Raw genomic sequence first — 57,671 nt, forward strand, 5'->3', positions numbered from 1 at the left:
AGTAAAAAAAACTTTTCGTGATTCAGTCTATTTTTATAATATAAATATTTCCATTTATGTGTATTTAATATATTTTTACATGCTTGTTGATTGCATAAAACGCATATTTGCTTAATATTGTTAAATTCAACCACTTAAGAATCCTATATTTAGCAGGCGTAAAATATGATAAAGCGCATTATCACTCTTTATTAATATGATAATAAACAGTAATGTAATTGCTCCTTATATTCCAATAAATTAGTATGCTTAAGCGTAAATGGAGATAGCAACCAAGTTGACGATGTTTAACTGTAAAAGCAAATCTAACTAAGAGGCTTAGTAAGATGTATCGATATATTTTAATATTATTGCTCTTCCCGCTCTCCTTCGCGCTAAGTCAAGATGCGAATGACGTGGATGTAAGAATAATAGAGTTATCTAAAGATATAAGAGAGCGAATGCGCGCGTCTTTTAATGCCCAAGAATTTCGTAAGTTACCCGCTCAAAGTATCGAAAAGATGCTTAATGATGAAGAAAAACGCAGGCTTGCAAATGAATACTTACAATTTGAGGTGTCTCAAGACGGTACGCTTTATATTTTTCACGATAATCGATTGCTTGATGAGCGAGAGCCTTTCTGGTTATTCGAACCATCATTTGAGCGAACTGAATTAACTTTAGAAGCATATCAAAAAACATTTACTGCGTATAAACAAGATGTTTCAGCCGGACGCATTAGTTTAGGCGTACATGCCTTGCGAACCTACAGAGAACATTATATCGTGGTGTTTGTGGCCGACGATGACACCAGTACTACTCAAATTGTGCCTGTTGAGGGCTACGATGTTCGGGCTACTCCATTTATTCTTGGCGCTCAACCGTGGTTAGACCGATCTGTAAAGTTAGATAACATTCCTGAGACCTTAAATAACGCCACACTAATTCAATTACAATCGCAACGGCGTAAACTCGTGTCACTCTACGATTACTTTAATGTCACGGAATATCCGGCAAAATCATCACCCGATCAGGTCTTTTTAACGGTAACAGAAAGCCCTTCAACTGAGATGTATATTCAATGGCGAACATCTTTATCTAGCCCAAACACTGAACTTCGCATAAAAGAAGTGAATTCTGAAGCTTATCGCTACTTCAAAGCAAATTCCAAGCAGATAGACTCTCTATATACAGTAAATGATAAAAGTGTCTTTCGCCATAGCGTTAAAGTAACTGACTTAAAGCCTAATACGCAATATCAGTATCAAATACGTGTTTCCCAAGGAAACTGGGAATATGAAAATTCATTTACCACCGCACCTGAGAGTGGCGCTTTTACATTTTGGTATTTTGGCGACGTACAAGAAGGCTTTGATGATTTTGAAGATTTATTACTCAGCAGCCAAGCGACACTTCCCAAGCCTGCTTTCGCCATTTTTGCCGGAGATTTAGTTAGCATGGGAAATCATAGCGATGATTGGGATGCGTTTTTAAACGTGTGGCAGAAATATGGCGGCTCTATCCCCATGGCACCGGCAGTAGGCAATCACGAAATCTTACCCAATAAGCGTTTTGATTTGTACGCTGATGTAATGCGTCTACCTGAGAACGGCCCTCAGCAACAACAGGCAGAGAGAGCATATTGGTTCAAATGGGCAGATAGTCTGTTTGTTTCACTAGACTCTAACAGTGATGATGGTCAGACCCAATGGTTAGAAAACACTTTGTTGGAGAAGCGCGAGCATGTTAGCCAAATATTCTCGATCGCACACCATGGCGCATTTACCAGCAGACCTGGCCGCTATTATTCGCTTGTGTCTGAAAAGTGGCGCCCGCTTTGGGAACATTTTGGTGTTGAGCTTGTGATGCAGGGCCACGATCATGCTTATCTGCGAAGTATTCCTCAAGCTCTCGACAACGACAAAGGCACAGTTTATGTTATTGCAACTGCGGGCTCAAAGTTTTACCCTCAGGCAAAGCATGCATATGCAGCGCACTCTTTTACCGATATTGCGACAATTCAGATAATTACCGTAGATCCTAACGACGATACATTCAAATATCGGGCGATTAGCAAAAACGGTATCGTTGTCGATGCTTTCACACATTGAGGCTAATTTTTAGGTGTGATTAAAATAGATAATAGCGATTTCACAACTTTTTGAATGTTAAGCCCTGCAACACTGCATTCAACAAACATAAGAGCGCCTACTGGTGGTGCGCTAAGCGAATACTTTAGCGCTTGCTAGAGTGAACTGTGTCGGTTTAGCCGGCCACCATTTCAATGGGATTTTGCTTCCGATCAAATACCACGTAACGCATAATGTTATTGCCACGCATGACATCGTCGGTCATTTTATCAAGATACGGTTGAGCATCGTCCGAACTAGGCGGCCTTTTTTGGTCACCTGCCAAACTGGCAATAAACACAAAATCCCAATCTTTATTGATACTGTCGGCTTCTTTAACTAATGCATCAAAATTGCTAAGTTCTTCGGGCAGTTTATCAACCACCATAACAGGCGAAATTTCGCCGCGCTTATCGTCTCGCTTTTTACTTTTATTTGTGGCTTTAGCGCTGGCAAATAAAAAAAGAAGACGCTGCGGATCAGGCTGTTCATTCGCCATTTCAAGTAAGTCTGAGAACATAGAGATCATAATTTTTCCAAATGAAAAGTGATTTCTATGATCCTAAGGACTTTAGCAAAAATTGATATGCTATTTAGTTGGTAGAAAATTACTTATTTATGGGTAGTTTTATACCAAGGACACATCAAGCACCCTTTATTTCCCTAAATTATTTCCCCGAATTGACCTGGTAGCACACTTTCACATCATCCAGCAAATTAGATGAATCAATATCGCCATTTGACGCTTCAATCGGCGTAATCACAAAAGTAAATGCCTTAGTGTCTTCTGGCACTGAGAAGTCACCGCGATGAACCTTCCATGCTTTTTCATCGGAAGACAGCTGCGCCAGTTCAATCTTCTCGCCGTCATATTCTATTGCAACAACAAGGGTATCGACGCCCTCGCGGCCACTGTGAGCGAGCTCCCAATCAAAAGTGTGCTTTTGTAATGATTCTATTTTTTGCTTATGGTGATTGCCGTCCATCTCGACAAATACTTGTCCGTGATAAGCATCAACGCCCAAAAAACCCGACTGCCCTACTTCAATGGTTCCTCCCTCAGAAAAACCGCCTTGTTGCAAGGCAATTCCACCGGTACTAAACCATCCAGGAAAGTCATCTTGGGGATGCGCGTCTAAAAATTTGACCCCCGAATTTGTTCGTCCTAATGCTGAAATCATATCAAAAGCGTTTTGATAATCAGCATTTGTACTTTGCTCAAAGCTTCCATTGTTAAGCAAGTTTGGTGCGCCAGACTGACACAGGCTTTCATCGCTTGCTGATGCGGCGCCTACAATTCCCGTAAAAATTAAAAGCCCGAACGCGATGCGTGGCAAATAAAGGTAAGTTTTTTGAGTCGATATCTTTTGTGTCGATGTAAGGGCGTGCATCTGTTTAATCCTTTAGTAGTTCTCAAAGCAAATATCTAGTGTTCATCTAATTTCGTCGCTTAAATCATTTCAGATGAAACAGACTTAAAACTTCTCAGGCCGCAGTATTTTTATATCTTCCAAATATGTAATGCCAGAGTAATTTTTAAAGTAGCGTGCGCGCACTTTATCCATGATCGCTTCTGCCATTTCGGTATTTTTAACAATGATTTCAATCTGTATATTGCTGAAATCATCCACCACGGACGCTCTATCGGTGGTGGAACGAATATTGCGACTGCCTTTTCCACCAGCCGGGATAATGGTGTAGCCAGTCGCACCGCATTCATCAATAATTTTACAAACACCTTTTGCGATGATTTTTTCAGTAACAATTACCACTTTTTCTGCAATATGAAGTGTCATGTCTGCTCTCTTTTTTAAAAAACGGCTTGCGCTAAGACAATAAACAAAGGTATGCAAATCGCAATCGCGACAGGTGTACCCACGCTGGTAGATGCCCCAATATAAGCAGAGGGATTTGCCGATGGTATCCCGCTGCGCAAGGTTGGTGGCCCAGAGATGTCCGAACTGGAGGCAGCCATCACCGCAAGCAAGACTACACCGCCTGGACTAAAATCAACGAGAATGTGCGCGATATATCCTAATCCAAACGCAATAAGCCCGTGAACGATTGGGCCAACAAATGCATACACCGCATACCAGTGTGCAACACGTCTAAGCTCGTTGATTCGCGCATAGGCTTCCATTCCCATTATTAGCATCAGTACCGATAAAAAGCCTCTGAAAAGTGGCTCATAAAAACTCTCAAAGACTCTGTCGGGAATGGTCAACAAACCTAAAGCAAGCCCTAGCAAGAGGGCAGACAGTGCCGAGCCTTGTAAGCTATCTTTAACTATCGCCCAAACATCGATGTCATTTTGTTCGTCTTGGTTTTGTTTTTTCATGTAAATGCTGGCCAGCACAATCGCAAGCACCAGCGCTGGAATATCCATAAAGGGATATAAAGCGGGCACCCATGCCTCAAAGCTTATGGATTCCTCATCTAATGCGACCATCGCGGCAGCAAATGTAGATGCACTAACTGCACCAAACAAGCCTGCTGTGGCATAACCATCTTCCCGTTTGACGCTGGGAATTAAGGAAAACACAAAAATACCCAGCAAGACAATTACAATGCCTGTAAGCATGGAAAATAAGGCGGGTAGAAGCATTTCAACCAAGTTCGCATCACGAATTTCCATACCGCCATTTATGCCAATTTTCATCAGCAACATAAAAACAATGAATTTGTAAATGGCATCGGGAATAGTAAGTCGACTGCCGCACGCAGCAATTAACATTCCACCAATTAAAAAGCCAAGAGTAGGCGACTGAAACTGAGACACCAAGCGCGACAAAAAGTCGATAAGAAAATCCATTCGATCCTCGATACGATAACCTGCGCAGGTGGTTTGCCGTAATCCTGGCGCATTCGAAAAGTAACGCGTTTATTGAGATATCAAAATATAGTACAGATTTTTGTTTGTATAAATATAAAAGAATTTATACCAATAGACTTTTTGTTTATTCTCATCATTCGCTAAGCGAGTGATATACCCAATTGCTTGATAAGCGGCGATTTTTGCTTAACGCCAACCAAATCTTTCAGAGAATACTTCTCAAGGCATTTATAAAATTCCTCTACTGCCTCAGCTAGCATGCGCTTTAATTGGCAAGAGGGAGTAATAACACACTGGTTATCTTTGCCAAAGCACTCCACTAAAACTGTATGCCGCTCCATTTCTCTAATTAGATTTCCGATATTAATATCATCTGCTGATTTGTGAAGTTTCAATCCGCCGTTTTTTCCGCGGATGGCAGTGACATACTGGCGATTACTTAATTCCTGAACGACCTTCATTAAATGGTTTTTAGAGATGTGATAACTGTCTGCAATTTCTTGAATAGTCACCAGCTCATCCGGCTTGAGAGCTAAGTAGATTAATATTCTGAGCGAATAATCGGTAAAGCGAGTGACCTTCATATTGTTCCTTATTTCTTATTGATTATTTCAAACTAAAGCATGAGCGCGTTTTGATTAGCGTTAATACCTCAAAAGAAGTACCACTAAAAATAGGTAAATTATTTAATGTATTTATTTTACATCTTTAAAATATGGCGTAAACTAAATTTAAAGATTCATATTACATGCATCTTATTTTAAGTAGTCATTTATCGTAAATAGGAGTTAATCATGCATTGTGCGCTTGCCGAGACAAAAAGCGATTCCACGAGCGGCGGTAGTAAAAACATCGCATTTTCAGCGCTTAATAATTTAGATACCGCATCGCTTATCTCTCATATTCTTGAGAGATATCATGAGGTGCACCGCTATCAGTTAGAAGCACTTATTCCGCTTGCACAGCGCGTTGAACAAGTTCATGCAGATGAGGATTTGGTGCCCTCAGGTTTGGCCACGCATTTGCAGAAAATGCAGTTTGAATTAGAACAGCACATGCAGAAAGAAGAACAGATTCTTTTTCCTATGCTACAGCAAGCGTTTGCTCCCCTACCCACGAGAATGATAGGCGGGCCGATTCATGTTATGCGTCTTGAACACAATGATCATCAAGACGAAATCGCGCAATTGATGACGCTCGCCCATCATTTCAAATTACCTGAAGATGCCTGTGGTACATGGCAAGAGTTAAATGCAAAGCTACAAGCGTTCATTGAAGATTTACAAACGCATATTCAAATTGAGAACGATGTTCTGTTTCCAAGAGCTGAGCGCTAATTAAATAAACAAATAAGCAAATAGACGAGTTATTTAAACATTGAGGTCAAGCAAATGAGTCATCACCTTATCAACATCAGCTATTGGTTGCTATTGGCATTTACCCTTTCTTGGCTTGTCGCTTTTTGCATCGGTTTGATTAAGCATTCAAATACCCGTAGCGCAAAGATATGTCAAAATTGCTCGCCCTTTGGTGTATCTTTATCAGAATCCAGTACCGAATTATCCATGCCAGAAACTGTTGGCGTAGAGCTTTGTTGCTGTGAATTAAGGGAGGTGGCTCGCAATAAATAAATTAAACTGTTTTAAGATGTGCGCTCTAGATTGGAACCCTATCAGTGCATGAAAAGCCCGCACTTAATGCCCTCTGTGCGGGTTTTCTTATCAGTACGAAATAGGGTGATCCTAAATGGCAATTTGGTGACATGCACTACCGACCTCAAGTGCTTCAAACCAATCCAAAAATCGCTTAACGTCATCACCTTTAAATATTCGCCCGTGCTGAGGGCACATCATATCAATATCGAGTTGCCTGACGCGCGCTATCCAGTCGTTTTTCGCACGATTAGATGGCATCCAGCGCTTATGAAAGCCCTCCATAAACTGAATATGATGGTCAAAATCTTCAACAAATATTGGCGCATCTACGTTTTCAAGCGCTGCACCAATATCTCCCGACATCAAAATTTTCGCTTGAGCGTCATAAACATTGAAATTCCCTGACGAATGTAAGTAGTGCGCAGGAATAAAATCAAGCTGCAAGCCGTCAATCACAATAGACTCGCCTTGATCGGCAATGCCCTTAAAGCGAATATGTTCCATGCCAAAATGCCGTAAGAAACCTTCCCAAATTTTAGGAGAATATAGGGTCGCGTCAGGCACCGTTTTGTCCCATAAACCTAAAGACGAAATAATATCGGGATCTTGATGCGAAGCAAAAATATGCGTGATTTGTTCAAGCGGTAGCTCTTTTACAAGACTTGCCAACATGGGTGCAAATAATTCGATTCCGCCGGGATCCATTAAAAGCGCGTTTGAGCGTGTTTTGATGAGGTATTGATTAGTATCGATGATTCTTTCAGGTTTACTGTTGTCTCGACCAAATAAAAACCATTGGTGTGAATGAGTATCAAAAATTTTATTACTGATCATATTTATCCTTAAGGTGCAGCGACCCGTGAGCTATCAGATGCCAGTGTTATTTGATTTTTGCGCCAAAAGAGCGGCTTTCATCAGGGCAAGCGACGTGTCTACATGCTGTTCAATTTCCGTGGCGGCATCTACAATGTTTTTCGCATTGTCGGCCAATGCAGCTCGATGCTGCGACTCGGCTTGCGTCGACTCCATTAAAGACATGGTACCGATAATTTTGGCAGACGAGAGCTCTTTTTTCATTTCGCTTAACTGCTCAGACAGTTGCCTAACTTTTGCAGCAATTGCCATCTCTTGTTCCTCAAGCAATGCGTCAACTTGCATCATGGGCTTAACTAAACTCTCGATGTGAGCGCTATTGTGCGAAGACCGCTCAGCGTTTTTCATCACCCAATGCATTTTTTCAGAGGCGGATTGTGTACTTAATGAGTAAGTAGAGAGTTTACTGATATCGATTGCGATGGTGTTAATTTCATCCGACATTTTAACGGTCTTTTTCGCCAGCTCAGAAATAAAACTCGTTAGCGCACCAAAACCCGCTGCGCTTTGTCCGGCACGAAAGGCCAATACGCCCGCATTGCTCGATGCAAGCATGACACGCTGTGCAATTTTTTTAGCTTTGTGAAGCTGCGCGGCAACGGCTGCGGCATTGATATAAAACACTGACGAGTTTTGGGGAACTAGGGACAAAAACTAAAAACCGATTCCGATATGAATAAAACTATATTAAACAAAAACGTAAAAGCTAAAAATACCTAGTAAGTGGTAAACATTTAACTGGAAAAAAATGTGCTGGTTAAGTTAATGCACGAATTAGTGAACAAGCTAGTAAATAAGTTGCAAATTAAATACATTAATTGATCCAGATCACACCATATATTGTGTTATGAATTATAAATAACACAATATATAGTATATGAGACAATCAATGTTTAACTGTTTTGAACCGCAGGTCGTTTTTCAGGAAGTACCGGACGAAATTGCATTAGCATTTACGATCACCGGTTGTACATTGGGCTGCAAAGGCTGTCATAGCACTGATACATGGGACCCACGCGCAGGAATTGAACTTAGTGAAGACCTGCTGCAAAACTACATCAGCACGTACAAGCAATACATTACTTGCGTCTTGTTTTTTGGTGGCGAATGGTCACTAAAGCGTTTGCTTGCCTGCTTGTCATATGTAAAAGCATGCGGACTTAAAAGCTGTCTTTACACCGGCCTTGATGATGTGCCAAGTGCACTAAAACATCAACTGGACTATCTTAAAACAGGCGCTTACATCAAAGCATTGGGCGGCCTGGAAAATCCCGAGACCAATCAACGATTTTATCACTTACCCACTCAAACTAATCTTAACTATAAATTTTGGAAGCGCTCTTATGTTGACCCTACAAAAATCACAAATAGATGAAAAGTTAGCTTTTATTAAGCAATACATTTCAGCTAAAAACGCAGCCGATGGCGCAGTGCTAGATGCAAATGCTAATGTAACGCATAAAAACATCGCTACTCTTGAAGCTGAATTAATGAAAGATGCATTTATTCAAATCAATCGCGCACAGGTAAAAAATAAAATTAAAGAGATGTTTGATGCTCAACTTGCCAAAGAATATGAACGTCAAATTACTCAACATGAAATTTATGTACATGACGAAACCAGTCTAAAACCCTATTGTGCTTCTATTACACTCTATCCGTTTTTACTGGATGGATTGACACGCTTAGGAGGTGAATCTAAAGCACCACAACATATCGAATCTTTCTGCGGTAGTTTTGTAAACCTGGTATTCGCGATAAGTGCCCAATTTGCCGGTGCTATCGCGACCGTTGAGTTTTTGATGTACTTTGACCATTTCGCTCGCAAAGATTATGGCGAGAATTATTTGAATACGCATTCTCATGAGATCGCAAACCATCTTCAGCACGTGATATATGCCATTAATCAACCGGCCGCTGCCCGTGGCTACCAGAGTGTTTTCTGGAACATTTCGCTTTATGATAAATACTATTTTGAGGCGATGTTTGGTCGCTTTGTTTTTCCGGATTATTCCCAACCTCAATGGGAGAGTGTAGAAAAACTGCAGCGCTTTTTTATGCGATGGTTTAATAAAGAGCGTGAAAAAGCGGTACTGACCTTTCCTGTTGTCACCGCGGCAATGTTAACGCAGAACGGAAAAGTAAAAGACCGGCAATTTGCCCAGCAGTGCGCGAATGAAATTAGCGAGGGTAATTCGTTTTTTGTTTATCAATCGGATTCACCTGATTCACTCGCTTCATGCTGTCGTTTGCGCAACGAAATTACCGATAACACGTTCTCTTATAGCTTAGGTGCAGGCGGCGTATCAACGGGTTCAATAAATGTCATTACCTTAAACGTAAATCGCTTGATTCAGCAAGGTAAAAACATAAAAGACAGCGTTAAAAAGATCCACAAGTATCAGTTAGCCTACCGCGCATTAATAGAAGAATATTTAGAAGCAGGGGCGCTTCCAGCCTATAGCGCTGGTTTCATTTCATTGAACAAGCAGTTTTTAACCATTGGAATCAATGGCATGGTTGAAGCCGCTGAATTTTTAGGGATTAAAGTAGGAAATAATAAGGACTATAAAGCGTTTGTAAGTGAACAATTAAAAGCCATTTATTACGCGAATAAAGCAGCGGCACAACAATATGGCGTGATGTTTAACACTGAATTTGTTCCGGCTGAAAATTTAGGCGTAAAAAATGCAAAATGGGATAGGCAGGATGGTCTTTGGGTCACGCGAGATTGCTATAACTCCTATTTTTATGCAGTTGAAGACAGTCGTGTTAATCACATTGATAAGTTCATATTACACGGTCAAGAAACAACGCGCTATTTGGACGGCGGCAGTGCTTTACACTTAAATTTAGAGGAACATTTAAGCCGGACCAACGCACTGAATCTGCTCGATACAGCGGCCGCCACAGGATGCAATTATTTTTGCATCAATGTAAAGATAACGATTTGCAATGAATGCGAGCATATTGATAAACAATCTCATCTATGTTGCATGAAATGTGGCTCAGATAATATTGATCACGCAACCCGTGTGATTGGATATTTAAAGCGCGTTTCAGCTTTCAGCAAAGGGCGACGTGAAGAACATGGAAGGCGACATTATCACCGCGGCATGAAGCCGCTCACTAAGGATCAAAGCCCCGAACATCTGCATACAGAGCAGGAGTTTGTTTCATCAGATATTGATTAATTAGCGCATCACAGGATTAACTAAAGATAGTTATAAAAAAGGCGCCGAACAAGTTTCGGTGCTTTTCAATTATGGGCAGTTCAGCTCCTGCTTCATTTTAAAAGGCTAGCTTCTTAAACGAATACCTTCGTGCCAATTTGCTGCCACCTAAAAACCCAAGGTAAGCCGCAACTAGCCAAAACCAACCATTTTGCATATCAATTTGTTGCATCCAGTAGTTAAACCAAACAAAGGCATCCACCAGATTTAAAATAGCATTTACAATAAAGTCGACCAGCATATTAATGCTTAAGTTGCTGAAAAACTGACTTAAACTTAAGCTTAGTAAGCCGGCTATAAAATTAAATATTTCCAGTGTCTCAATGCAAACGTAGGTCCCAAAAGCCATAACGCCATAAAAGCCGCTGCCAAAAAATAACCACTTATTTAAGAGCATATCTTGAGCGCTCGTTTTGTAGAACGGAGTTTTTATCTTTGATTTTTTATGGGTACTTGAGAGATTTTTAAGTGCATTATCGAACGCTTTAGCATCTACGTTTTGTGTAAGCTTTCCTGAGCGGATCGCTAGAGAAATAATTAAATAACTAAATAATAAAACAGGCAGCGCAGAAAACACCAATGCCCGTAAGAGCTCAATAAACATGTTGAATGCCGCTATTGGGATGTAAGTAGCAAAATGACTATAGCACTAACCTTAGGTTATTTTCTAAGCAAACGCAATTTATCAGATGTCCCCTCTTAGCTGAATGAGCGCTTGTTTAATTTCATCTGCCTTATCTTCGTCAAGGTCATATTTCCACATCACAACGACGGCTAAACCCGCTGTGAGGATTGGGATAATAATATCTGCAATGCGTAATTTGGTCATGGTTTCAACACTTTGGGTCGCAAGGCTTGGGTCAAATCCTACAAAAGAAAGCACCAGCCCGCCTAAAAACATGGCAAGCGCCTGACCTATTTTGACCATTAACCAGTAAATAGCAGCAAAAGTTCCTTCTTTTCGCGGCATGCCGTTTTTTAATTCGTCCAAATCGCATACGTCAGCAGTCATACTTAGCATAAGCGTGAATAGCCCTCCTATTCCAAATGACATTAATGGGATGGGTAAGAAGATCATCCATGGATGTTCGGGGTTAAATCCATACCATTTAAGCGCGTAGCCAAGCATTGAAATGAGAGTTGAAATAATAAATGCTTTGCGTTTACCTACCTTTTTTGCAAGCCAGGTCACAATTGGAATGACTAAAAAAGCGGTCATCAGTGCACTGACGGTTCCAAACCAGGCGGGCCAAGTGCCTGTTGAGCCGTAGTCGCCGTCAAACATGTGAAACACAATTATGAAATAGGCAAACTGCGAGACCAATTGAAAACCATTAAATACCAAAAATGTGGCGGCACATAATTTAACAAAGCGAGAATTGGAAAATGTTTCGCTTATGGAACGAAACACACCTTTTACATTTTCGGCTATGGTTCGAAATGATATCTCTGCCTGATTCTCGATTTTATCGCCATCAATCCCCTTACAAAACAATCCTGGGACGATGCCCAATACAATGCATATACCAGCAACGTATAAGGAAAGTTCTCTTACGCCTTCTTCTTGCGTTGGAAAAACCTCAGGATTGGCAATTAATACCCAAAACCAGGGTACGATCATCCATGCAATTTGCCCCATAAATTGCGACACCGCCATAAGACGCGTGCGCGCATTGTAATCAGACGTAATTTCATAACCCAAGCCAACAAAGGGTGTTGCAAACATGGTATTTCCAATAGTAAATGCAAGAGAAAGTAACAAGAAATACCAAAAATTAAAGCGTTGTGAGTTTTCTGCGTCCAATTGCCACAAAAGCGCAAACAAAACACCGCTCAGAATAGCGCCAATTACGATATAAGGTCGTCGTCTTCCCCACTGTGAGCGAGTATTATCAGTGATAAAACCCATAATAGGGTCTGTGAGTGCGTCAAATAAACGCGGTAAGCCCGTAAGCAACCCGGCTAAAACCGGGTCCATTCCAAAGGCCGTCACCAAAAAAAAGGCAAAAATACCTAAGGCGGCTGGCAGCAGATTAAGCACTAAGGTGCCCGTTCCATAAAATACTGTTTGTTGCGCTGTTAGTTGACTACGAGAGCCTCCATGACTGACGGACCTATTGGACGGTTCTGACATTACTGATGTGTTCCTTGAGTATCAAAACCGGCTTTGCAGCCGGTTTTATTATCTACCATTAAACGCGTTACCAAGGTGTTGCCAAGCTCAGCAACCTTAGTTCATCGCGTAGCGAATACCAATTGCGTAGCGAGGTCCAAATTGCGCTGCACTTAAAAACTGCTCAGTGAAGCGTCCATTGACACGTTCAGTTTCATTGGTGAGATTCACCCCTTCAAAAAATACAGTGATATTTTCTGTGAGGTTGTAGTTAACGCTTAAATCGACCTGCGTGAATTCTTCCGCAAATTGAGGAGGTACGTCGCTGCTTCCTTGCGCCTGTCCTTGACCAACTAAATATTCATCACGCCAGTTTGCAGTAAGTTTCACCGACAAGGCGTCGTCTTCGTAAAAAATCTGAAAGTTAGCGGAATCACTTAGTCCAGGCAAAACGGCCTGAGCGGCAAGCAAATATCGATCATAATCGACATCACCATCCACCAAGGTGGCGTTTACACCAACACCAAATCCAGTCTCTCCAAATAGATGCTGAACGGCTAACTCAACACCATTAGTTTTACGCGTACCTACGTTTTCAGGAGACGTAATGGTCCAGTCTATAAGGGGATCACTCGATGGGTCGGGTAACACCGTTGTACCGTCGACACCCACACCGGCAGCAATAATTTCTGCATATATTGCATCATCTGTTGCCTGCTCTCCACGCGCCTGAATTGCCGCCTCTGCTGCGTTCCAGCGTTCGCCTCTGAAAATATCATGCACCCCCTCGTACTGCTGGATAACTTGTGTGGTATCAATCCAGTCGTCAACATCTTTCCAGAATAAGCCAACAGAAGCATAACTTGCTTCGTCATAGTAATATTCTAAAGAGAGGTCTAAATTAGTTGATTTAAACGGCAGTAATCCAGGGTTGCCCCTCGCCCCGGTTCTTGCGCCAATCGCGGGGAAGCCGGTGCGGGTTAAACCACCAAGTAGCTGACCAAGCTCTGGCCTTGTGATGGTTTGACCTGTAGAGAATCGTGCGACTAATTCATCTGTAACATCCATTCTTAAATCAAGCATTGGCAACAAGAGATTGTAATCGCCCTCAAAATCAACGGTGAGTACGTCGCCAGCAAAAATGGTGCGCCACTCAGAGCCTCCGTTCCATACTACACGCTCAATTACCTGCGTTTCGCCGGGGCTGGTCACATCCGTTTGTTCATATCGAAGACCAAAATTGAGATCAAGATAATAGTCTTTAATCTCAAATTCCCAGGAGCTTGATAAATATGCAGCTATGGTTTCTTCGTTTACTTCTGAGTTACCTTGATTTATGTAATTATCAATGTCAAAAGTGTTACCAATGGGATTAGTTTCATCAAAAAATGCAATAGAACGCGCTACCGCCTCTGCAAAATCGTAGGTGTAGGTGTAATTTGGCGAGATGCCATCAGGACCAAAATCAAACTCATCCAGAAACCCGTCTAAGCTTACTCGTTCAAACATGCTATCTGGAAACACCGCCGTGTTAAAATTGTAGCCTGCAGGTTGAGACACAGCGCTACTGCCGGTAAGCGTTTGTTCGGTATACTCCACACCAAATTTGAGATCTTTCAAACCAAAATTGGTATCAAGCATCCATTCTCCAGAGAATCGGGCAGAATTGACTTCTGATTCACCCGGTGATGCGCTGAAAATACCTAAATTTGCGCCAATATTGGCAGGACTTACTTCGTCGCCTTCAAGCCAATTAACGACAAAACTGGGCACTTCCCCATTTCGAAAATCGTATGATTTATCTCTAAATGCGTTGGTGCCTAAAATCATCAGGCCATCATGTCCAAGACCATCGTCTAGCGTATTGTCCGTTTTACTGGTCGAGGTGTGTACATCAAACTCAAAACTCAGTGTGTCAGAAAAAAAGTATTGAGCGTTTAAACCCGTTGCGTAAGAGTCGACTTCGTTGGTAACCCGGTTAGTGGTAAATGATTGGTCATTACCTGCTGAATTATAAAATAACGCTGTACCGTTTTCGTCAAGCTCGTATGCATTGGCATTTCCACCAAAAGAACCATTCCAGATCCCCCAACCCAATCCTTCATTTCCTTGAACCGCTCGTGATAAGGTATGATCCAGCGTAAAGGTTAAATCTTCTGTAGCCGCATATTGCAAGGTCAACTGCGCATTTGTTCTCTCTCGTTGAACATTTTGAATGCCATAGTTAAGGTCTTGAGGCAGAAAGTGTGCAGCAGTCTGAACAATTTCACCTGTTTGGGGATTCACCACTCTGTATAGAGGAACAGCATTTCCCTCAGCGTCAAGGGTTCTTCCATCAACGCTATTGGCGAGTCCCGCAGGAAGTGGTGCGGCATTGATAATGGGTCTTTCAACGCCGTCATCGTCAAGATATGTTGCGCTTGTTTGTGCTTTCCAACCTTGAACACGTGCAGATTGGCTTTGAAAATCCCTGCGCTGGTATGAAAAGCTCGCAGACACTCCAAAGCGCTCATCTGCAAAGGTGTTGCTATAAATACCCGCTATTTCAGGCGTGACATCGTCATTAACCTCATTGGATGTATCGTGAATGCCTTTGGCCATCACTGAAAAACGCTGACCTGGATTAGACAGAGGTCGGTTTGTCACGATGTTTACCGTGGCACCTATTCCGCCTGTAGGCTTATCAGCACGGGCGGTTTTGTATACCTCAAGTGCGCTGACCCCTTCTGAAGACAAATTTTCAAAGTTAAAAGAGCGCGTAAAACCAGTTCCCGCCATTTGTCTTCCATTTAAAGTGACAAGGTTAAAACCCGGCCCAAAACCTCGCACGGTTATCTGGCTTCCTTCACCGTTTGCTCTGGAAATAGATACACCGGTAATACGACCCAGTGATTCGGCCAGGTTTGTGTCTGGAAATTTCCCCATTTCTTCGGCAGAAATGGCGTCTACCACACCATCAGATGTGCGCTTCAAATCGGCAGAACGAAGCAAACTTCCTTTAATTCCCGATACCGCTATTACTTCCACATTTTCAGCACCGTCATTTTCTTCGCTTTGTTGTTGAGCAAACGTAGGCAAGGCCAGAGCAGAGCCCAACAATATAGACATGCTTGTTGCGAGGTAGGTTTTCTTAAAATTCGTATTTTTCATATTAAGTCTACTTATTTATTGGCTATTGTATGTTTAGGGCGAAAGCGTAAAACCGTTCGCCCTAAGGCCCTTATTGCTGTTGTTTAACACTCACATCATCAATGTAAACGCCACCCACTTCAGCTCCCATGTCAAATAGGATGCGACTGTTTTCATCGCCAAAAGGAATACTTTCCCCTGTCGAAATGGTGGTAATGGTGTAATTGAATGTTTGCCAATCTGTGGTTAGCTCAACGGTTTCGGTAGCGGCATAAAACGGCGCTGCATTTAACCCCAGTCCTGCCAGCATGGAACGAGCGACCGTCGCCTTCGCTCTGAAACTTACCGTATAAGAGGTGCTTGGGCTTAAGGTCATCACTTGACTTAAATTAACCGCCCAGGGATCGCCAGCGCTGGTCACATCAACAAAGTAAACTGAGTTACCATCGTCATCGATGATGTTGTCTGGGCCAATCGCGCCCGTCCAGGAATCGACATTTTCAAAGCTCCCGTTTATGACAAGCTCTGGTGCATCGGCAGGAATAAGCTCGACACTCACATCATCAATGTAAACTTCCCCCACTTGAGCACCCATGTCGAATAACACACGACTATTTTCATCACCGAAGGGGATAGACTCACCATCGGAAATAGTTTCAATCGTAAGGGTGTAGGCTTGCCATTCGCTAGAAAGCGAGACTTCTTCAGAATTGGCATGCCATGGCGCTGCATTCAAACCAAGCCCTGCAAGCATTGTTCTGTCAACATTCGATCGCGCTCTGAAGCTCACCGTATAAGTGCGGGAGGGTTCGAGGGTCATGACCTGACTTAAGTTGACAGCAAAGGCATCTCCTGCTGATGTGACATCAACAAAGTACACATTGTTGTCCTCCTGGTTGACAATGTTTTCTTCGCCAATCGCACCAATCCAGTGTTTTTCGCCAAAATCAAAGCCATTATTAACTACCAACTGTGGCGCTTTTACCAAACTGATGTCATCTAAAAACACATCTCCCACTTGTGCTCCCAAGTCAAACAACACGCGAGCTTCAGGGTCGCTAAAGGCATCCCCATTTTCATCAAGTGTGCTAAGGTTCAGAGTAAATGTCTGGTATTCAGTGGTCAGTGCAACCGTTTCGACATCGGCTGAAAAAGGTGCTGCATTTAAACCAATACCAGCAATGATGTCACGCGCTTGTGATGCTCTGGCCGTAAAACTTAGAATGTAGTTAGTTGCTGGCTCAAGCGCTAAAATCTGCGATGAATTAACCGACCATGGGTCACCAGCGGCACTAACTTCATTGAAAAGCACGTTGCGTTCGCCATCAGCCATCATCATTCCGCCAGTCCAACCTTCAGCATCAGTATCAAAAGTACCATTGCTAATAATTTCCTGACCAATTGCATAGACAGGTGCGCTTGGCGTGTCGCCGCCATCATCACCGCCGCCACCGTCTCCGCCGTCGTCGCCACCATTGTCGCCACCATCGTCACCACCACCAGCGTTACCTGTGACAAATCCGACATTTTTCATTTGTACAACAGCGCCTTCGCCCGTTGTAAAGCCAGGGAAAACGAATATAGCGTCTACTTGAGGTGTGTTGGTCAGGCCGGCGCTTACCAAATTTGATACAGGTATTGAGTAGCGTTTCCATTCTCCCACTACGGGCGCACCCTCAGGCAGGTTTGCGAGCTGAAATTCGGCAAACCCTGAACAACATTCACCGTTTTGCTCCACTTTGAGAAGCCATGGTTGACCAGATGTTGGCTGCTGAACAACTTTGAGATCGAATTCCAAAGCGCCAACACCAATAAAGTTTGTAATATCAACCTGTTCACTGGCGCTGCGAGTTTCAAAGCCTACCACTGCGTTAGGCGCAACAATTGAAAATTGAGCAACGTTTTCACCTTCGTCTTCAACGATCTCAAACGTCGCATTAGGTGCATCAAAAATGTTCAAAGCCCAAGGTGCAACGGCTTCACCATCGAATACGGCAATAGGGTCAACATCTGCCGCGCCTTCAAACCGAACATTATCAAGCTGAACGATTGCTCCATTTCCTGTAGTAAATCCGGGAAAGACAAAAAATGCGTCCACTTGAGTGGGAGAAAGCCCAGCGGAAATTAAATCCGCCACAGGAATGGAATATGAAATCCATTCGCCAACAACAGGCGCACCTTCTGGTAAATCAGCAAGAGGAATTTCTGCAAAATTTGAGCAGCATTCTCCGTTTTGTTCCACTTTAACTAGCCATCCCGCACCAGAACTTGGTTGCTGAATAACTCGCACATCAAATTTTAAAAAGCCCGATCCTGCCAAGCTTGAAATATCAAAGCTAGCGCCGCCTGACGGCAAACGGGAGTCAAAGCCTGTTACCGCAGCATCCCCCGTTGTCGTAAATTGCACATATACATTGCCGTCGTCTTCAGTGATGACTTCTGCACTTGAGTTACCGTCGCAGCATGCATTAATTTGCCAGCTATCTCCCAATGCGTCTGAAAAGATTTCAATGCTTTCACCACCAGCGCCAGTAAGTGGAGGATTTGGTGCCTCACCCTCGCGAAGTGCAAAGGCATTTGATTCGAATCCATTGATGGTTGCATCACCCTCAATTAGTTGATCGTAACCTGAGCGAATAGTCGCACATCCTTTACCCGTAATCGGATCTGCGGCACACTCGTAAACACGCACATAATCAATTACAAAAGACTGACCGTTTTGAAATGCATCAGCATCAATACCGAGCTCATTAACGTTTTCCGGCCAGTTTCCACCTACCGCAAGGTTGAGGATTAAATGAAAATCCTGATCAAACGGAGCATCCGTCCAGAAAATCTCGAGTTGCCCTGTATTTCGATCAATATATTCTGTATACCAGCCCCTATGCGTAATAAACTGGTTGCCTGTTTCCGGCGCAGGCTCCGTTAATTCAGTGCGTCGCTGAGTCGCATACAAAAAGTCATCTACGTACCATCTTATTTCACCCTCTTCCCACTCGATGGCATAAGTATGAAAATCATCTGCCGGATTTGTCCCTTCAGGGAATTTAAACTCCACGCCAGACTGGTCATTGTTAGGAAAGGCCTGACCGTAATGAAGCGTGCCATAGATACTACGCTGGTCTAAACCATCCCTTGGGTCAGTCGCTTTTAGATTTACTGCTTCCATAATGTCGATTTCACCAGAGCGCGGCCACCCGCCGTACACGTAGTCCGTGGGTAGCATCCAAAATGCTGGCCAGGAACCTTGTCCTGAGGGCAGTTGAGCACGCATTTCAATGCGCCCATATTTGAAATCAGCTTTATAGCGAGTGTTTAATCTTGCTGAAGTATAGGGTTGTGCTGCGCCCTCGGCTGCTGGTAAGGCCACGATGTTTAAAGCGCCATCAGACACAAACGAATTATCGCTTGAGTCGGTATAACATTGTTTTTCGTTGTTTCCACCACCGATACAATTGATTTCATGAGTCCAATTGTTGGTATCTATCGCATCGCCTTCAAATTCGTCGCTCCACACCAGTTCCCAATCACTTACTGGTTGCGTGGGGTTTACTGCGTCAAGATTAGTGCTAGTCTCGACACTACTTCCACCACCACACGCTACTAACGCGAGAGCGAATACAGATGCCAGACATGTGCGCGTAAATGTATTCACGTTGTTATTTTTCATGTGTGCCTTCTCCAAAATGACTACGCTGCATCAGTGAACTTTTTACACTGCTTGCAATTCGAGCTGAGAACAAAAGTAAATATTTTGTTAACTTGCATCTTAGAGCGGTGTAATTTATTTGTTAATAGCGTAAAGAGCTAAATGCGATAAACGGGGATAGAGTCAAGGTGAAATGGATTAGGTCTACAATTTAAGGTGTATGACTAGACCATGACATTTTGAAAATTGAAATAAGATGACCACTTGTCGCAGTATTGACCCTGTTTGTCTCGTTTGTCTTGTTTTCGCAACGCAGACACCTATTTTCTGTCTTCGGAATTCAAATCGATCGCTTAAATTTAAGGGTAATAGTATGGAAAGGACAGCAAACAAAGTAAGCAATCAGCATACAGCGCACAACAACGCTCGTCCTTCCGGTGAATTTGTAAAGCGAGGTGGAGAGGATTATTACCTCATTCGCAACGTGGATAAAATGCCCGCGTTTTTCATCAGCGTTGTGTCAGACCAAGACCACTGGTTATTTGCCGGTTCTCAAGGCGGTTTAACCGCTGGTCGTGTGTCGCCTGAAACCGCTTTGTTTCCTTATGACTGTGTAGACAAATTGTACGATACTGCGCTTAGCACAGGACCAAGAACCTGCGTCAAGGTGATAGATGGTGAGCATGCCATCATTTGGGAGCCTTTAAATTATCAGCAAGATGGGATCTTTCAAACTACTCGAAATATTTACAAACACAGCTTGGGAAACATCCTGGTTTTTGAGGAAATCAATCATGATTTAGCCTTGCGATTTGAATATTCATGGTCGTTTTCGGACGAGTTTGGTATTTGTCGCCATGCTAAACTGGAAAATATCGGTGAAATGGATAGAGAGATTGATGTACTTGATGGACTTCAAAATATTTTACCTGCTGGCACGCCGAGATTTACCCAAACCATGTCCAGTAACCTTGTGGATGCGTATAAATGGAATGAACTCGACGCTGAAACAGGTTTGGCTACTTTTAGTCTCTACTCTGCCATAAGCGATCGCGCGGAGCCTGCTGAATCATTGCGTGCAAGCTCGGTATTTTCTCTCGATCTCAGTAACAATGATGAGACAAGCGAGTCTGACACTGCAAATCTTCGCAATAAGCCTAACCAAAAACTTCACATAAACTTATGCCCGAACGCATTTAGTGCATTCAAACGCAATCAAGCAAGTGATACCCAAACGCAAACACGAGGGGTACGCGCATGTTACTTTGTTAACAAGCAGCAAGTACTAAAGTCCAAAGCAGATACCAGTTGGTTAATCGTTGCTGATTTGGAGCAATCACAAAATGATATTGCTGCACTCTCTCTAGGCTTAAGTGCTTTAGGCTCAAGTGAACAAAACATTAATCCATATGCTATTGAGCGCTCTATCAAAAAAGGCGCTGACAAGTTGGCGCGCATTATTGCAGCGGCTGACGGATTTCAATGCACTGAAGAAAAAACAGTATCAGTGCATCATTATGCCAATACCCTTTTTAATGTAATGCGCGGCGGAATTTTTGCAGATCAGTACAATATTCAGCGAGATGATCTTATTGTTACACTCAAACATTTCAATAAATCATTATTTGCAAGAATAAGCGATAAACTTAAAGCACTATCATCCACAATCAGTTTGGCGCAGTTAAACGATTTTTGTGACGAGATAGGCGACTCGCAGCTAAAACGTCTGGCGACCGAATATTTACCCATCACCTTTGGCCGGCGTCACGGCGATCCTTCAAGACCCTGGAATCAATTTGCAATTGTGTTAAAAGACGACGAAGGCAAACCACTGTTGTCTTATCAAGGAAACTGGCGAGATATCTTTCAAAACTGGGAGGCGCTTGCGCTGAGTTTTCCTGCTTTTGCGCCTTCTATGGTCGCAAAATTTGTGAATGCATCCACCATGGATGGCTACAACCCTTACCGCATCACTAAACAAGGCATAGACTGGGAAGTTGAAGAACCAGAAGATCCATGGAGCTATATTGGATATTGGGGCGATCATCAAATCATTTACTTACTGAAACTGCTTGAGGTATCGAACAAGTTCTTTCCCGAATCGCTTAAATCAATGTTGTATGAACCGATTTTTAGTTACGCCAACGTACCGTATCGAATCAAGACTTACGAAGAAATTTGTCAGGATCCGAAAGCCACCGTCATTTATGATACGGCCGCAGCGCACAATATCGAAAGACATGTGCTGAAATTGGGCGCAGACGGCAAAATGATATTAAGCAGCGACGGGAATGTTTATCAGGTAAACTTGCTTGAAAAACTGCTCGTCCCTCTTTTAACCAAACTCAGTAATCTGGTTTTGGAAGGGGGTATTTGGCTAAATACTCAGCGGCCCGAATGGAATGACGCCAATAACGCATTAGTGGGGCAAGGTCTTTCCATGGTTACCCTCAATTACATGCATCGATACCTGCGCTTTTTTATGGCAATTATCAATGAATTGAAACACAGTGACCTGGAACAAAGCGTTGAACTTACCGATGAGCTGGCAATATGGCTGGTTAAAAGTGCGCAGCAAATTGAAAAAAGCACTGAGTGGTTGAACAAGGGCAACATTACTAACCAGCAACGCAAGTCTCTTCTAGATGGTCTTGGCCAAGCCGCTTGTGATTACAGGCGCGCTATTTACCAAAATCAGGGAGATTTCACTAAAAAACGTGTTTACATTGATGATATTTATCGCTTACTGAATGGTTCATTAAAGCTCATAAGGCATAGCATAGACGCCAACCTGAATGAAAAGGGTATGTACCACGCATACAATATTTTAAGTCTTTCAAAAGACAAGGCTAAATTTAGTCATCTATATAGCATGCTTGAAGGTCAAGTTGCTGCGCTTAGTTCAGGCGCCTTAGATGCGAAGCAGAGCCTAAATGTGTTAAATGCACTTTTTGACAGCGATATTTATCGTGAAGATATCGACACTTTTATGCTTTATCCTGATCGCCAGCAAACCCCCTTTATGCAAAAAAATATCTGCAAAGCTGATGCGGTTCAAGCTAACCCTTTATTAAAGTGCATGCTTGAAAATGGCGACAGACGCATTATCACTCAGGACATAAAGGGCATTTATCGCTTTAACGATAAATTGATCAATGCAGGTGTCATTATTCAACTATGGCCAGAAATAAGCGAAGGCTATCCGGATAAAATTGATGAGCACACCCTAACTCATATCCTGGCCTTATATGAGGATACCTTCAATCATAGCAATTTCACTGGCCGAAGTGGAGGCATGTTTGGATTTGAAGGCTTAGGCTGTGTTTACTGGCACATGGTTTCAAAACTCTTGCTTGCTGTTCAGGAGGTTGCCGTTTCTGCGCACGTTCACAAGGTTGAGGAAGCTCAGGCCTTAAAATCCTTTTATTACAAAATAAGAAGAGGCATTGGTTTTAACAAATCACCTGTATATTACGGTGCATTCCCTACCGATCCCTATTCCCATACGCCAAAACATGCTGGCGCACAACAGCCCGGCATGACAGGACAGGTAAAAGAAGAAGTCATCACCCGCTTTGGTGAATTAGGTTGCTTTGTTGAGAATGGCTCAGTAATTTTCGATCCGTTTTTGCTTCGGGAACAAGAATTTACATCAAACAAAATGCGCTTTAAGTATTTGGACGTAAATAACGATTGGAGAGATTTAGATCTGGACGAAAATAGCTTGGCATTTACGTGGTGCCAGGTGCCGATTGTGTATGAGTTAAGCAATGAGGTCTCAGCTATGTCGGTAAAAGTGACGCTTTTAAATGGCGACACCGTCAATTGTGAACATGCCAGACTAAGTCAATCCTTGAGTCAGGACCTGTTCTCTCGTAACGGAAAGATAGCAACAATAAAGCTTACTTTACCGCACGACGTTTTATTTAAGGATAATTCGACTAAACATTCATAGACGATGATTTTTACTTTTTTAATGACTTGCATTTACTTAAACTGATCCTTTTAGTGACAGCGCTTGTTCTTATTGTTAAATTTATGTAAACAAAAGGCATAACAAGAAGTATATATGCAAAGATTAAAAACAGTCGTGGTGGACGATGAGCCTTTGGCATGTCGATACATGGAAGCACTGTTAAAAAAATTCCCCGAAATTGAACATGTAGCCTCTTGCCATAACGGACAGGAGGCCTTAAAAGCAGTAAGCGAATATTCTCCTGATCTATTATTTTTGGATATCCAGATGCCAGGCCTGAGTGGATTAGATGTGGTGAAGCGTCTGCAGGCCGATACCATCCCGATGGTGGTGTTTGCAACGGCTTACGAAGAATATGCACTCGAAGCTTTCGATGCCAATGCCGTAGATTATGTGGTAAAGCCTATCGACGTTAAGCGCTTGCAGATGGCGGTTGAGCGGGCCATTTTACGAGCAACCGCACTCAAACAAGTGAATGAGCAAAAAACGAGTTTGTTAAACGCAATTGCTTCTATAGAAACTGAGAAAAACAAAGATAAAGCCCTGTCGGAAGAAGAGGCTCCTTCCAACGCTTATGATGAAGAGCCGCGAAAAATCGTCATTAGAGACAGAGAGGAAATCAATATCATTAATCAAGGTGATATTGAATGGGTGGATGCCGCCGGTGATTATGTATGCGTTCACGCTTTAGGTGAAACGTATATCAAACGCTCTACCTTAAGCGAGATGGAAAAATTGCTCAGCATGCCATGTTTCAAGCGAGTGCATCGTTCAACGATTGTGAATTTGTCGTTTGTTGAAAAAGTCATTCCGCTGGCCAAGGGCGAATACTTTTTAAGCTTGGGCGAACATCAGAAGTTAAAAGTCAGCCGACGATATAAAGATGTGATTAAATCCTTTTTGACGCAGTAACAAGGCTTGGCCGCTGAACGTTTTGACATTAGCTAAACTTGGAATATCGCTTAAACTTTCGTGTTTTATGCAAACTCTGCCGGTATGCGAATCTCTGTAGTTAGCCCCCCGGCGCTTTCAAACTGCGAGTTAATTTGATAATCATTATGATAAAGCGCTTTTAGGCGCTGATTAATGTTTTTAAGACCTACGCCTTGTTTCGTCTCAGTAACGTTCACAGGCAAAGTGTTCTCGCGGCTTTGCAAATGATGCTTTCCGCTTCCCGAATCTTTAATTGTTAATCTTAGTTGTTCGTTGGCGATGCTGGCGTAAATTTCAATTGAGCCGCCCGCTTCGCTTTTGGCAATGGCATGTTTCATAGAGTTTTCAATAATGGGTTGTAACAATAAACTTGGAACCAATGCGCTTTGGGCCTCCTTACTAATTTCCATGTCGACCTTTAACCTGTCGCCAAAACGCGTTTTTTCGATTTCCAGGTACAAGCTAAGCGCGTCTATTTCTTCTTTTAATAGAATTTTTGTGTCTGGATCGTTGTCCAGGGAATAACGCAAAAATTCACTCAACTGTACGGTCATTTCCTGTGCTTTTTGTGATTCTTGTAGTTCAATTAAAGAGTTAATAGCATTTAATGTATTGCACAAAAAATGCGGATTAAGCTGATAGCGCAACATTTTCAGTTTAGCGTCTCGCGCTTCACTTTGCGCTTCAAGACGCTTAAAGTGCTCTTGTCTTGAAGTGGCTTCAGCCTGCAGCATGATCTTGTGTTCCTGCTGCATCAATTCATAGTACCTCACACCATGAAACAGGCCTGTCCAGCATAAAAATATAAAAATTCCGCTGAAATACCACCCCCCAAATTCCTCCCAGACGTCTTCAAAGCCAGTAAGCGTCACATATATTTTCATGTGAATCATGGTCCATATAAAAGCAATCGCTAGAACCATGGTAAGGCCAATCAGGGCGCGTTTACCCAGTCTGAAATTGTCCAGTCGCACAAAAACAAAATGAAGAAATAAGGAACAAAGTAAGCCAATTATGGCCTGCATCAAGACATGACCGATGGTCACAACGGAAGCCTCTGCGTACCAGAGGATCAGCGTGAAAAAACCGACGACGCACATAAAAAACCAAAAGCCTAATTGCCAGAACCAAAATCGATATTTTGGATTTCTTTCAATGCTTTTCTGAAAATTAATGATCATGCTTTCAGACATAAGTAAGGCTTTTTCACTCAATGTACGTTACCCACAAGAGTAATACAGATAGATATAAAAGTAATCAGTCTGATTTCAGCTTACAAGGTAGATACGTTTACTTGAGCGTTTAACGCGTTTATTGGGTAATTAAACGTAAAAACGCCACTCGCCTGCAAAGCTTAAATAGTAAGCAACGGAGGGGCAAAGTTGAGTTTCCGTCTAAATTATCAGAAAATATTAAAGCTACTCACCACCCCTTAGTTTAACTGGATAAAACGAGGACCTCCTAAGTCTTTGATAGTGGTTCAAGTCCACTAGGGGTGGCCAATCGCTTATCATTTGCGTAAGTGGTTGAAAGCATTATTGGCAATCTTATGGATTACTATAATTCGAAAGAGCGCAATAAATAAACAGGCTTGTGTTATACATCGTCTCATCAAATTATGCTGAAAGACTTATAGGTCTATCTGTAGGTATTTCCGCTTTTCCTTAAGAAAAATTTTGTACCAATTGTTTCATGGCAATTAGTAAGACCCTCATAATCAACTGATGTGAATTGAAAATCCTCTAACAGACGAGCGGTCCCTCTTGTGTCATTAGTGAGCAATATTGTTAGACAAATTTTTTATTTTTTAATGCTCGTTGCCATCAAAGCATGCTTAGACTTCTTAACTTTCTAGATTGGCTCGATGATTGCTCATTCATGCAATATGCAATTATAAAATCGAGGAATACAGCAAAATGGATGTGACCAAAAGTGATATATTTGAAACGTTTGCAACGGCAGGTTACTCCTCTAAATGCATAGTCTATGCTATTTTGGGAATTTTAATGATTGCAGCTTCCCTTACGGCTCTTTCAACAGAGGAGCTATCAAAAACATCCGTATTTGAAGAAATTCTTTCCTCGCCTTTTGGCACGTTTCTGCTAATTGCCATCATTGCAGGCCTTATCGCTTATGTACTTTGGCGAATCGTACAGGGAGTGAGCAATCCTTTAAATTTAGATATGTCTGAGCCTAAGAATGTATTCATGAGGATTTTTTATTTTTTATCTGCTGCAATTTATATATCGATTACAATTGCTGCGATAAATGTGCTTATTGGATCCCAAAAAAACAGTGGAGATAGTAAAGAACAGTTGAGTTCGACTATTATGGAGCAAACCTGGGGAGTTTGGCTCGTTGGCGCTTTGGGTTTGGGAGTAGCCTTTTTTGCGCTCATTCAATTAAAACATGCTTTTACCACCGACTTTAAAGATAAATTTGACGAAGATATAGGCCAAGCAAAACTGACCTACGCTGTGAACTTTGGTCGTGCTGGCTTCGCTGCCAGAGGCATTTTATACGGCTTAATCGGCAGTTTTTTTGTGCATGCTGCTTTAACTTATGATCCAGATGAAGCAGGCGGTTTGGGTCAAGCAATTTCTCTTTTACTTGAACAACCTTTTGGTCCATGGTTAGCCGCAATTGTTGGTCTGGGTATGATTTGTTTTGGGGTTTTTTGCGGGTTTGAAAGTGGGTATAGAAAGGTTAGAAAGTAAAGTTTTGTTGCAATTGAACGCTGTTTGAACCTGAATAAGTTCGATTTGAAATAACTTTGATGCGCTTTACGTTTTGCAACTGGATTAAAAACAAGAATGGTTAAGTATGATGCCTGAACTTGATATAAATTTACATTTGATTTGGTTTCATCTTTATCAATTGGGAATAGCTTTTTTACTCGCTTTGCCTATAGCGGTAGACAGAGAAAATAAATCTCAAGGTGCAGGACTTAGAACTTTTCCTTTAGTAACAATTGCATCATGCGCGTTCATGCTTGTTGGAATTGATGTATTTGATGACACAGAAGCACAAGCGCGAGTTATGTATGGAATAATAACAGGTATTGGATTTATTGGTGGAGGCTCGATTATTAAGGATTCAAAACATGTAAGTGGCACAGCAACTGCTGCTGGAATATGGGTGACTGGCGCTATTGGGGTAGCAGTAGCATTTCAGCGCTATGAAATTGCAATCGTGTTATCTCTGGTGGGATTTGTAGTTCTATACGGTTTGCAGAGCTACAAAAAAAGCAGTAAATCTCCGATAGAGACTGATGACAACACTTGACTTTAAATGTTGTTTACACAAATAAATATATTATCTAGGCAACTGAATACTAAAGGTCGCTCCTTCCCCTTCTTTGCTTTCTGCAAAAATATACCCTTGGTGATTCGTTACTATTTTTTGGCAGATAGCCAAACCAATGCCTGTTCCCGAGTATTCAGAGCGCCCGTGTAGACGCTGAAAAATCTCAAATATTTTTGTTTTGTACTCATTGTTAAAGCCAATACCGTTGTCACTAATGTCAATCTGCCAATAGCTCGTAGGCACCTCTGCGATGGGGAGAATGATGTTTTTTACCTTTATTGAAACCAGCGGCTCTTTAGTGTCTTCAACATACTTTATCGCATTGGAAATGATATTCTGAAAAAGCTGTGTCATTTGCGATTTATTTGCGTGGATAGTTGGCAAGGTATCTGATGAAATAATCGCATGGCGCTCAGCAATTTGTTCAGAAAGCGCGTCTTTTACCAAAGAAAGAACGGAATTTAAATCAACTAAATCCATCTCGGTGTCCCCGCGGGAAGCGCGTGAGAGTTTCAACAAATCGTCAATTAAGGCCTGCATTCTATCTGAAGCTGAGCGCATACGCGCAATGTAGTCTTTACATTTATCATCCAAAACGTCTGCGTAGCCAGACTCAAGTCGAGCGCCAAAGGCACGTACCTTGCGCAAGGGTTCTTTAAGGTCGTGCGATGCAATGTAAACAAACTGCTCGAGCTCCTGATTGGCTAGCTCTAATTCTTCCTGCTTCCGTAATAGCAATTCTTCATTTTGTTTAAACTCTGATACATCAGCAAAGGTAACAATAAAACCATCCAGATTTTTTACTGCATTGATAGAAAACCATTTATCAATGCCATCATGCCGATAGTAAGTAATAGTGTGAAAGTTTTTACCGCTTTCCACTGTATTTTTATAAGCATCAAATAAACCAGAGGACTTGTTCCCGGGTAGCAGTTCGAGCATGTTTTGTTCTAACAAAGTGTTTACTGGAATGCCGATAATTTCTGCTGCAATTTGATTTACCATCTTGTATTTAAAATCGACGATTTCGCCGACTTCGTTTCTTACCGAGTCAAATGCAATAATTCCGTCAAGAGAACTTTCAAAAATGTTATTTAATAGCTGAGTAAGTTTTTTATTTGTATTGGCCTCTCGCTCTAACTCCCCCGCTTTTACCAAAGACTCTTTGTGCTTAGTTCGATTAATGCTGTACAAGCGCAAAGTAAGAAGCGCAAATACTGACAAAACCAGGATAGAAACAGAAAGCACTTCAATAATAAATTCTTGATTAATCCATTTAGTATTATTTGGTATGGCCTGTTCCTCATCATTTGGCTGAGCAGTCGTCTGAGCATTTAGCTGCGGTCTCAATTGATGAACAGGAGGGAGAATAAGCACTGACGAAGGCGGCACTTGGCCTTGTAATTTTACCTGTTGAAGCACCGCTGGAGCGAGCCCGCTCGGATGAATATTAGCTTGTTCTGGTATACACGCAAAAGCGTTCATCCAAACAATGACTAGAACAAAATTGCTGAACATAATAGTGAAACATGGCCAAAACGGGAATGTCTGTATATTAGACACTGACTCGCACTTGCACAAACTATTTCAGCATGCCCTACCGCATAATTCAAACCCAGTTTTGGGCTAGGATTTTAACTTACCTTCCTGCTCTCGCTTTTTATGCGTATTCGAAAACCGTCGATCGTCACTATGATGCCGAAGCCTTGAACTCGTACGATTGAGTTTTCTAAAACACGAATCTCCATATCGTTCGATATGTTTCATATCTTCCTGCATTTCATCCTGTTCGTAAAAGTGATTCATAATAATTCCTTGGTTTTACCATTTAATTACTGAGTTGCGGGCAATTCGACTTTGCATAATATTTGCCAATTATTGCGAGTTCCTAGAAGTCTATAAGCAACTGTAATTAATACGGATATTCGCCAAAACACTATTGGCACGAGCAGAAAAACTATCCTTGCTTAGCTACCTTTTTACACGGCGATATGAAATTTCTCACTTGAGCAGCAATGCATTTTTCACACCCTTGCCTGTAAGAGTTACTACCTTCAAATTGCGAGAAACAGAAGTATTCCGCTAAATCAGTACCTTACATTTTGGCATGCATTACGCTCCTACCTTATTCGCAGGTGCATTTAATACATCGTGCAAGCGCAGTTAAATGCAAGTCAAATGCAATTGAAAAACCATCGAAAAAAGATAGAAAGATAGCTGCATTTATTTCCCTTTTAACCATTCAAATTTGAACAAGGATACTAATTATGAGCCAATCCAAAACCATACTGATAACTGGCGCATCTAGTGGAATAGGAAAAGCCACTGCAAAAAAACTCGTAGAAAATGGATTCCAAGTGGCACTGACAGCTAGAAGCGAAGACAAGCTAAAAGAATTGGTAGATGAATTAGGTGATCAATCGGCTATTGCCATTCCAGCAGACGCAACGCAATTAAGTGAATTAGATAAGGCATTTAAAAAGACGATTGAGCGGTTTGGAAAATTAGATGCGGTTTTTGCCAACGCTGGCATGGGCGTTAACACGCCAGGTGTTGAAAACGGCAAGCCCGAAGAATGGGACACGATGATAAAGGTCAATATAAATGCGCTTACCTATACCGCCAAGCTCGCATTACCCGAATTGAAAAAGACCAAAGGCCACTTCATCATAACAAGCTCGATCGCAGGAAAACGCATCTTGAAAGGCTCTATTTATGGAGCAACGAAATGGTTTGCTTACGGTTTTGGCCAAAACCTGGCAGAGGAAATGTCTGAATGGGAGGGGCGATGCACCACTATTTGCCCTGGTATGGTAAATACGCCTTTCTTTGATGAGGCAAAACCAGACAAACTTGAGCCAAGTGATGTGGCTGATGCTGTCTTATACGCACTTAATGCTGAAAAGCGATGCGATGTAAGAGAAGTGTGTTTGATGCCTACGTTTTAATAGAAGCATTTTTATTATTCTAGTTGCTTGAGAGGGCACACGATCTTTTTCGCATGTGCCCTCTTTTGCATGCAATGCTCTATCAACTACCTCTCATCAATCCTCAAGGGGAGTATCATCGGTAATGGGAACCGTATTAACATCGGTATCCAACTTATTTACAGCATTTCTTACCCCAGCCTCATAATCGGGATGAACGCGTTTTAATACCTTATACCAGCGCTCTTTTACCTCATCTGAACAAGGACCCATTGCAGCAGCATAATTCGCATACAACCTAGACTTTTGTTCGTCAGAAAACATTTCAAATAACGCTCTTGGTTGAACAAAATCTGCATCTGTCGTTTTCTGATTATATCTGTCTGCATCGCCATCAATTTTAAGCGGCGGCTCTTTCACACTTTCATCTGCAACGGGTCCATTGTATTGATTGGGTTCGTAGTATGCATCGCGATTATCAAAATCATTGGTAAAAAAACGCATGGCGCCGTCTTTGTGGTAATGATTAACCTTGGCATTTTTAGGATGATTTGCCGGTAATGCTTCATAATGTGTACCTAAACGATATCGATGCGCATCTGCATAAGCGAATATTCTGCCCTGAAGCATTTTATCGGGACTAAAACTAATACCCGGCACAACATTTGACGGGCTAAATGCTGCGTTTTCAATCATCTGAAAGTAGTTTTCCGGATTTTTATTCATTTCCAATTCGCCCACTTCAATAAGTGGATAATCTTTATGCGGCCACACTTTTGTTACATCAAATGGGTTATAGTCTTGCTGTCCTGCTTCTGTTTCTGGCATCACCTGAATGTAAAGCGTCCACTTCGGATACTTACCTTCTTCTATCGCATTATAGAGCGCTTCCTGATAAGCTTCGCGCGTTTTTCCAATGAGTTTCTCTGATTCTTCGTTGGTATAATGCTTATGTCCTTGCTGCGTTTTAAAATGAAATTTTACCCAAAAACGCTCTCCTTGCTTGTTATACATGCTAAATGTATGACTGCCATATCCATTCATATGCATAGGTGTTGTCGGTATGCCTCTGTCAGACATTAAAATAGTGACCTGATGGACCGATTCAGGTTGCGCAGCCCAAAAATCGAACATGGCTTCAGGCGAGCGCAGATTGGTTTTTGGATGCCGTTTTTGCGTCCTGATAAAATCGGGGAACTTATACGCGTCTCTTACAAAGAAAACCGGAGTATTGTTTCCTACCATATCCCAATTGCCCTCAGCAGTGTAAAATTTAAGGCTGAAACCACGAACGTCTCGCTCAGTGTCTGCCGCTCCCGATTCGCCTGCAACAGTAGACCAACGACTCAATACTTCTGTTTTTTTACCTACTTCGGAAAACAGATCCGCGCATGTGTACTTTGTAATATCGTGAGTTACGGTAAATGTTCCCTGCGCGCCCCAGCCTTTTGCATGAACGACTCGTTCAGGAATACGTTCGCGGTTCTGATGGGAAAGTTTTTCAATTAATTGGTAATCCTGTAACAGCGAAGGACCTAGTTTACCGGCGGTAAGTGTTGTCTCATTGGTAGGTACAGGTGCGCCTGCGGTGGTTGTTTGTCTGGGCTTGCGGGACATATATGTCTCTCCTTTTGATGAGGTTTGATGAAATTGCTTATCGTCTCCATCAAGCCGTATCAATATGCAAGCCAGTTTTTAGCCGCTATGCGAGTAAAAATAAAACGGTTTAGCCATCCTTTTTAGCTTCCTGCGAAAAAAACTGTATCGAAAGCATCCTCATTTCAAGAAAGATTTACTGAGTCGTTTGGAAAAACTTTCTTAAATAAATCTGCAGCGTGCAACGTGCATTATTCAATACTTTTTAAACCCATGAAATTGTGTGCTTTTTCGATTCAATATATCTTCAATATGAAATGGTACATGCCTTGCTCTATCAACAATAGATTAAGTGCTAAAACGCTTGGCACCCTAACCACAGGCATATAAACAGGAGAAATATATGAATAACGATCGTATCGAAGGCAACTGGAAACAGCTTAAAGGTAAAGCCCAGCAAAAATGGGGTGAATTAACTGATGACGATATAGATAAAATGGAAGGGAATCGCACCGAGTTAGTCGGTAAAATTCAGGAACGTTACGGTAAATCAAAAGATGAAGCCGAGAAAGAAGTCGATGAGTTTATGAGCAGCAATTCATAAATTTTTACGAAACTGACCTCCATTAAATTTGACCAAAAGCTTGGGGACATAGATCTCCAAGCTTTTTATTTTACGACATTTAATATTCCGCGCTAAACCGAATACCCGCATCATTTTTCTTCCAAACGTTCCAGCAAAAAGTCTAAAAAAGCACGAACAGCCGGTACCGTTGTGCGATGAGGTGCCATTACTGCAAAAAAGTTAAGCTGCGTTCCGCGCCATTGCGGTAGTAATCTTTTCAGTGGCTGACTTTCAGGTGATGTCGCGACAAAACGGGGAAGTAGCGTCATTCCATAGCCAGCTTTTACCATTTCGTACGCTGCGCCGGGCTCACCTACCAACACATTTGGCGATGAATCTATAGTAATTTGCGCACTTGACTCATCGTGTTTCAACACCCAATCTCTTGGTATCATCACGCTGTCGGTCACCACACGCGGAAGTTGTCTAATTACTTTCACATCGTTGATATCTATGTTGTGATGCGCGATGTCAGAGCCCCATAGTTTCATCTCAAAAGTAAGCAGGCGTCTTGCTACCAGGTATGGCTGAGAGGGTCGGCCAATGCGAATAAAAATATCGCAGTCTTCTGCTATTGGATCCATTTCCATGTGATTAATAATCAACTCTGGCGTAACTTCAGGCCAGCGCTTTAAAAATGCTGACATAGCCGGGGCAATCAAATGCCTCGTTATCTGTGTGGAGGCTGCTACCCGCAAACGACCAGATGGATACTCAGTCACCTGTTGCATTGTTTGCTGTGCGTCTCTACCTACCCTCTCTGCCATTTGCGCAACGGGAAGTAATTGAAGGCCCGCATGAGTAAGCTTTATTCCTTTAGGGAACCTGTCAAACAGAGGTGTGCCTGAATGCGCTTCAAGTCTCTCAATCATGCGCGATAGATTAGCTTTAGCAATACCTGTCTCTCTATTTGCGGCGCTGATGCTTTCGAATTTCGCCACTAGTGAAAATAGCCTTAAATCATCTAAGTGTATTTCTCTCACCGTACTTCCTTTTCTTAAAAATGTTCATTCCAATAATGAAACGAGATGTTTCTATTATACGGCTATTTAGAAACGATAGCGCAATTTATAATCGATTTTAATTATCACCTATGAATGAATGAGGACAGGCGTGTGAATAAAGATATTTCTTCAAGCACCGAGCACTCGCAAGAAGGCGAGAGTAAAAAAAGCTTAAAACGTAATGACGATTTAAGAGTGCTCCCCCGACTTTTATGGTTTATTCGAATACTGCTAGCAATAGCCTTCGCTCTAGCAGGCTTTATGAAGTTAATTGCCACCCCAGACATGGTCTCTATGTTTGACACTATTGGATTTGGCCAGTGGTTTCGATATTTCACAGGCATAGTTGAAATTAGCGGTGCAATCCTACTTCTAACCAAGAAAACCAAGCTTATAGGTACCGGTATTTTACTGGTCACGATGGTGGTTGCTATGGGCATCCATCTATTTGTTATAGGCGGTAGCGCCATTCCCGCGTTTATCTTGTTTTCGCTCCTGTGTTCACAACTCATAAGAAGGTAAGTGTCATGACCATCCGTTTCTTGAATGCCTTGCTTTTGCTCTTTTCAACTTGTCTTATTCTGGGTTGTGCAAAACCTGAACGAGACATAAAAGCGGTACCAGTAGACTGGGTGAAAGTAAAAGCGGCGAATATACAGACCACCCTATCGTTTCCAAGTGTGATTTCTCCGACGCAAGAAGTGCCTATCAGTTTCGATATTGGCGGGCGTATTGTAGCTTTGAATGTGGATGTTGGGTCAACGTTTGAAAAAGGTGATGTTCTCGCTGTGTTAGATGATGAGTCTCAGCGCATGCGTGTCGAAGAAATCCAGGCTAACATTGATAGTGCAGTGGCCGTGTTTAAAGAAGCAAGCGACACGCTTGAGCGAAACGCAGAGTTAGTCAAAGCAGGTGCCGTTTCACAAGCCGAATATGATGCGGCTTTGCGTTTACAAAAAACCAGTGCCGCCGACATACAGCGTTTTAATGCGCAACTAACGACCGCAAGAAAGGCTTTGAAAGACACGCAACTTATTGCGCCATACGGTGGAAGCGTTGTAAGCAAAAATGCTGACCTTGCTCAAGTCCTTCAGGCAAGCTCTCCTGTGTTTGAAATACAGATAAAGAATAAAGCTCGTGAACTCGTTATTCATGTCGCTGAGCGATACATAAATCAGATTGTGTTAAACGATACTGTGCAAGTTACCCTCCCTGCCAAGGACGGCATCACCTTATATGGTGAGATAACAAGAATAGGTAGCCAAAACAGTGCTCTAACTGCCTATCCAGTCACTGTCTCGCTACAAGATGTGGACGAAAATATTAAGAATGGCATGTCAGCTGAGGTTAACCTCACACTTGCTCAGAGCAATTCGAGCAAACTACGAGCGATACCGCGAAGCGCACTGGTGGCGGGTCGGGCCAATACTCACTATGTATGGGTAATTGATCCCGAGACCAACACGACATCAAAGCGTCAGGTCACATTGGAAAACATTCAAAGCGCTCAAGCACTTATCTCCCACGGAATTGAGCAGGGAGAAATGGTTGTATCAAAAGGCGCTAATTTTATTGATGAAGGTATAGAAGTATTGCCTCTCAGTCCGTCAATGTTGGCATTTTCTGAATAAATAAAAAGAGACATCATTTATGCACTTTGGACAAAGAATGTTCGAATTTCGCTCGACTGTTTTTTTAACTGTCGTACTGCTTATGGCATTTGGACTCTATTCTTACTTCAACCTACCGGCCCGTGAAGACCCATCCATTACTATTCGAGTCGCGACGGTGACCGCGTCTAATCCAAATATGTCTGCTGAGCGCATGGAGTTGCTAGTTACGAAAACACTCGAAGAGGTTATTAGAGAACAAGGTGAGGTAGAAGAGGTAACATCAATTACCCAACCCGGACTATCGATCATTAAAGTTGAAATTCAATCTAAATATTTTCAATTAGAACAAATTTGGGATGATATTAGAGATAGGATGGCAACCATTCAAAAAGACTTGCCACCGGGTACCAGTACACCCGTACTAAATGATGATTTTGGCAATGTAGCGGCTGCAACCATTGCGCTTCAATCTGACGATTATTCAATGGCTGAGCAGTTTGATATGGCGCAATACTTGCGCGACAAGCTTTATCAAATACCAAACACAAAAACGATTGATATTCTTGGCGCACAACCCGAGCGTGTTTATATTCAATTAAGCAATACAAAATTCAGCACCTTGGGTATCTCGCCGAGAGATATTCAACAGAGTTTGTCGCAGCAAAATATTATCGAAGGCGGCGGGCAGCTTGATACTGGCGTAACAAGCTATATTTTGCAAGCCTCGGGGACATTTAAAAGTTTAGAGGACATACAAGATACACTTATCGCCGTGCCTAATCAAAATATCATTGTTGCATTGAAAGACGTAGCGCATGTTTATAAAGATTACATTGAACCTCCAAGTCGTCGAACCTATTTCAATGGTAAGCCGGCCATAATGCTTGCGCTGACAATGGTACCGGGTAATAGCGTATTAGATTATGGTAAAGAAGCGAATATGCAAATAGAAGAGCTTCGCTCACAATTACCTGCCGGATATACGCTAAGCATTGCTACCTTTCAGTCAGATCAAGTGGCCGACGCCGTATTTGGTGTGACAAGTAATGTCATTCAAACGCTCTTCATTGTGCTCGCAGTCGTCATTTTCTTTTTGGGCCTACGAACAGGTTTGATAGTTGGCGCCATTGTGCCAAGCGTAATGCTTATTACCATCGCTATCATGGGCTTTTTTGAAATCAATTTGCAGCGCATGAGCCTGGCAACTTTGGTAATTTCTCTTGGCTTGCTAGTCGATAATGGCATCGTGATTGCTGAAGATTTTAAAAGACGGTTGGATGAGGGGGAGGAGCGTAAAGATGCCTTAGGTATAACGGTAAAAGAGTTAGCGTTGCCCCTGCTATCGTCAACACTAACAACCATTTTAGTATTTCTCCCATTGATGCTCGCCGAGCACGAATCGGGCGAATATACGCGCACCATCTCTCAGGTTGTGCTTATCTCATTAGCGACTTCGTGGGTGTTGGCTATGACTTTGACACCAGTGCTATGCACTCTTTTTATCAAGGCCCCCGAGAAAAGCAGCAAACCAGGCCGTTTTCGTCAGTTTGGTATAGATAGTTTTGACTATTTAAATAAATTGTATGCAAACATACTTTACCGTTTACTGAAGTTTCGGCGTTCCTTTTTAGCCGTAATGCTCCTGTTATTCATCGCTGCTATAGGCGCTCTGCAGCTCGTTCCTCAAAACTTTTTCCCAAATTCAGACCGCTCTCAATTGCTTATCTATTTTGATTTGCCCGCAGGAGTTACTGAAACGCAAACGGATAAAGAGTTGCAAGCGATATTTGCATTTTTAGACGATGACGATAAGTGGCCAGAGATCGAAAGTACAGCAGGCTATACTGGTTTTGGCGGCCCGCGATTTGTACTGTCATTAGCACCTATTGATCCGGCTCCAAATCGCGGATTTGCTGTGTTAAACATTGATCGTTTTGAAAATGTAGATCCCGTAAAACTGCGTCTCAGAAAGTCTCTTGCTGAGCGGTTTCCGCAAGTAAAGGCACAAGTTACAAACATGTTTCTGGGTCCATCAGACCCTACCATATTTGAAGTAGAAGTATCTGGTCCCGATGCTTGGGTTGTTTTCGATACCGCAAATAAAGTAAAGGGTTTACTGTCGCAACAGGCGGGAGCAGTGGATATTCGAAGTGATTGGGAAAATCGTGCGCTTAAGTATGTGATTGACGTTGAGCAAGCCAAGGCAAAACGAGCGGGTATCAGTACTGCTGATATCAATCAAGCGCTTAAACGACATTTTAATGGGCAGATACTTACGCATTTTTATGATGGTGATGATGTGTATCCCATAATGCTCAGAGCCCCAGCTAAAGAGCGTGATAGCGTGAATAACTTGAAAAACATCAGTGTATTTTCGTCTCTTACCAACGATAGCGTTTTACTTTCGCAAGTCGCCAAAATTCGTCCGGAAAATGAATATGTCAGAATTGCTCGAGTTGATGCGATGAGAACCGCGACCGTGTCAGCGCGGAATGACTATATCACCGCGCAAGATTGGGCGCCTATAATGGAGAAAGAGCTAGATAAAATACGCCAAACACTGCCCGTAGGCCATAGCATCGATTTATCCGGTATCGTGGTGACTTCTGAGGAAGGTAGAGCGGCGCTTGCTGCTAATATGCCGCTTTGCTTGGCACTGGTATTGATTTTATTAGTCGCACAATTTAATGGCTTTAAGCGCCCATTCATCATTATTTTGACCTTGCCTCTTATGCTAATTGGCGCCGTTATTGGTTTACATGTGATGCGTGCAGATTTTGGATTCATGGTGATTTTAGGCTTGTACGCCTTACTGGGTATTATCATCAACAATGCCATTGTGCTTGTCGATAGAATCGATATTGAGCGTAAAACCGAAGACTCAGTAGAAGCTGTAATAAAAGCCTCTGTAATGCGGTTACGCCCGATAATTATGACCACTATAACCACAATATTAGGCTTGCTTCCGCTGATCATCTCGGTCGATCCACTTTTTTATGGCTTGGCAGTAGTACTCGCATTTGGATTGGCAATGGGTACCTTTTTAACGCTTGGCGTTGCGCCGGTTTTATATTGCTTGATGTTTGACATTAAAGCCAAACATGAAGCCTTGTCTGACACAACCATTGCAATTCCTACTGCATCACAAGAGGGACAATAAATGCGCATAGTTAAATTATCATTATTTGTTGGCGCACTAGCGAGCGCTTCGTGCAGCTCACTCGCGCCAGAATATAGCCAGCCCAAATCATTAAGTGAAGATCAACAGTGGAGCGATTTAACAAATATGTATGCATATACAACTACATCATCCACCCTGCGTTGGTGGACAAAATTTCAAGACGAACAGCTCAGTGAGCTATTGGCTCGCGCGTCAGGCGCTAATTTCGATGTTAAAGAGGCTTACTTACGGATAAACGAAGCAAAATCTCGTTTTCGAATAGAGACGGGAAGAAAGCTTCCTGAAGTTACTGCTGGCGGTGGTGCTTCGCGCATTCAATCGAGTGAAAATGGTCAAATCCCCTTGGGTCAATTACCCGGGGCGCAAACTTTAGGCAACTTCTATGATCTAGGATTATCGGCAAGTTGGGAGCCAGACCTTTTTGGTCGACTTGAAAGCGCAATTAATGCTGCTGATGCGCGCCTAGCAATGAGTCGTCACGATTACGAGAGTGTGATGATCGCTCTTCATGCTCAGGTAGCAACAACGTATTTCGAAACTAAACTTTTATTTAATCAACTGCAGTTGACTCATGAAAGGGTGAAGATACAACAGCGCCGACTGAAACTACAAAAACTGTCAATCAGCACAGGCGCGCTACCAAAATCAGCATTGTTAAAAGAACAGTCTGCTCTTGATGACTTGCAATCGCAGCTCAGCGTGTTAGAGGCTGCAATTAATCAAAGCCGCAATCGGCTCGCTGTATTGGTAGGCGAGACACCAAATGAGTTTTTAAAGCACTTTCAACTCACAAACAACATTGAGTTTGCCGACACGATGGTTCCCATCGGTCTGCCTTCTGACCTTCTAAAAAGACGTCCGGATATAAAACGTGCTGAACGGGAACTGACAGCTCAGACTGCGGAAGTAGGTATTGCTAGAGCCAATCTTTTTCCACGTTTTTCTCTTACAGGAGATGTTGGCTTTGAGGCGACGGATTTTTCCGACTTGTTCGATTCGGACTCTTTTACCTGGTCTTTGGGCGGCATGTTAAATTTTACCGTTCCGTTGCTTTCCGGACAGCGCTTGAACGAGCAGTTAACAATCGCTGAAAGTGAACAAAAGCGAGCCGAACTCAGGTATCAACACGTAATAGTTAAAAGCATACAAGAAGTTGAAACGACATTAATAGATTACGTTGAAAATAAACGCGCACTAAAGCACCAACAGCGAAAATTGAAACGACAAAAGCAAAGTCTTGAATATGCAAACCTCCGTTTTCAGTCTGGACATACAAGCTTTTACACGGTTATAGAGGAAAAAGAGGGCAACATTGCTAGTCAGCTTGCGGTGCTCGACAGACAAGCTGACGTGATTCGAAGTGTTATCGCTTTATATCTGGCGCTTGGCGGAGATTTGTCCTTAGCGCAAACTACAGAAAATCAACGCGATCCGCTGGAAGAGAGCTAAGGTATGAAACGACGCTTTCATAACTCAATACAACGCTTCTTACGTCGCTACTTACTATTGGTAATAATTATTACCTCGCACACAACAGTCTTTGGTGATGTGCAAGCCGAAACGTTTGCCTATCAGTATGATGAGCGTATTCCAAACCTGGACGCAACAAAGATATTTAACCCTTACGAAATTTATCCCAAAGTGAGTGACTTTGAAGTTTTAAGCATCATTCCGATGAGCAATGAAATTGGACAGCGTGCTGCAATTGTCGAACTGGCAAATAAAAGCGCTGGCACCCGTTTCTTGGTTGAATCGCACTTATTGGGAATATTTGCTGACGGCACGCGACAAACGCCTTTAAATTTCAAAAAGAGCCTGAAATTTGCCGGCAATGAAATATTGATTATCACCTTAGAGTTTGGACAGTATCCTTTCCCGCTAGTCGCTTTAGTCGGACACGAAAATATCAAGTAGTTTGATGCACTTTATCCTGTACCAACAAACACCAGCGGCCTATAACGTTCGCCCAAACAAATAAAGTCTAGCTCGCTCGACTGCTTAACTCACCCTCTCGTTGTTTCAGCATCCTGCAGATTTCGCAAAAAAATGCCAAATTCACTGGCTGTAGCTATTTCTGGGAGTTTTAGTTTGACTATGTAACCAGATCCAGGTGCCATCCTAACTGACTCTTCTTGTTTATCGTACATCTCATGCAAGCGAAAAGTGCAATTCCCCTGTGGCGACATGTATTCTAACGAATCTCCAACACTAAAACGGTTTTTCACTTCAACTACAACATGCGAATCGTTTAATACTTCAATTACTTCACCCACCAGCTTTTGCTTGTCTGAAACAGAAGCGCCGGTTTCGTAATTTTGATACATATCGTGCGTATGTCTTCGCAAAAATCCTTCTGTGTAGCCTCGGTTTGCCAGTTTATCAAGCTCATACAGGTACTCGGGCGAAAAGGCGATACCTGCCTTAGCATCTTCAATCACCTGACGATAAACTTGTGCTGTCCGTGCACAATAGTAAAAGGATTTAGTGCGGCCCTCTATTTTAAGTGAATCAATGCCCATCTTACTTAATGCATGCACATGTTGAACCGCTCGTAAATCGCGCGAGTTCATAATATAGGTGCCATGTTCGTCTTCAAATGCTGGCATCGGATCATTCGGTCGCATTCTTTCTGTAATTAAATACGCATCTTTTGCACTAGCGCCAAGGCCCAGAGTCGGAGCAGTAGCCTTGGCTTTCGGCGCGCAGTGTGCACTATTGTTTTGCGCGCTATTGTTTTGAGCATTAGTAGTTTGATCATAATGATTTAGAGATATAAAGTTACCGGCATCATCTTGCTCGGCTTTTTGCGTATGATAACTCCATCGGCAGGCGTTGGTGCAGGAACCTTGGTTAGGATCGCGTTTATTCATATAGCCTGAAAGCAAACATCGCCCAGAATAAGCCATACACAAAGCACCGTGCACAAATACTTCAAGCTCGGTATCCGGGCACTGCTGGCGAATTTCTTCAATTTCAGCTAAACCAAGTTCGCGCGACAGTATTACGCGTTTTATGCCTTGCTTTGCCCAAAATTTTACGCTGGCATAATTAACAGCATTTGCCTGAACAGAGAGATGAATGCACTGCTGTGGAAAGGCGTCTTGCACCATCATTATCAAACCCGGATCAGACATGATCAAAGCATCAGGTTTTAAAGCGATTACGGGGGCCAAATCCTGTATGTAGGTTTTAAGTTTACTGTTGTGCGGCGCAATATTGCTCACAACATAAAACTGCTTTTGCTGCTGGTGTGCTTCGTGAATACCTATGGCAAGATTATCTAAGGTAAATTCATTATTGCGCACACGCAACGAGTATCGGGGTTGTCCGGCGTAAACTGCATCTGCGCCATAGGCGAATGCATAGCGCATGTTTTTTAAACTGCCAGCAGGCGATAGTAACTCAGGCATATTTTCTAGTTTTTCTGTACTGTAAAAAAGCGCAGAATAATAGCAGGCAACTTCGGCTTTTTATTTGACCAAGATCACTACATTTGAACCTTTGGATAAGTTATGGCTTGCGCAAGCTCAGCTTTTTAATTGATGCCCCTTCAGAGCATAAAACAAAATAAAGGCATAGCAAGGCACTAAAAGCCAATAAGCGCTTTGTGGTGTGAAGGCCTCCGATAACTTACCGTATACCACCGGCAGAATTGCGCCTCCTGAGATCCCCATGATTAGTAGCGCTGAGCCGCGCGCGGTGAGCTGGCCAAGCCCAGCAAGCGCAAGGGGCCAAACTGCCGGCCAAACCATCGCGTTGGCAAAACCCAATACCGCCAAAATAGCCACACTGTTTGGCACAACCGCAATACCTGACCATCCCCAAAGCGCAGACGCTAACGCTGTGCTTTGATTATCAGCAAATATCAAGGCTATAGACAAAACTAATCCTAAAATGGCTGATACGCTAAGTGCCTGCACTTGCGATATAACGCGCGGAATTAGGAGCAAACCCATTACATAGCCAATCATCATAAAAGCCATTGTGTAGGAGGTAAGTGAAGTGGCGTTTGCAACACCTAGTTGTGAGCCATATAAACCGATAGTATCCCCTGCAATAACCTCAACACCCACATAGAAAAATAATGCTACAACACCTAATAAAAGATGTGGGTATTGCCACAGCGTTTTCGCTGCTGCAGTTCCTGAAGATTCAGAAAGTAACGCAGTTGCATCTATTTGCTCTTCACCTTCCATCGTAAGCTCGGGCAATTTGGAAAAATGCAGTAAAATCGCCAGTACGAATAAAACCAAAGCCATGCCAACATAAGGCTGTATTAAAGCATTAGACAAAGCTTCAATTTTTTCTGCGCGCGCGGCTTCACTTAGCGTCGCCATAAATTGCGCGTTAACACCCTTAAAGTCTTTAAGCACTAATGCAGTAAATACAATCGGCGCTAAGAAGCCCGCAAATTTATTGAGTATGCCCATGATCGATATGCGCACAGCAGCGGTATTTTCTGGGCCAATTTTTACCACATAGGGGTTAGAAGCCGTTTGTAAAATGGTAAGTCCCGAACCCATTACAAACTGCGCAAGCAGAAACAAACTAAATTCACGCGTGCTTGCTGCCGGAATAAACAATAAGCAACCAAGGCCAATTAACACAAGGCCAAGCGACATCGCTTTTTTGTACCCAACTTTATCCAGCAAAAATGACATTGGTAGTGCCATTACCACATATGCTATGTAAAACGAAAACGCGACAAAAAGTGCCTGGCTCTCTGTTAATTCGCATACGATTTGTAAAAAAGGAATGAGCGCGCCATTTAACCAGGTAACAAACCCAAAAATAAAGAACAGTGCGCCTATGATGGTCATTGGCACTACTACTGAACCAGAGACTGAACCAGAGACTGAACCAGAGACTGAACCAGAACCTTTACTGGAAAACTTTGAGTCTGCTTGCTCAGTTTTCATTGCCTGTCCTTGAGATCTGGCTGAGGATTTGAGTCAAATACACATTCGCCAGCAATATAAGTTTGCTTAATGAGACAATCTTCGTCCATTAGAACAAAGTCAGCATCTGCCCCTTCGATTATCGAGCCTTTCGTGCTGTTAAGGCCTAAAAAATGTGCGGGCGTTGTAGACGCCATCTTTAATGCATGAGACAAATCGACGCCAACGGTTCGATAGGAATTTCTAACTGCGCTTGCCATATCTAATGCCGAACCGGCAAGCGTACCATTTTCCAGGATAAGTCGATTGCCATCTCGATGTATCTTCTCATTGTTAAACACAAGTTCGTTGTGCTTAGCACCTACATGGGACATTGCGTCTGTTACTAACATAACGCGCTGCGAACCTTTGGCTTTTATTGCCAACTGGCAGGCGTACTTATCAACATGCTCCAAATCTACAATTAATCCTGCGTAGGCATCGTCACGCAAAAGTGCGGCACCTACCATTCCAGCTGCGCGACTGTGTAGAGGTGACATGGCATTATAAAGGTGTGTAAAGCCAGTGGCGCCCGCATCTAACGCGTTCATAGCCTGTTCGACTTCTGCGTTTGAATGCCCTAGACATACCACTACGTTTTGTTCTGTAAGTTGTTTAATGACATCCAGGCTGACTTGCTCAGGCGCTAATGTCACACATACAATGCCTAGATCCTTTCTGAGAAAAAGCGCCATTTCAGCTTCAGAGATAGGCCTAATGGCTGATTCAGGGTGAATACCTTTTTTAGCTGAACACAAGTGTGGGCCTTCAAAGTGTATGCCGATTATGCCTGCAACACCATTATGAATTGCTTGTGCCGCAGCGTTTGCGGCTCTTTGCATAACGTCGATACTATCAGTAATGACGGTAGGCAACATTGCCGTGGTGCCAAACTGTTGATGAGCTTTACTCATTGTAATCAAGGTAGACAAGTCTGGCGTATTGTTGAACAAGACCCCACCGCCACCATTTACTTGCACATCTATAAAGCCCGGAGCCACAACATCTGCACTTTTATCGATGCTTTCATGATTTTGAACATGCGATACTGCATTTTCTATCGACTTTATTTTACCCTTTTCAACACTAAGCAAAACGTTCTGTTGCCAGTTTTCACCATCAAAAAGCTTTGTCGCAAGTATTTGCATATTGTTCTCTAATTTTCACAGACTATCTTAACTGCATTTAGCTGCGTTATTGTTAAGATCTATTGTTTAAATCTATATCTTACTTATTGCTTTTGCGCCACCACTACAAGGTTTTGGTCACTTTGTTGAGACCGGCAGGACTATCTGGATCAAAACCCATTTGAATAGCCAAATGCTCAATATCCAAGTAAAAACGTTGCATGGTAAGTAAAGGTAAAAGTCGATAATGCAATTCACAATTGCGTAAATGAATAGCGTGCGGCTTTAAGCCTCGCGAGCGCAAATCTGACAAGACTCCATTATGAGATTCAAAAGACTCATCCTCAACCGCTACGTCTAACACACACAATGGTTTGTTAGCCAATGCGACTGGCCCGTGCAAAAACTCTGCACTACTAAACGCTTCTGCGTGAATGCTGCATACTTCTTTAAGCTTGAGCGCTATTTCTTTGCTAATTGCAAAGCCAAATCCTCTGCCAAGCACAATGCAATGGCTTAAATTTTTGACGTGTTCCAGTCTTAGTTTGGCCTCTCCTTTTTGTGCCTGGAGCATGGCATTTGGGAGGGCCGCAAGCGCCTCGAGTAGCTTTTTATCTTCTTTCCAATATGCAATCAGTTGCAATGCAGCGCTTAAAGTTGCCAGATAGCTTTTTGTAGCAGCGACCGCTTTTTCACTTCCAGCGTGTAAGCAAATTTCGGCTGCAACGACTGCTGACAAGGGCGAATTAGGGGTATTGATTAAGCCGACAGTGAACGCGCCCGCCTCTTTTGCAGCTTTAGTCTGTTCAATAATATCTGGAGAAGCACCTGACTGTGAAATAACCAGTACCAATGCTCGCTTTAAATTTATGCGTTGTTTAAAAATGCTGAAAACAGAAGGTGCTGCTGAGGAAACAGCAATCCCCAGTTCTACCTCAATTAAATATTTAGCAAATACACCCGCATGGTCGGAAGAGCCGCGACCAATGATGTATACGAACTCCGGATCAAATGCGCAAATATCATTCGCTACGCGCCTGCATACGGTTGCATTACTTGTAAGTTGTTTAGCAATAACTTCCGGTGCAGATAGCGCCTCTGCTCGCATTAATGTATTGGCCATGATCCTCCCATTTTTGGTGTCTTTAGCGCATCGTTGTATGATTCTATTCATATTTCTATAACATAGCACGGCATTAATTGAGTAAACTACAAAAGACTGAGTAATTAACCTCAACTTGCGATACTCAATCAAGGCGCATTCTCTTAAGTTACAGGAATAAACATGTTTGATAGCTACATTGGCATTGACTGGTCTGGTGCAAAAAGCCCCTTGAAGTCCAACGCAATCGCAATGGCTAGCTGTGACAATATTATAGACTCCAAGCCTTGTTTCGATAGTAAAAAAAAATCCAGAAGCGATGTTTTTGCCGTTTTAAGAGACTACGCCAATGACAAAAAACGTACACTAGCAGGCATTGATTGCAACTTTGGCTATTGTATTGATGTTGGACACAAGCAGTTTGGTAAAAATGCCCATTTCAATACGCTATGGCAAACCGTTGATGCGCTTAATCACGGCCACGACAATTTTTTTGCAGGCGAATTTTGGACCCACCCTGAATATGGCCGCGCATTTTGGACGCAAGGTAAACAGCCAGAGTGGTTCGATTTGCATGCATTAAGACGACAAACCGAAATAAAGGCCCATCTGCAAGGATTAGGCACGCCCGAAAGTCCTTTCAAACTGATTGGCGCTAAACAGGTGGGCAAAGGTGGCTTGGCGGGCATGCGAATGATTGCTGAGTTAAAGCGTGAGTTTCCCAAAAAGGTGTGCGTCTGGCCCTTCGATATAGACCATTTTCACAGCGCTTCGCTAGTCATTACTGAGATTTATCCTCGATTATTCATCCGACACGCAGGTTTTGGAAATGAAAAAGTCAGAACTGAAGCTCAGCTAAATACCATTTTGCAGCATTTTGGCGTTGATTGCAGACAGACTTATAGCTCGGATGCGAGTGACTCAGGCATAAGCGATCATTTAAGTGATGCCATTATCGCTAGCGCTGGATTGAGGTGGTTTTGTCAAAACGAGCGAGTGCTAGATATTAACAAACTACCAGAACAAGCACTAAGATTTGAAGGTTGGATATTTGGGGTAAAGCCCTAGCGCGGCTCAGCCTAAAATGGGCATAAACACCTCACTTGTTTCCGGTTTACGCCAAGCAATAGCGGTTTTTACTAATATAATTAATCGAAGAATTATTTACTAATTGATTTTATTATATTTTATTTTTGGCATATGAGATGCTTATCAAATGCTATTACATGCTTAGACTAAGCGGTGTAAAAACGCCGTGCCACAAAAGCAAGCCTAATAAACGCTTCATAAAAAAGGAATAATAATGAAATCACAGGTTAAGTTAGAAGATAGACCCATCGAGCAAGTGCGTGAAGAAACCATTGATACGCTCATTTATAACTATAGCCATGCCGTTATTTCAGAAGAAGCGTTTGAACGCAGATTAGACATTGCCACCGAGTCTACTTCGCATGCAGAAATTGTTGATCAAGTAAGCGATTTATCGCCGCCAGAAGATGACACGATTGCGCAGCATAAAGCTCGTCAGTTTGATGTGCAATACGATACATCTGCTGAAAGCGATGACGAAACGCTCGTATCGGTGCTCTCAAGCAATACCAAAGGTGGTCATTGGGTCGTACCTAAAGAGATCACCTGTTACAGTATTTTAGGTTCTATTAAACTCGATTTTTCCAATGCGGTATTTTCATCACCTAACGTGACGATTAAAGTCGTATCTATATTAAGTGGCGACAAATTCTACGTTCCGGAAAGCGTAAACGTTACTTCTTCTGTTATCAATGTTCTAAGCGGGGTAAGCGACCACACAGCTTCGATGGCCGGAAAACAGGCGCCTAAAATAAAAATAGAAGGCGTTGCGCTACTTTCAGACATTTCCGTATCAGTAAAAAAGACCATGAAAGAAAAATTTGTTAGCTTTGCCAATCAAATGAAAGCGATGTTTTCAGATACGCAAGTGAAGTAAACACGAGCGATTGATGTAAGGACTCCCCTTAGCTTAAAGCGTGTTAGGCTTGATTGCGTCTGAATAATGAACGGCTAATTGAATTTTCTCGAAAAATGGCAACCAAATACTTACTATAGGGGTACAAAGCAGTAGCACCTTGATAATAAGTTTGTTGGAGGCAACATGAACGATGACGACATTCAGTCTTTTTTTGAAGAAATGCAGGATGTTAAGCCTCTAAGTACGCAGGAAAAGGCACAACTTAAACCCAATTCCCACGAAACGCTTGCTCAGCGCTTAAAGCGTGAGGCCTTAGAAAAGCAGATTGCGCTTGACGACAACGGTTTGAGCGTTGAGTACGTTAAACCCGTTGATCCGCACGATTATATTCAATATAAACAGAATGGCGTGCAGGAAGGTGTGTATAAAAACCTTCGATTAGGCAAATACAATATTGACTCCCGTCTCGTTTTAAAGCACCTGAGTTTTGAAGATGCCCGCTTGACTATATTTAACGACTTAAGTGCCTGTCATGAGCGGGGTATTCGTTGTGTACTTATCGATCATGGGATTGGCTTGAACAGTAAACCCTTTCCAGCCTTTATGAAAAGTTATGTGAACCAGTGGCTGAGAGAAATGGATATGGTTATTGCTTTTCATACTGCGCTTAAACAGCATGGCGGTTTAGGGGCAGTTTATGTTCTGCTGAAGAAACACCCAAATCAGAAGCTAATTAACCGAGAGCAACATCAGAAGCGGCACGCATAACGATTGTAAACGATGTGCCGCCCTCGTTTTCTGCTAGCCCACGTACTTACGGGCGTTTCTGAACATGCGCATCCATGGACTATCTTCTTGCCATGATTCAGGATGCCAGGAATTTGTAACCGTTCTAAATACACGCTCAGGATGCGGCATCATGATGGTTGCCCTGCCATCTTGAGAGCTTAAGCCAGTCAGTCCTAAAGGAGAGCCATTAGGATTTGCCGGGTATTGCTCAGTCATTTGCCCGTAATTGTCAACGTAACGCAATGCGACTTGGTTTTGTGACTGCAAGCGATGCAACTGAGCCTCATCAGAAAATTCCGCTCTTCCTTCACCGTGTGAAACGGCAATTGGCATACGCGAACCCTGCATGTCCTGTAAAAATATCGACGGTGAATCAAGTACTTCTACCATAGAAAACCGCGCTTCGAATCTTTCTGAACGATTCGTCACAAAGTGCGGCCACGCCTCTGCTCCCGGTATGAGTGACTTTAAGTTCGACATCATCTGACATCCATTACAGACACCAAGTGAAAACGTCGACTTTTTGTGGAAAAAGGCTTCAAACTGATCGCGAAGTAAAGCGTTATACAAGATGGACTTTGCCCAGCCCTCGCCCGCGCCTAACACATCACCATAGCTAAAGCCCCCGCAAGCAACTAATCCACTAAAATCCTCTAAGGTTTTACTACCGCTTGCCAAATCGCTCATGTGTACATCAATCGCATCAAAACCTGCGCGATGAAATGCAGCTGCCATTTCAACGTGAGAGTTCACGCCCTGCTCTCTTATTATCGCAAGCTTTGGTTTTACTCCACTGATAATATAAGGAGCCGCAACATCTTCATTTAAATCAAAGCTTAGATGTGCATGCAGGCCTGGATCTGCAAGATCTTGTTTTGCTTTATGTTCTTGCTCGGCACATTCGGGGTTATCACGCAATTGCTGCATGGCAAAGGTAGTAGTGGCCCAAAGTGTTCGATATGCCACTCTTGGCGTTTCTATAATGGTCTTACCATTTATCGAAATAGCAATTTTGTCTTCCTGATTCAAGCTAGCCACTTCAGTTAAACAGTCGGCTAAACCGGCTTTGTGCATGATCCCTTTAACTGATTCAAGGTGCGCATCACTCACTTGTATAACGGCACCTAACTCTTCGTTAAACAACAAGGCATTTGCCTGATCACTCACAAGCTTATCTTTATTCGAAGAGGCATCGGAAAAAGCAAAATGCGCTTTTGAGGCGAGTGTTGATAACTCGATATTGATACCTGTTTTTCCTGCAAAAGCCATCTCAAGCAGCGTTGTAAATAAACCACCGTCTGAGCGGTCGTGATACGCGTCTAGCAACTGTGCTTCGTTCATTTCTTGTACGGCATTGAAAAAAGCCAGCAAGTCTTCAGGCTGATCAACATCAGGCGCTTCACTTCCTACCTGTTCAAACACCTGTGCAAAACATGAGGCGCCTAATCGTGTTTTACCGCGAGAAATGTCTATAAGATAGAGCTTTGAATCTTTATTGGGCTTTACCTCTGGCGTGAGTGTTTTTCGCACGTCTTTAACCGCTGCAAAACCGGTTATTACAAGCGAAAGCGGCGCAGTTACGCTCTTATCTTCGCCGTTTTCCTGCCATGCCGTTTTCATCGACATACTGTCTTTTCCAACCGGGATAGCAATCCCAAGCGCAGGACAAAGCTCTTCACCAACGGCCTTTACGGCTTCGTATAAACCTGCGTCTTCACCGGGGTGCCCAGCCGCTACCATCCAATTTGCAGACAATTTGACACGTTTGATATCGCCGATATTACTTGCCGCAATATTGGTTAAGGTTTCAGCCACAGCTAATCGCGCTGAGGCGCCATAGTTAATTAAGGCAACCGGTGTGCGCTCTCCCATGGCCATAGATTCACCCGTATAGGCATCAAATGAAGAGGTTGTAACGGCAACATCAGCCACAGGAACTTGCCATGGCCCCACCATTTGATCTCGGGCGACCATGCCTGTCACACTGCGATCGCCAATGGTGATAAGAAAGGTTTTTTCTGCAATGGTAGGCAGTTGCAATAATCGCTCTGCCACTTCTGAAGTGTCGTAGCCTCGACCATCAAACGCATCGCCTTGAGACTGAGTGCTTACCACATCCCGATGCATTTTAGGCGGCTTACCAAGTAACACATCCAAGGGCATATCAATGGGCTTATTGCCAAACAATTTATCTGAAAGGGTTAAATGCTGCTCGCGGATCGCCTCTCCAACAACAGCAAAGGGTGCTCGTTCGCGAGCGCATATTTTTTCGAACAAAGGCATATTTTCAGGCGCAACAGATAGCACATATCGTTCTTGTGATTCATTACACCAAATCTCAAGCGGTGACATTCCCGGCTCATCGCAGTGTATATTACGAATCTCAAACACACCGCCTCGACCACCATCACTAACAAGTTCCGGAAAGGCGTTAGATAAACCACCGGCGCCAACGTCATGAATAAATTGAATCGGGTTGGCTTCGCCTAGTTGCCAGCAGCGGTCAATCACTTCCTGACAACGACGCTCCATTTCGGGGTTATCGCGTTGTACTGACGCAAAATCCAAATCTGCACTGCTTTGACCAGAGGCAACCGATGAGGCCGCACCACCGCCTAAACCGATGTTCATAGCCGGGCCACCAAGTGCAATTAATTTTGCACCAACGGTGATTTCCCCTTTTTCAATATGCTCTCGCTTAATGTTTCCTAAGCCACCGGCGAGCATAATGGGTTTATGATAGCCTCGTACTTCCATACCATTAAAACTATTCACTGTTTGTTCGTAGGTTCTGAAGTAGCCCAGTATATTCGGACGTCCAAACTCATTATTAAACGCTGCACCGCCTAATGGGCCGTCAATCATAATGTCCAACGCGCTGACAATACGTTCAGGTTTTCCATAAGGCTTTTCCCAGGCTTGGGTCTGCTCAGGCAAGTGCAAATTAGACACACTAAAACCGACTAACCCCGCTTTGGGCTTAGACCCTCTTCCGGTTGCGCCTTCATCTCTAATTTCGCCACCTGAACCGGTTGCAGCACCTGGAAAGGGTGAGATTGCAGTGGGATGATTATGGGTTTCCACTTTCATTAGAATGTCGATAGCTTCGTGATGATAAGTGTACTGATGCGTTTCAGGCTCGGCATAAAAACGGCCAGCTTCCCAGCCCTGCATCACCGCTGCATTGTCTTTATAGGCTGAAAAGACGTATTCCGGTGTGTGCTCAAAGGTATTTTTAATCATTTTGAATAATGATTTAGGCTGAACTTCACCGTCTATCGTCCAGTCAGCGTTAAATATTTTATGTCGGCAATGCTCTGAATTGGCCTGCGCAAACATGTAAAGCTCGATATCGTTAGGATTGCGATTGAGCTTTAAAAAGTTTTCCACTAAATAATCAATTTCATCGTCAGCGAGTGCTAAACCCAAGTCGCTATTAGCTGCTTCAAGTGCTGCTTTCCCTTGCGTGAGTACATCAACTTGTTTGAATGCTTTAGGTGACGCCTTTGTGAAACACACCCCGGCGTCTTCGACTTTATGCAAAATTGCCTGAGTCATGCGATCATGCACCAATGGCGCGATGGCTTTCATTGCGGTGTCGTTGCATTTTATGTGCGTATCTTCACTGGAAAGTAACTGATAGGCAACGCCACGCTCGACTCGGGTAATGCAGCTTATCCCGCAATTGTGAATAATATTGGTCGCTTTGCTTGACCAAGGTGAAATGGTGCCAACTCGCGGCACAACAACAAAGTCCGTTTTAAACTGGGCAGCGTGCTCATATTTCTCATCTTTTGGACCATAAGTGAGTAGCTTTTTAAGCGTTTGATGCTGCTGTTCATCAAGTGATGCACCCTCTGCTAATTCTACAAAATGCACAAACCTTGCATGGACATGTTTGGCATTTACACCGTGCTGTTTAAGTTGATTAAGCAATTTTTGCTGATTAAATGCAGAAAGCGCCGAAGAGCCGAACAAAGTGAGCATATGCAGGTCCATTAATTACGAGGATGTAGACGTACCAGAAGCCAGTACAAAAATTTGCGGGAATTATAAAGGAAAGCAGATAGATTGATAAGGTTAAAAGCATATTCGAGCTTTATTTTTTTGACTGGTTTTGTTGAATGTGAGCCAGCTTGGCTTTGTTTTTTACACCAATTTAAGACATTGCCCAACATTTTCTAGATTAATTTGCCGGTTTTGTTCACAATGCATTTACGAAAATTTAGAACTTATGATTCGAGCGCGATTGATTATTAAGCAACTACCTATCCAACCAAAGCAAGGGCCAGATAGCATGTCCAAGGCATGGTGGCCTCACCTAAGATGGCTGGCTAAAATTAGCTTCATCGCTCTGCTTAGCGCCTCATTGCTAAGCTGTACCCCCTATAAAAATGACTCTACATTAGGGCGAATACTTGATGAAGGCGTGTTAAAGGTCGGCTCGGTGTACGGCCGCACGACCTATTATTATGGTGCGACATCCGCCGAAGGCTTTGAATATGAACTGGCACAAGGGTTTGCTGATTATCTTGGTGTGAAGCTTGAGGTCTATCCGTATTACGATTTTAGAGAAGTAGTGGCACAACTTGACGAGAAAAGACTGGATCTCATTGCTGCCAACATAACAATGACTGAGCGGCGAAAGCAAAAGTATAAATTTGGTCCTGCCTATCAGAGTTTGAATTTTGAGCTTGTATACAAGAAAGGGGAAAACCGCCCTCGCAACATTGAACAGCTTGAAGGGAATCTGACAATTATTGCAAATGATTTATATCGCGAACCCTTGGTAGATGCCATTCCGGATACGGTTGAACTTTCGTGGAATGAAACCGACGAAAAAGATATTGAAGAGCTGCTGGAAATGGTCTCAAATGATGAATTGGACTACACCATTTCAGACTCAAATATCCTTGCGGTGGCTCGTCGCCGCTTTCCAAATCTAGGCATTGGCTTTTCTGTCACCGACACGCTGCAAATCGCTTGGTTGATGAACAAACAAACAGATGATTCCTTGCGCGCAGCGCTACTTGAGTATTTTGGTTTGATGCAAAGTAGCGGGCAGTTGGCCGTTCTTGAAGACAAGTATTTTGGCCATGTACGCAAATTCGATTTTGTGGATACGCGGGCCTTTATGCGCGCTGTAGAAAGTGTACTGCCCGAGTATAAACCGATGTTTGAAGCGCATGCAGGCGAATTAGACTGGCGTCTTTTGGCTGCGATGGCGTATCAGGAAAGTCACTGGGATCCAAAAGCGCGCTCGCCAACTGGCGTTCGGGGGATGATGATGTTAACGCGTGCCACAGCCAGTGATTTAGGCGTAAACAAGCGTACTGATGCAGAGCAGAGTATCAGCGGTGGTGCTCGTTATTTTGCTTCACTTTTGCGACGCATTCCTGCTCGCATTCAATCACCAGACAGGATCTGGATGGCGATGGCAGCTTATAATGTGGGTTTAGGGCACTTGGAAGACGCCAGGCGGATAACTGAATCGCAAGGTTATAATCCTGATCTTTGGATAGATGTTAAAAAACACCTTCCATTACTCAGGCAAAAACGTTTTTATCAAAATACTCGCTACGGTTATGCCAGAGGAGATGAGGCAGTGAGCTATGTTGATAATATCAGGCGCTATTACGATTCCTTAATTTGGCTGGAACAACAGGAAAGTTTGCCTGCTATCCCTGACGATATTCCAGAAGACGATGAATCCAACGACATAATATTGACAGAAGATGACATTGAGATGATAGATGAAGCGCCAGAGGCGCAAGCTTCTCCGGAAGATGATCCTCCTCAAACCGAAAACCCTCAAAACGAAGACTAAGTGGGCGATTATCTATTAAGCAGCACGCGCAAAAAGACTGGGCTTGCGCATTGAGCAACTGTCATGTATGGTTGACGGGCTTTAAGCAAAATCGATAAAACATCAAGGGCTTAAGCCGCAAGTTTCGTAAACCCATCCTTGAAATCTGTCATATAAATACCATCTCTCTTTCATATGCCGGTAATAAAACTGGTGCATAACTTGCTTTAAATAAATGTGATAAAAGCAATGAACGTGATAAACGTGGCATTAGTGGCATAAAAAGCGTAAAGCTTTCAAAGCAACGGAGATTTGGAATTGTCACTTAAGTAAGCAAGTTTTAGGTCGATAGCATAAGAGAATAGTGTGCTTTGCTTAATAAACAGGCAGTTGCACATTCAAGTGAGAACTATTGAGAGACATCAGTAGTCATAAAACAAACGATTTTCATCATTACGCAATAAGTGAGGGTGAAACAAAATGAGAAGAAAAAATACAATGAAAAGACAACGAACCATGAAAAGTAACAACCAGCGACGCAACATGCTGAAAAAACTACACCAGCGCGTACTATTCAGACGTAAGCAGTTTGCAATGGTAGAGATGCAAGAAGACTTCCGGGAGGCCTGCTAAGTCCCTCCCGCCTTATTTCTCAGCTTGTCATCTGTATGCAATTAGTTTCAAACGCCCTTTTTTAAGGCCTTCTTTTGAGCCCTTCTAAACGCGAAAAACTCAGATAGTAGCCTTGAACATTCTTGCTCCAATACACCTTTAGTCACCTCTAACTGATGATTCAAACGTGCGTCTTGAACGATATTGCTAATGCTTCCGCATGCGCCGGTTTTGGTATCGCTAGCGCCGAATACTAAACGTCCGACTCTGCTATGAACCAATAAACCTGCACACATTGAGCAAGGCTCCAAGGTTACGTACAAAGTAGTATCAACCAAGCGGTAGTTACCTATCCGTTTTGCCCCTTGTCGTATTGCTATCATTTCTGCGTGCGCTGATGGGTCAAGATGACTAATGCTTTGGTTAAAACCATGGCCAATGACATTACCATTTAGGGTGAGAACCGCACCTACCGGAATTTCGCCCTCATCTGCGGCTAATTTGGCTTGTTTGATTGCCAATTGCATCATGGCAATATCGGTATCCTGCATGTGGCCCTCATAATTTGGTTATCAGTTGAACTAATGTAACATAAACGGCGAGTTTGACTAAACTTTGGTGTAATTCGTCATCCAATTATAGAAATAAAAAATTAACCAAGCTTATTATTCAATGTTTTCAATAACTTAATTTTTGGCAATGCATTTGCTAAATACATTTTCTAAAAGTAATGAAACACTCGCGTTCTTATGCGAATAAGAAACACATTATAAATGCTTTGCAAGCTTGAGATTTAAGCAATTATGACAAGTGGCATATAGCTCTTTGATTCCATGTTTGATTAAATAGAGACAGCGCAAACGCATCATAGTCTGAGGGAGACACTATGAATTTAACCGCCATCATCATTATTGCTATTCTTGCCTCTATGGTTGTTAGTATTGTAAAAACGGTAAAACGCAACAATCAGGTGAAGTTTACAGACAGCAAATTTAAAGAGTATGAGACTCAGGTAGAACAAAAACTGTCGGCGATGCAACAGCGTATCGAAGTGCTCGAAAAAATTGTCACTGACGAAAAATACAATCTAAACAAAGAGTTTGAAAATTTAAAGAAATAAAATGTTGAGAAGGTCTTTGTGCAATCAGCAAGGGCCTAGCCTCCATCCAGCAAAAATTTTTCAATGCGTTCAACGCGACGCGGTTTTCCTGAAATCACCAGTACATCGTTTGCCGCCAGCCTAAAGCTTGGGTCTGGCGAACTTATTTCCTGTCTGTCGCGCCTTACAGCAGAAATGCTGACTTTTCGTCGCAAAATGTCCAGTTCTTCAATGGTTTTGCCAACACCGTAAGCAGATTCCGTGATAACAACCGCGTGCATAAATTCAAGCTTATCTTTCGTGTCATAGCTAATTTCAGTTGTCTCCCCGGGAAAGAATCCATGCATATGCACATAGCCTTTTTTGCGCTCCAAACGAATACGCTTTAAAATGCGCGACATCGGTACACCAGAGTAATGCAACACCTGAGAAATCAGCATTAAACTGCCCTCTTGCATTTCAGGCACAACTTGCAACGCTCCTGCTTTGTATAAGTCGTCCATTTTATAATCTTTGCGTGTGCGCACAATGACTTGAACGTCATCTTTTATTGATTTAAGCGTGTTTATTACCTTGATTGATTTTTCATGGTTATCAAAGGTAATGATCACAAGCTTAGCTTGGGTCACTCTCGCATTTTCCAAAATGGATTTGTGCGCAACATCCCCATATAAAATTCGTTCACCGGCAGCGCGGCTTTCTTGTACACGAATAGGGTCAATGTCAACAACCACATAGGCGAGTGCTTCAAGCTTAAGCATTTTGGCAATGGATTGCCCTACACGTCCATAACCTAAAATAACGACATCAGGAGGCGGCAAGGCGGCATGTGTGAGCTCGCTATCTGGTAGCATATCGGGCTCAGGTGATTTAGCCAATTTGGCAGCTATGATGCCGCTTTTGTTTATTAAATACGGTGTAATTGCCATACTCAGTACGCCAACACAAATAATAAATGATGAAGTGGCATCATCAATAATTTGGTTATCAACCGCCAATGCTGCGATAACAAAAGTAAACTCGCCCATTTGAGAGAGCTTTAAGCCTGCGGCCCATGCATCCTGTGCATCCGTGCCGTAAATCAATGCTGCGATCCTTACCATAATTACTTTGATGACTACCAGAATTAGCAGCCCTAACAAGATCCAATGCGGCATTGCCAACATAATATTAATATCCAGTTGCATACCAACCGTGATAAAAAAGAGCCCCATCAAAATATCGCGAAATGGACGAATGTCCGCCTCTAACTGATGGCGATATTGAGACTCACTTAGCATCATACCCGCCAAAAATGCCCCTAACGCCATCGACAAACCAAAGGCAAAGGTGGCGCCAGCAGCAAGCAGTGCGATGACCAAGGTACATAGTACAAACAGCTCGTCTGTCCGGGTTTTGGCTATTTCGTTAAATACGCGTGGAAGCAGATACTTGCCTGCCGCTAAAAGCAGGGTTACAACAACAATTCCTTTTAGGAGTGCAAAAAGCATTGCCATC

At 42.8% G+C, this 57,671-nt stretch carries 45 protein-coding genes, 1 tRNA gene and 1 pseudogene (1 of these 47 running past the window's edge); 23 read left to right on the forward strand and 24 right to left on the reverse strand.

Going from position 1 to position 57,671, the window contains the following annotated elements:
* The first annotated feature begins 326 nt into the window (after positions 1-326).
* Complete coding sequence (locus D6V41_RS11040; protein ID WP_136251586.1) at positions 327-2,090, forward strand: purple acid phosphatase family protein; 1,764 nt, start codon at positions 327-329, stop codon at positions 2,088-2,090.
* A gap of 154 nt (positions 2,091-2,244) precedes the next feature.
* Here D6V41_RS11040 and D6V41_RS11045 read toward each other — a convergent pair whose 3' ends face one another.
* The 5 genes from D6V41_RS11045 to D6V41_RS11065 form a co-directional block, all read right to left on the reverse strand.
* Positions 2,245-2,637, reverse strand: coding sequence for a ribonucleotide reductase subunit alpha (locus tag D6V41_RS11045; RefSeq protein ID WP_136251587.1), 393 nt, complete (start codon positions 2,635-2,637; stop codon positions 2,245-2,247).
* A gap of 139 nt (positions 2,638-2,776) precedes the next feature.
* Entirely contained in the window at positions 2,777-3,499 is a 723-nt protein-coding gene (locus tag D6V41_RS11050) for a hypothetical protein (RefSeq protein WP_136251588.1), read from the reverse strand.
* Between the two features lie 84 nt (positions 3,500-3,583).
* Positions 3,584-3,904 carry a P-II family nitrogen regulator gene (locus D6V41_RS11055; RefSeq protein WP_136251589.1) on the reverse strand — a complete coding sequence of 107 codons (321 nt, stop codon included), beginning with the start codon at positions 3,902-3,904 and terminating at the stop codon, positions 3,584-3,586.
* A gap of 14 nt (positions 3,905-3,918) precedes the next feature.
* Complete coding sequence (locus D6V41_RS11060; protein WP_136251590.1) at positions 3,919-4,920, reverse strand: sodium-dependent bicarbonate transport family permease; 1,002 nt, start codon at positions 4,918-4,920, stop codon at positions 3,919-3,921.
* A gap of 161 nt (positions 4,921-5,081) precedes the next feature.
* A complete protein-coding gene (locus tag D6V41_RS11065; RefSeq protein WP_136251591.1) occupies positions 5,082-5,525 on the reverse strand; it encodes an Rrf2 family transcriptional regulator in 444 nt (147 codons plus the stop codon).
* 210 nt (positions 5,526-5,735) lie between these two features.
* Here D6V41_RS11065 and D6V41_RS11070 point away from each other — a divergent pair, with 210 nt between their 5' ends.
* Together D6V41_RS11070 and D6V41_RS11075 are read left to right on the forward strand one after the other, a co-directional pair.
* Positions 5,736-6,278, forward strand: coding sequence for a hemerythrin domain-containing protein (locus tag D6V41_RS11070; protein WP_136251592.1), 543 nt, complete (start codon positions 5,736-5,738; stop codon positions 6,276-6,278).
* A 54-nt stretch (positions 6,279-6,332) separates the two neighbouring features.
* The gene (locus D6V41_RS11075; protein ID WP_136251593.1) at positions 6,333-6,572 is read left to right on the forward strand and encodes a hypothetical protein; all 240 of its coding nucleotides are present in this window, start codon (positions 6,333-6,335) and stop codon (positions 6,570-6,572) included.
* Positions 6,573-6,683: 111 nt separating this feature from the next.
* Here D6V41_RS11075 and D6V41_RS11080 read toward each other — a convergent pair whose 3' ends face one another.
* Entirely contained in the window at positions 6,684-7,430 is a 747-nt protein-coding gene (locus tag D6V41_RS11080; RefSeq protein WP_136251594.1) for an oxygen-binding di-iron domain-containing protein, read from the reverse strand.
* A gap of 33 nt (positions 7,431-7,463) precedes the next feature.
* Positions 7,464-8,093 (reverse strand): hypothetical protein, encoded by a 630-nt coding sequence (locus D6V41_RS11085; RefSeq protein ID WP_168711015.1) that lies wholly within the window; start codon positions 8,091-8,093, stop codon positions 7,464-7,466.
* Positions 8,094-8,358: 265 nt separating this feature from the next.
* On the opposite strand from D6V41_RS11085, the gene nrdG reads away from it, so the two are divergent.
* Positions 8,359-8,844 carry an anaerobic ribonucleoside-triphosphate reductase activating protein gene (gene nrdG / locus D6V41_RS11090; RefSeq protein WP_206663259.1) on the forward strand — a complete coding sequence of 162 codons (486 nt, stop codon included), beginning with the start codon at positions 8,359-8,361 and terminating at the stop codon, positions 8,842-8,844.
* Positions 8,813-10,663 (forward strand): anaerobic ribonucleoside-triphosphate reductase, encoded by a 1,851-nt coding sequence (gene nrdD, locus D6V41_RS11095; RefSeq protein ID WP_136251597.1) that lies wholly within the window; start codon positions 8,813-8,815, stop codon positions 10,661-10,663. Before nrdG ends, nrdD begins: the two co-directional genes overlap by 32 nt.
* A gap of 97 nt (positions 10,664-10,760) precedes the next feature.
* On the opposite strand, the gene D6V41_RS11100 is transcribed toward nrdD, so the two are convergent.
* From D6V41_RS11100 to D6V41_RS18530, 5 genes and pseudogenes are all read right to left on the reverse strand, one after another.
* Complete coding sequence (locus tag D6V41_RS11100; RefSeq protein WP_136251598.1) at positions 10,761-11,306, reverse strand: hypothetical protein; 546 nt, start codon at positions 11,304-11,306, stop codon at positions 10,761-10,763.
* An 81-nt stretch (positions 11,307-11,387) separates the two neighbouring features.
* Positions 11,388-12,836: an MFS transporter gene (locus tag D6V41_RS11105; RefSeq protein ID WP_136251599.1), complete on the reverse strand. Its 1,449-nt coding sequence runs from the start codon at positions 12,834-12,836 to the stop codon at positions 11,388-11,390.
* A gap of 96 nt (positions 12,837-12,932) precedes the next feature.
* Positions 12,933-15,965 carry a TonB-dependent receptor gene (locus D6V41_RS11110; protein ID WP_136251600.1) on the reverse strand — a complete coding sequence of 1,011 codons (3,033 nt, stop codon included), beginning with the start codon at positions 15,963-15,965 and terminating at the stop codon, positions 12,933-12,935.
* A 70-nt stretch (positions 15,966-16,035) separates the two neighbouring features.
* A complete protein-coding gene (locus tag D6V41_RS18525; RefSeq protein ID WP_421907806.1) occupies positions 16,036-17,478 on the reverse strand; it encodes a carbohydrate binding domain-containing protein in 1,443 nt (480 codons plus the stop codon).
* Between the two features lie 873 nt (positions 17,479-18,351).
* Positions 18,352-19,614: pseudogene (locus D6V41_RS18530) on the reverse strand (glycoside hydrolase family 16 protein); the annotation flags it as partial.
* A gap of 352 nt (positions 19,615-19,966) precedes the next feature.
* On the opposite strand from D6V41_RS18530, the gene D6V41_RS11120 reads away from it, so the two are divergent.
* Together D6V41_RS11120 and D6V41_RS11125 are read left to right on the forward strand one after the other, a co-directional pair.
* Positions 19,967-23,548: a hypothetical protein gene (locus D6V41_RS11120; RefSeq protein ID WP_136251602.1), complete on the forward strand. Its 3,582-nt coding sequence runs from the start codon at positions 19,967-19,969 to the stop codon at positions 23,546-23,548.
* A gap of 114 nt (positions 23,549-23,662) precedes the next feature.
* Complete coding sequence (locus D6V41_RS11125) at positions 23,663-24,481, forward strand: LytR/AlgR family response regulator transcription factor (RefSeq protein ID WP_136251603.1); 819 nt, start codon at positions 23,663-23,665, stop codon at positions 24,479-24,481.
* Positions 24,482-24,546: 65 nt separating this feature from the next.
* Here the strand turns inward: D6V41_RS11125 and D6V41_RS11130 are convergent, their stop codons facing one another.
* The gene (locus D6V41_RS11130; RefSeq protein WP_136251604.1) at positions 24,547-25,695 is read right to left on the reverse strand and encodes a sensor histidine kinase; all 1,149 of its coding nucleotides are present in this window, start codon (positions 25,693-25,695) and stop codon (positions 24,547-24,549) included.
* Between the two features lie 233 nt (positions 25,696-25,928).
* On the opposite strand from D6V41_RS11130, the gene D6V41_RS11135 reads away from it, so the two are divergent.
* From D6V41_RS11135 to D6V41_RS11150, 3 genes are all read left to right on the forward strand, one after another.
* Positions 25,929-26,004 (forward strand) — tRNA-Arg (locus D6V41_RS11135).
* Between the two features lie 414 nt (positions 26,005-26,418).
* Positions 26,419-27,219, forward strand: coding sequence for a DUF1206 domain-containing protein (locus D6V41_RS11145; protein WP_136251606.1), 801 nt, complete (start codon positions 26,419-26,421; stop codon positions 27,217-27,219).
* 109 nt (positions 27,220-27,328) lie between these two features.
* Positions 27,329-27,787 carry an MgtC/SapB family protein gene (locus D6V41_RS11150; protein WP_136251881.1) on the forward strand — a complete coding sequence of 153 codons (459 nt, stop codon included), beginning with the start codon at positions 27,329-27,331 and terminating at the stop codon, positions 27,785-27,787.
* Between the two features lie 30 nt (positions 27,788-27,817).
* Here D6V41_RS11150 and D6V41_RS11155 read toward each other — a convergent pair whose 3' ends face one another.
* Positions 27,818-29,371, reverse strand: coding sequence for a sensor histidine kinase (locus tag D6V41_RS11155; protein WP_136251607.1), 1,554 nt, complete (start codon positions 29,369-29,371; stop codon positions 27,818-27,820).
* Between the two features lie 63 nt (positions 29,372-29,434).
* Positions 29,435-29,614 carry a hypothetical protein gene (locus D6V41_RS11160; protein WP_136251608.1) on the reverse strand — a complete coding sequence of 60 codons (180 nt, stop codon included), beginning with the start codon at positions 29,612-29,614 and terminating at the stop codon, positions 29,435-29,437.
* 461 nt (positions 29,615-30,075) lie between these two features.
* Between D6V41_RS11160 and D6V41_RS11165 the strand changes: the two genes are divergently transcribed.
* On the forward strand, positions 30,076-30,756 hold the full coding sequence (locus tag D6V41_RS11165) for an SDR family oxidoreductase (RefSeq protein WP_136251609.1): 681 nt from the start codon (positions 30,076-30,078) through the stop codon (positions 30,754-30,756).
* Between the two features lie 96 nt (positions 30,757-30,852).
* Here D6V41_RS11165 and D6V41_RS11170 read toward each other — a convergent pair whose 3' ends face one another.
* Complete coding sequence (locus D6V41_RS11170; protein WP_136251610.1) at positions 30,853-32,352, reverse strand: catalase; 1,500 nt, start codon at positions 32,350-32,352, stop codon at positions 30,853-30,855.
* 382 nt (positions 32,353-32,734) lie between these two features.
* Between D6V41_RS11170 and D6V41_RS11175 the strand changes: the two genes are divergently transcribed.
* On the forward strand, positions 32,735-32,935 hold the full coding sequence (locus tag D6V41_RS11175; RefSeq protein WP_136251611.1) for a CsbD family protein: 201 nt from the start codon (positions 32,735-32,737) through the stop codon (positions 32,933-32,935).
* A 110-nt stretch (positions 32,936-33,045) separates the two neighbouring features.
* On the opposite strand, the gene D6V41_RS11180 is transcribed toward D6V41_RS11175, so the two are convergent.
* Entirely contained in the window at positions 33,046-33,939 is an 894-nt protein-coding gene (locus D6V41_RS11180) for a LysR family transcriptional regulator (RefSeq protein WP_136251612.1), read from the reverse strand.
* Between the two features lie 132 nt (positions 33,940-34,071).
* Here D6V41_RS11180 and D6V41_RS11185 point away from each other — a divergent pair, with 132 nt between their 5' ends.
* Genes D6V41_RS11185 through D6V41_RS11205 form a run of 5 tightly spaced genes read left to right on the forward strand, consistent with a single transcriptional unit; the run spans position 34,072 to position 40,668 of the window.
* Complete coding sequence (locus D6V41_RS11185; RefSeq protein WP_206663260.1) at positions 34,072-34,482, forward strand: DoxX family protein; 411 nt, start codon at positions 34,072-34,074, stop codon at positions 34,480-34,482.
* Positions 34,483-34,487: 5 nt separating this feature from the next.
* Entirely contained in the window at positions 34,488-35,591 is a 1,104-nt protein-coding gene (locus D6V41_RS11190) for an efflux RND transporter periplasmic adaptor subunit (RefSeq protein ID WP_136251614.1), read from the forward strand.
* Positions 35,592-35,628: 37 nt separating this feature from the next.
* Positions 35,629-38,733: an efflux RND transporter permease subunit gene (locus D6V41_RS11195; RefSeq protein WP_241664522.1), complete on the forward strand. Its 3,105-nt coding sequence runs from the start codon at positions 35,629-35,631 to the stop codon at positions 38,731-38,733.
* Entirely contained in the window at positions 38,734-40,203 is a 1,470-nt protein-coding gene (locus tag D6V41_RS11200) for an efflux transporter outer membrane subunit (RefSeq protein ID WP_136251616.1), read from the forward strand. It abuts the gene before it with no gap.
* 3 nt (positions 40,204-40,206) lie between these two features.
* Entirely contained in the window at positions 40,207-40,668 is a 462-nt protein-coding gene (locus D6V41_RS11205; protein ID WP_136251617.1) for a hypothetical protein, read from the forward strand.
* An 89-nt stretch (positions 40,669-40,757) separates the two neighbouring features.
* On the opposite strand, the gene trhP is transcribed toward D6V41_RS11205, so the two are convergent.
* From trhP to nagB-II, 4 genes are all read right to left on the reverse strand, one after another.
* Positions 40,758-42,164 (reverse strand): prephenate-dependent tRNA uridine(34) hydroxylase TrhP, encoded by a 1,407-nt coding sequence (trhP, locus tag D6V41_RS11210; RefSeq protein ID WP_136251618.1) that lies wholly within the window; start codon positions 42,162-42,164, stop codon positions 40,758-40,760.
* 117 nt (positions 42,165-42,281) lie between these two features.
* On the reverse strand, positions 42,282-43,574 hold the full coding sequence (locus D6V41_RS11215) for a sugar MFS transporter (protein ID WP_241664533.1): 1,293 nt from the start codon (positions 43,572-43,574) through the stop codon (positions 42,282-42,284).
* A gap of 95 nt (positions 43,575-43,669) precedes the next feature.
* Entirely contained in the window at positions 43,670-44,839 is a 1,170-nt protein-coding gene (gene nagA, locus D6V41_RS11220) for an N-acetylglucosamine-6-phosphate deacetylase (protein WP_136251620.1), read from the reverse strand.
* Between the two features lie 103 nt (positions 44,840-44,942).
* Positions 44,943-45,941, reverse strand: a complete 999-nt coding sequence (nagB-II, locus tag D6V41_RS11225; RefSeq protein ID WP_136251621.1) for a glucosamine-6-phosphate deaminase NagB-II — start codon at positions 45,939-45,941, stop codon at positions 44,943-44,945.
* 162 nt (positions 45,942-46,103) lie between these two features.
* Between nagB-II and D6V41_RS11230 the strand changes: the two genes are divergently transcribed.
* The 3 genes from D6V41_RS11230 to smrA all read left to right on the forward strand — a co-directional run bounded on the left by D6V41_RS11230 (position 46,104) and on the right by smrA (position 48,636).
* Positions 46,104-46,988, forward strand: a complete 885-nt coding sequence (locus D6V41_RS11230; RefSeq protein WP_136251622.1) for a hypothetical protein — start codon at positions 46,104-46,106, stop codon at positions 46,986-46,988.
* A gap of 235 nt (positions 46,989-47,223) precedes the next feature.
* Positions 47,224-47,886, forward strand: a complete 663-nt coding sequence (locus tag D6V41_RS11235) for a DUF1707 and DUF2154 domain-containing protein (RefSeq protein WP_136251623.1) — start codon at positions 47,224-47,226, stop codon at positions 47,884-47,886.
* A 165-nt stretch (positions 47,887-48,051) separates the two neighbouring features.
* A complete protein-coding gene (gene smrA, locus D6V41_RS11240) occupies positions 48,052-48,636 on the forward strand; it encodes a DNA endonuclease SmrA (RefSeq protein WP_136251624.1) in 585 nt (194 codons plus the stop codon).
* A 33-nt stretch (positions 48,637-48,669) separates the two neighbouring features.
* Here the strand turns inward: smrA and purL are convergent, their stop codons facing one another.
* Positions 48,670-52,644: a phosphoribosylformylglycinamidine synthase gene (purL, locus tag D6V41_RS11245; protein ID WP_136251625.1), complete on the reverse strand. Its 3,975-nt coding sequence runs from the start codon at positions 52,642-52,644 to the stop codon at positions 48,670-48,672.
* 262 nt (positions 52,645-52,906) lie between these two features.
* Between purL and mltF the strand changes: the two genes are divergently transcribed.
* Positions 52,907-54,484 carry a membrane-bound lytic murein transglycosylase MltF gene (gene mltF, locus D6V41_RS11250; RefSeq protein WP_241664523.1) on the forward strand — a complete coding sequence of 526 codons (1,578 nt, stop codon included), beginning with the start codon at positions 52,907-52,909 and terminating at the stop codon, positions 54,482-54,484.
* Positions 54,485-54,961: 477 nt separating this feature from the next.
* A complete protein-coding gene (locus D6V41_RS18470) occupies positions 54,962-55,096 on the forward strand; it encodes a hypothetical protein (RefSeq protein WP_277750973.1) in 135 nt (44 codons plus the stop codon).
* A gap of 47 nt (positions 55,097-55,143) precedes the next feature.
* Here the strand turns inward: D6V41_RS18470 and tadA are convergent, their stop codons facing one another.
* Entirely contained in the window at positions 55,144-55,626 is a 483-nt protein-coding gene (gene tadA, locus D6V41_RS11255; protein ID WP_136251626.1) for a tRNA adenosine(34) deaminase TadA, read from the reverse strand.
* Positions 55,627-55,961: 335 nt separating this feature from the next.
* On the opposite strand from tadA, the gene D6V41_RS11260 reads away from it, so the two are divergent.
* Positions 55,962-56,195 (forward strand): hypothetical protein, encoded by a 234-nt coding sequence (locus tag D6V41_RS11260; protein ID WP_136251627.1) that lies wholly within the window; start codon positions 55,962-55,964, stop codon positions 56,193-56,195.
* A 35-nt stretch (positions 56,196-56,230) separates the two neighbouring features.
* On the opposite strand, the gene D6V41_RS11265 is transcribed toward D6V41_RS11260, so the two are convergent.
* Positions 56,231-57,671, reverse strand: the 3' portion of a protein-coding gene (locus D6V41_RS11265) for a monovalent cation:proton antiporter family protein (protein WP_136251628.1). 530 nt of this gene lie beyond the right edge of the window; the window shows 1,441 of its 1,971 coding nt (coding positions 531-1,971); its start codon lies off the right edge, out of view — the gene reads right to left on this strand; it ends in the stop codon at positions 56,231-56,233.

Source organism: Ningiella ruwaisensis (assembly GCF_004798935.1).
GTDB lineage: Bacteria > Pseudomonadota > Gammaproteobacteria > Enterobacterales > Alteromonadaceae > Glaciecola > Glaciecola ruwaisensis.

Bases quoted from the DNA above. Each gene is read 5' to 3' on its own strand.
- D6V41_RS11040 (WP_136251586.1), top strand. From the start codon at position 327: ATGTATCGATATATTTTAATATTATTGCTCTTCCCGCTCTCCTTCGCG.
- D6V41_RS11045 (WP_136251587.1), bottom strand. From the start codon at position 2,637: ATGATCTCTATGTTCTCAGACTTACTTGAAATGGCGAATGAACAGCCT.
- D6V41_RS11050 (WP_136251588.1), bottom strand. From the start codon at position 3,499: ATGCACGCCCTTACATCGACACAAAAGATATCGACTCAAAAAACTTAC.
- D6V41_RS11055 (WP_136251589.1), bottom strand. From the start codon at position 3,904: ATGACACTTCATATTGCAGAAAAAGTGGTAATTGTTACTGAAAAAATC.
- D6V41_RS11060 (WP_136251590.1), bottom strand. From the start codon at position 4,920: ATGGATTTTCTTATCGACTTTTTGTCGCGCTTGGTGTCTCAGTTTCAG.
- D6V41_RS11065 (WP_136251591.1), bottom strand. From the start codon at position 5,525: ATGAAGGTCACTCGCTTTACCGATTATTCGCTCAGAATATTAATCTAC.
- D6V41_RS11070 (WP_136251592.1), top strand. From the start codon at position 5,736: ATGCATTGTGCGCTTGCCGAGACAAAAAGCGATTCCACGAGCGGCGGT.
- D6V41_RS11075 (WP_136251593.1), top strand. From the start codon at position 6,333: ATGAGTCATCACCTTATCAACATCAGCTATTGGTTGCTATTGGCATTT.
- D6V41_RS11080 (WP_136251594.1), bottom strand. From the start codon at position 7,430: ATGATCAGTAATAAAATTTTTGATACTCATTCACACCAATGGTTTTTA.
- nrdG (WP_206663259.1), top strand. From the start codon at position 8,359: ATGTTTAACTGTTTTGAACCGCAGGTCGTTTTTCAGGAAGTACCGGAC.
- nrdD (WP_136251597.1), top strand. From the start codon at position 8,813: ATGTTGACCCTACAAAAATCACAAATAGATGAAAAGTTAGCTTTTATT.
- D6V41_RS11100 (WP_136251598.1), bottom strand. From the start codon at position 11,306: ATGTTTATTGAGCTCTTACGGGCATTGGTGTTTTCTGCGCTGCCTGTT.
- D6V41_RS11105 (WP_136251599.1), bottom strand. From the start codon at position 12,836: ATGTCAGAACCGTCCAATAGGTCCGTCAGTCATGGAGGCTCTCGTAGT.
- D6V41_RS11110 (WP_136251600.1), bottom strand. From the start codon at position 15,965: ATGAAAAATACGAATTTTAAGAAAACCTACCTCGCAACAAGCATGTCT.
- D6V41_RS18525 (WP_421907806.1), bottom strand. From the start codon at position 17,478: ATGAAAAATGTCGGATTTGTCACAGGTAACGCTGGTGGTGGTGACGAT.
- D6V41_RS11120 (WP_136251602.1), top strand. From the start codon at position 19,967: ATGGAAAGGACAGCAAACAAAGTAAGCAATCAGCATACAGCGCACAAC.
- D6V41_RS11125 (WP_136251603.1), top strand. From the start codon at position 23,663: ATGCAAAGATTAAAAACAGTCGTGGTGGACGATGAGCCTTTGGCATGT.
- D6V41_RS11130 (WP_136251604.1), bottom strand. From the start codon at position 25,695: ATGTCTGAAAGCATGATCATTAATTTTCAGAAAAGCATTGAAAGAAAT.
- D6V41_RS11145 (WP_136251606.1), top strand. From the start codon at position 26,419: ATGGATGTGACCAAAAGTGATATATTTGAAACGTTTGCAACGGCAGGT.
- D6V41_RS11150 (WP_136251881.1), top strand. From the start codon at position 27,329: ATGCCTGAACTTGATATAAATTTACATTTGATTTGGTTTCATCTTTAT.
- D6V41_RS11160 (WP_136251608.1), bottom strand. From the start codon at position 29,614: ATGAATCACTTTTACGAACAGGATGAAATGCAGGAAGATATGAAACAT.
- D6V41_RS11165 (WP_136251609.1), top strand. From the start codon at position 30,076: ATGAGCCAATCCAAAACCATACTGATAACTGGCGCATCTAGTGGAATA.
- D6V41_RS11170 (WP_136251610.1), bottom strand. From the start codon at position 32,352: ATGTCCCGCAAGCCCAGACAAACAACCACCGCAGGCGCACCTGTACCT.
- D6V41_RS11175 (WP_136251611.1), top strand. From the start codon at position 32,735: ATGAATAACGATCGTATCGAAGGCAACTGGAAACAGCTTAAAGGTAAA.
- D6V41_RS11190 (WP_136251614.1), top strand. From the start codon at position 34,488: ATGACCATCCGTTTCTTGAATGCCTTGCTTTTGCTCTTTTCAACTTGT.
- D6V41_RS11195 (WP_241664522.1), top strand. From the start codon at position 35,629: ATGTTCGAATTTCGCTCGACTGTTTTTTTAACTGTCGTACTGCTTATG.
- D6V41_RS11200 (WP_136251616.1), top strand. From the start codon at position 38,734: ATGCGCATAGTTAAATTATCATTATTTGTTGGCGCACTAGCGAGCGCT.
- D6V41_RS11205 (WP_136251617.1), top strand. From the start codon at position 40,207: ATGAAACGACGCTTTCATAACTCAATACAACGCTTCTTACGTCGCTAC.
- trhP (WP_136251618.1), bottom strand. From the start codon at position 42,164: ATGCCTGAGTTACTATCGCCTGCTGGCAGTTTAAAAAACATGCGCTAT.
- D6V41_RS11215 (WP_241664533.1), bottom strand. From the start codon at position 43,574: ATGACCATCATAGGCGCACTGTTCTTTATTTTTGGGTTTGTTACCTGG.
- nagA (WP_136251620.1), bottom strand. From the start codon at position 44,839: ATGCAAATACTTGCGACAAAGCTTTTTGATGGTGAAAACTGGCAACAG.
- nagB-II (WP_136251621.1), bottom strand. From the start codon at position 45,941: ATGGCCAATACATTAATGCGAGCAGAGGCGCTATCTGCACCGGAAGTT.
- D6V41_RS11230 (WP_136251622.1), top strand. From the start codon at position 46,104: ATGTTTGATAGCTACATTGGCATTGACTGGTCTGGTGCAAAAAGCCCC.
- D6V41_RS11235 (WP_136251623.1), top strand. From the start codon at position 47,224: ATGAAATCACAGGTTAAGTTAGAAGATAGACCCATCGAGCAAGTGCGT.
- smrA (WP_136251624.1), top strand. From the start codon at position 48,052: ATGAACGATGACGACATTCAGTCTTTTTTTGAAGAAATGCAGGATGTT.
- purL (WP_136251625.1), bottom strand. From the start codon at position 52,644: ATGCTCACTTTGTTCGGCTCTTCGGCGCTTTCTGCATTTAATCAGCAA.
- D6V41_RS18470 (WP_277750973.1), top strand. From the start codon at position 54,962: ATGAAAAGACAACGAACCATGAAAAGTAACAACCAGCGACGCAACATG.
- tadA (WP_136251626.1), bottom strand. From the start codon at position 55,626: ATGCAGGATACCGATATTGCCATGATGCAATTGGCAATCAAACAAGCC.
- D6V41_RS11260 (WP_136251627.1), top strand. From the start codon at position 55,962: ATGAATTTAACCGCCATCATCATTATTGCTATTCTTGCCTCTATGGTT.